We start from the raw sequence: 51175 nt of genomic DNA on the forward strand, positions 1-51175 counted from the left end.
AGGACGCGGCCTCCGGGGGCGAGGTGGCTGTGGGCGGCGTCGAGGGTGGGCAGGAGGCCGCCGAACGCATGGGTGGCACCGACGCTGAGCACCGCGTCGAAGGGACGGGGAGAGGTGAAATCCGTGGCGTTCCGCTGGTGAAGTACGAGTCGCTGCCCGACTCCCAGACCGGCCGCCTCCTCGCGGGCCTTGGCCAGGACCTGGGCCGAGCTGTCGACGCCCTCGGCCGTGACATTCGGATGAGCGGTCAGGGCCCGCAGGAGCCAAGCCGCCTCACCGCAACCGAGATCGAGTATGCGTTCATCGCCCCGGTTCAGGGTCCGCTGCAACAGCCGGCGCACCGACTCGTCGTCCAGAGGGCTGTTGACGGGGTGATCGGTGTGTGCCAGCCGAGAGATCTTTTCGCGGTCCATGGCGCGCAGCCTGACAGCGTCGGATGCTCGTCGGCCGGCACCAGTACCACCCAGTCATCCTCCACCTCACCACCGCGAGGGACGTAGCCCAGTGCCCGACTCCAGAACTCCGCGGCCCGCCGCACGTCGGTGGCACCCATCACGGTCGTTCCGATGCTCAGCATCCGCCGATGCTCGCAGGCACGGACAGACTCGCAGCGTGAACTGTGTCCCCGACCACGAGGCGAACCTTGCCTGATGCGGCAGTGGATGCCGGACCGACGGAGAGACCCGAGGGCCGCGGCAGGAGCTGAAGCGGTCCCGGCCTCCTCTTCTCACGCCAGCTCCTCGGGCAGCGGGCGGCCGTGCACGATGTCCAGGCGGGACACCGCGCGCGTGAGGGCCACGTACAGCCGGTGCGGGCCCTTGGGTTCCGCTTCCGCTACGGCCGCCGGCTCGGCCAGGACCACGTGGTCGTACTCCAGGCCCTTCGCCGCCGTCGCGGGCAGTACGGTCACCCTCGCCGTCGTCGTGCCGAGTGCGTCCGCCGTCGAGGTGGCGATGCCGGCCGCTTCGAGCGCCACGCGCAGACGGTCCGCCTCGCCGCCGTCCGCGATGACGCCGATCGAACCCTCGTGGGCGAGTGCCTCCCGTACCGCCTCGGTCACTCCCGATGCCATGTCCGGCACCTGACGGATCGTCAAATAACCGTCCCCGCGCAGGGATCGGGCCGGTGGTACGTCCACGTCCAGTGAGGCGAGCAGTCGGTTGGCGAGGTCCACGACGGCGCCCGGGACGCGGAAGCCGGTGGTCAGGGGGATCACCGCTGCCTCCGGTCTGCCCAGGTGGGCGAGGAGTTCGGGCCAGGAGCGGGCGGCCCAGGGGGTGGTGCCCTGGGCCAGGTCGCCCAGTACCGTCAGCGAACCGAAGGCGGCGCGGCGGGCGATCGCGCGGCTCTCCATGGGGGAGAGGTCCTGCGCCTCGTCGATGACGATGTGGCCGTAGCCCTCGGGGTGTTCGATCAGGCCCGCGAGTTCGTCGAGCAGGACGAGATCCGCCGCCGACCACGGGAGGGACCTGATCGCCCGCGCCGACAGCGCTCCGGTGGCGGCGCCGCGCCGGGGCCGGTGGATCGCGTGCTGTTCCTCGGGGGTGAGGATGCCGTCGCACGCGGGGCCGGGGTCGGCGAGCAGAGCCGCCAGTACCTCCTCGGGGCGCACCTTGGGCCAGGTCGCGTCGAGGTACGCGGTGACCGCACGCGAGCGGCCGACGCGTTGCACCCAGGCCGCCGACTGCGGCCCGGCACGCCGTTCCGCCTGGAGCTGGAGGGCCCGTACGGCGCGGCTGCGGACCCGTTCCCGGCCGGTGGCGTACGGAGGCGCCTCCGTACGCACCTCGTCCACGATCCGGTCCAGCTCGTCCAGCCCCAGGCGCCAGTGGTACGAGCCGTCCGGCACCGTGAGCGGCTCGGCGGGCGCCGCGACCCGTCCGTACAGCGCGCGGTGCAGCACCTCGGCCATCCGGGAGTCGTGCTTGACGACCGCCGCCGCCCGGGTGTCCGCGTCGGTCTCCGTCCGTACGTGAGCACGCGCGATCTCGTCCTCGACCGTCGACTGGCGGACGCCGATCTCCCCCAGGGCGGGCAGCACCTCCGAGATGTAGGAGAGGAACGTGCGGTTGGGGCCGAGGATCAGCAGGCCGCCGCGCCGGATCCGCTGCGGGTAGGTGTAGAGGAGGTACGCGGCACGGTGCAGGCCGACGGCGGTCTTGCCGGTGCCGGGGGCGCCCTGGACGCAGACGGAGGTGCCGAGCGGGGCGCGTACGAGAGCGTCCTGTTCGGGCTGGATGGTGGCCGCGATGTCGCGCATCGGGCCCACGCGGGGGCGCTCGATCTCGCCGGTGAGGATCGCGCTTCCGGCGGTCGGCGGCGCCCCCGCTGCTCCCAGGTGCTCGTCCTCCAGGCTCGTCAGATCCTCTGGTGCGCCCTTGCTCCACGGCGCCCAGCCGAACCGGCGGCGGACGGCGACACCCTGCGGATCGCGCGCGCTCGCCCGGTAGAAGGCGCGCGAGACGGGCGCCCGCCAGTCGACCACGAGGGGTGGGGCGGAGGGGTGTTCGCTGATGCGGCGGCGGCCGATGTGGTAGCTCTCGCCCGCGTGATCGAGGCCGGTGCCTTGATCGCCCGCGTGATCGCCCGCGTGATCGCCTGTGGGATCCCCGGGGCCGTGATCCCCGTCGGCGCCGTCCGCCGTGGCGGCGAAATCCAGGCGGCCGAAGAACAGCGGTCCGTCGGGCTCCAGCCGCAACTCCTTGGCGTAGCTGCGCAGATGGCGGCCGAGGACCTCGGCGTCCGCGCCCGACGCGAAAGCGTTCTGGCCGGTGACGACCTGTTCGTGCGCGCCGTCCACCATGCCGGTCAGCGCGGCGCGGCAGGTCTGGTGGTAGGCGCGTTCGCTGTCGAGTGCGTGGTCGAGGTCGCTGTCGAGTCCGTCGGCGAGGTCAGGGTCGGGTGCCGTCATTCCGTCGAGAATAACGTAACCGAGTTAAAAAGTTTACCGAGTATCACCAAAAGGCGAGTCCGGTGCGCAGCCGCTCGAACGCCAGCTCCGCCGCCGCCACCGCGTCGGCACGCACCTGTCCCGCCGTCTCGCCCGCCTCGATCCGCCGCCAGTTCTCCTGGGCGAGGACGCGCTGTACGGCGATGATCTGCCCGGCGCCCAGCGCGCCCTCGATCCCGCCTCCGAGGGCCCCGGCCAGTGCCTCCTCGGAGCGTCGTTGATACCCGTACAGCCGGGCGACCAGGCTCGGTGTCCCGTACAGCAGCCGGTGGTACGCGAGCACCTGGTCGTGGTCGTTGAGCCCGGTCACCGGGTCGAGCCGGTCGAGCCCGGCGAGGAAGTGGCGGCGCAGGGCGTCGAGCGGCCGTACGCCGTCGGGCCGCCCCGACACCACCCGGGCCGCTTCGTCCTCATGGTCGGCGAACCGGTGCAGTACCAGATCCTCCTTGGTCGGGAAGTACCGGAAGAGGGTCGGCTTGGAGATCTCGGCGGCGGCGGCGACCTCCGCGACGGAGACGCTGTCGAAGCCCTTGGCGAGGAACAGCGTGATCGCGGCGTCGGAAATGGCCTGGTGGCGCTGCCGCCTCTTGCGTTCCCGCAGGCCGAGGTGGTGTTCGCCGTGGTGCTGTTCGTCCTGGTTCGATGCGTCGTGGTTCGATGCGCCGTGCTGCTGTTCGCGGTGGTTCGGTTCGTCCTGGTACGCGTGATCGTCGCCGCTCATGGCCAGGGAGCCTACGCAGCGACCGGCCTCGACCGGAATCGAACCCGGCGCTCAACCCGCCGGCCGTCCGGTCCGCCGATGGCCGCCTTCTGCATCAGGACGTACAGCTCGTCCTTGGCGGCGACGTACCGGTACAGCGACATCGTGGAGACGCCTCAGTTCTTTGGCGACCCGCCCCATGGAGACGGCGCCGAGCCCCTCGGTCGCGGCGACGGTGATCGCCGCGTCCGCGATGCGTGACACACCGATGCCGGGCTTGGGGCCCTTGGCCGGGCGTTCGCGCAGGCCCCAGGCGGCCTCGATGCCGGCGGGCAGCCCCGTACCGCCGGTGTTGCCGGCCCTTGCCCGCCCCGGCCCCTCTCCGTCTGCTGTCGCCATCGGTGTCCGTCCCCGTCTCTGTCCCCGTCTCTGTCCCCGTCGTGGGGGTGCCGTGCCACTTGACGTCTCCTGATCGGCTTCCGCCCCTCCGCGACCCCGGCCGCCGCGCTCGCGGCGTTCGGTGTCCTGCTCGGCTTCGTCGTGGCGGTCTCGTGGCTCTCGGCGGCGGTGGGGCTGCTCGCCAAGACCCCCGAGGCGGCGGGCGGCTTCACCTTCCTCATGATGTTCCTGCCCTACCCGAGCAGCGCCTTCGTGCCGATCGACACCATGCCGACGTGGCTCCACGGCTTCGCCGACCACCAGCCGGTGACCTCGGTGATCGAGTCGCTGCGCGGCCTGCTCCTGGGGCAGCCGGTGGGCTCGGCTCCCTGGGTCGCACTCGCCTGGTGCGCCGGGCTGCTGGCACTCGCGCTGGGGCTGTCGGGCGTGCTGTTCCGGGTGCCTACCGCGTAGTCGGCGGTGACACGAGTAATAGGCCTCGTCAGGGGATTTTGTTGATCGGGCTCGGCCCCGTCACAATCACCGAGTGACCCCCCGTTCCCCAGCGGACTCGGTCCTGCCTGCGTGCGGTCAAGACGACCGCGGTCGCATGTGGGGTCGGGTACCGCAGGTGTGGGGTGGGCGCTTTCGAATGCGTGAAGGAGATGATCTCCCTTAGAGGAGGTACGTAGGTGGGAAGGAAGGCTGCCATGACGGCGGACGCGCGTGGTGAGGTCGAGAAGTTCATCCTGGGGGACCGGTTCACCTGTCTGGCGGGTCGCTCCGCCTGGCGCCGGGGCGGTATCACCCACCGGCACTACGACCTGCTGGGGGGCGAGGAATCCGCCCGGCTGATGGCGCTCGATCTGGCGGAGTTCGTGGGATCGGCGAACTGGAGCCCACGGACCTTCACCAGCTTCATCGCGACCTTCGCGCAACCTCGCGGGGTGGATGAGCTGCGGTTCGAAGAGCTTCTCTGGCAGCAGTTGCAGCTGCTCCACGAGCAGGACGCGGAGTCCCATCGCTGGGCCGAGGGCTACTCGTCGGATCCGCAGTCCGGGAAGTTCGCGTTCAGTGTGGCCGGCCATCCCTTCTTCGTGATCGGCCTGCACGAGACCCACCGCCGGTGGGGCCGCCGGCCCCCCTTCCCCATGCTCGCCTTCAACTCCCACGAGCAGTTCGACCAGATCAAGAGCGCCCGGATGTGGGACCGGCTGGCGGAGAAGATCCGCAAGCAGGACATCCAGTTGCAGGGCGACATCAATCCCAACCTGTACGAGTACGAGCAGCTCTCCGAGGCCCGCCGCTACTCCGGCCGCCCCAAGCCCGCCGAATGGCAGTGCCCCTTCGCCGCCCGTGAGGCGGAGCGGGAACGTGAGGCGGAGCGGGAGTTCGAGACGGAGCGGGAGTTCGAGATGGAGACGGAGTTCGAGGCGGAGCGGGAACTGGCCGCCGCGAGGCCGTCCGGGCCCGGCGCCTCGCACTGACAGACGCGGTCACCCCTGGCCTGCGGCGGACGTGGTGTCCGCCGCGGGACAGACAGCCGTGCGCGGCCCCGGAACCCGCCGTCGGCGCCGCCGTCCGCCGGCCGGCCCGTTCGTGGACGAGGCCGGGCTCAGAAGACGTCCGGGCACCACGGTCGGCGCGGTGTACGGAAGAGCGCCTCCGTGAGTGCCGCCGCGCCCGGTCGTTCCTCGGACAGGCTGCCCAGCGCCGCGAGACTCAGCGCCGATTCGTCGCCCAGGTACAGCGCGCCCAACTCCCTTACGTCCAGGGCGATATCGGCCGACTCGGCGGTCGGAACGCAGCTCGCGCCCGCCTCGGACGCGTCCAGGCGGAAGCGTCCGCCGGCCAGGCCCGCCTTGTCGTGGATCTCCAGGACCAGGGTGCCCGGGACCCCGTACGTACGCGCCTCCAGCGCCCGCACGGCATCGAGGATCCGCACCCACAGGTAGTCGGCCTGCGTCACGATCCGCGCCGCGCGCGGGTCGGGGAGGTACCGGGGGAGCAGGTCGTCCGGGGCGCGGTAGTCCGTCCTGACCGTCGTGACCCAGTCGATCGAGCAGATGAAGTGCCACAGGGCACGCTCAGCGGCCGGGGTCGTCGCGATCAGCTTCCGTACGGACACGGTGTTCAGCGGCTGTTTGCGATCGCCCCACATGCCGTCGGCGGAGTGGTACGTGACCAGGCCATCGACCTCGCCGGCCGCCGAGCGGTACACGGCGTGGAAGGGCTCTGTCCAGGGGTGACCGTTGGACGTCACGCCGGTGTGGATCCGCCACCAGCGTTCGTCGCGGCTGACCGTGCCGGCCCGGCCCGTCCGGAAACGCTCGAACAGTTCCGGGCCGGTCCCGCGTACCTCCGCTCCGTCGATCAGGTCGATCCGGCCGCCGTCGTCCGGTGCCGGGCGGCGCGGGTCGAGGCCCGCCCGCACCACGTCGATCTCCCACTCGGTGATGAAGGCGGCGGGACCGAAGCCGTACCGCCCGTAGATCGGGTACTCCGCGGCGATCAGGGTGGCGACGGCGTCACCGCGTTCCTTCGCCTGGGCCAGGTCGGCGTACATCATCCGGCTGAGCAGCCCGCGCCGTCGGTGCGTGGGTGTCACGGACGCGTTGCTGATCGCGTCGGCGGGCAGTACGGCGCCGCCGACCGTCGTGATCTCCTGGGAGAAGGACCGGAGGGTGCCGACACAGCGGCCGTTGTCGAAGGCGCCGCGCGTACGGGCCAGATCGCTGTGGGCCAGGCGATCGGCCAGCACCTCGTCCGAGGTGACCGGCGGCCGCAGAAACCCGGTGTCCAGCGCCCGCGTCCAGTCGGGGAACTCGGACGCGGTGATGGTACGGATCTCAAGGCTCATGCTCGGCACGCTAGGCGCTGCGTCCGGCCTGCCGCATCCGAGTTTCCGCGGGCGCGGAACGCCGCCCTGGACCGCCCCGGGCCATCAGCACGCCGCTGTGGACCGGCCCCGGCCGCCAGTACGTGGCCCGGCCCGCCCGAGCCGCAGAACGGACCGCCCGAGCCTCAGTACGTGGCCCGGACCACCCGAGCCGCAGAACGGACCGCCCGAGCCTCAGTACGTGGCCTGGACCACCCGAGCCTCAGTACGTGGCCCCGCACCACCCGATTCGCAGTACGCGGCCCGGACCGCCCGAGTCTCCGGACGCGGCCCGCCCGCCCCGGCTCTCAGAACGTGGCCCGGACCGCCCCGACCTCCGCGTCGCCGCCCAGCAGCGGCGCCCGCCCGATCCGGCCCACCACCTCGGCCTCGACGCCCAGCAGTTGGAGCGCGCGTGCCAGCACCGGGCCCAGCGCCCGGCTCCCACCGTCCTCGATCTTGAAGGCCAGCGCCCGGCCGTCCGCCAGGGCCACCGCCTGGACCGCCTCCGCGCCCATCTTGGAGAGCGTGCCCGGCACTTCGCGCATCAGCCAGGTGTCGGACCGGCGTGTGCCCGCGACGTACTCGGGGTGGGCGCGCATCGCGTCCGCCACCCGCCTCTCGGCCGTACCCGGCGCGGCGAGCACGAAGTGCCGGAAGGCGCGGGCGAGTCCGGTCAGTCCGATCGCCATCAGCGGGGCGCCGCAGCCGTCCGTACCGACCGCGGAGACCCGCTCCCCGGCGGCTTCCTCGATCACCATGCGGACGAGCTTCTGGAGCGGGTGGACCGGGTCCAGATAGCTGTCCGTCGGCCAGTCGTTCAGCGCGCAGGCCGCCAGCATGGCGGTGTGCTTGCCGGAGCAGTTCATGGTCACCCGGTCACGCACCTTGCCGGCCGCGAGGTAAGCCTCCGCCTCCACCGGGTCCAGCGGCAGGTCCGGCGGGTTCCGCAGATCCTCGGCCGTCAGCCCGTGCGCGGTGAGCATCGTGCGTACGAGATCGAGGTGGAAGCCCTCGCCCGAATGGCTCGCGGCGGCCAGCGCCAGCCGCTCGTCCGACAGGTCGAGACCTGCGCGCAGCACCGCCGCCGCCTGCATCGGCTTGTTGCTGGAGCGGGGGAAGACCGGGGCGCCCGGGTCGCCCAGTTCCAGCTCCACCCGGCCGTCCGCGCCGAGCAGCACCAGCGAACCGCGGTGACGGCCTTCGGCGAAGCCGGACCGTACCACCTCCGCGAGAACCGGGGCCGGTGCCGGATCCGGGCCCGTGGCCGAGGATATGGCGGTGGTGCTGGTCATCGTCAGCCTTCCGGAGCGGCGGGTGGACCCAACCCGGCGGATCCCGTCCCGGATGCCGACGGCGGGATCACGTGAGCAGGTCGTCTACTTGTGCTTCGCCTTCACGGTACCTGCGCGCGATCTCCGCCGTGCAGTCGTCGGCCGTCCGCTGCAACTGGTGACGGCGGCGCGACAACTGCTGCTCGTTACGGACCAACCGCGCCATCGCCGCGTGCAACTCCTCGTCCGTACGCGCCTGAAGGTCCGACAGTTCCACCTCGGCGAGCGTCTCGGCGGCCAGTACGCGGTACTCCTCCCGGCGCGGGGTGGAGAGCGTGACATGGCGGGCGGAGGTGCGGTGCCGGGAAGGGGTGTCGGCGAGGATCTCGGAGAGCCGGTCGACGACGGGTGTCTCGGGCGCGGTACGGCGGGCCAACTCGGCCCGCAGAATGTCGATACGCCCCTGGAGCAGCCGGCGCAGATAGCTCAGGTCGGCCTCGTCGCGCTGTGAGTCCCGGCGCAGCTCGCGCAGTTCGGGCAGCCGCAGCACCGCGAAGTCGTACGGCCGGGGCGCGGGCAGCGAGCCCTCGATGCCGGTGCCGGCCGCGGTCACCGTTCCCGTCACGGTCCCGGTGACGGGAACGGTCACGTTTCCGGTCACTGTCCCGGTTCCCGTGACGGACCCGGTCGCGGTTCCTGTCACGGCCCCTGGGGCGGCTCCTGTGACGGCGCCGGCACCGGCCCCTGCCACGGTCTCCGCCATGGCCCCGACGGGGGCCCCCGTCCCGGTGGTTCCGGTTCCGGTAGCACCCGTTCCGGCGGTTCCGGCGGTTCCGGTGATTCCGGCGGTTCCGGCAGTGCCCGTTCCGCCGGTGCCCGCTCCCGTCCGCTGCGCCGGTGGTCGCGGCCCCCCGGCCGCGGCACCACCACCGGCTGTGGCGCCGCCTGTTCCGGTTCCTGCGCCGCCGGTTCCTGTGCCGCCGGTCGTACGGGTCGTCGGTACGGGACCGGGCGGCTGCCCGGCGCCAGATGTGCTCATCGCGCGTACTTCCCCTCACTCCGCTGGGGAGACCCCGTCCCTCGCCTCGCTGGGAACCCCCATCCCTCGACCGGTGCGTGAACGCACCGCCCTCCCCGCATCGTGCCACTCATGTACCCACGCCGGGGGGCGGTCTGCACCCGTTCGGCCCCCGATAGGTTGGTCTGTATGCGTGCAGTGGTGCAGAGAGTCGACGGCGCGAGCGTCGTCGCGGTGACCGGGTCCGGGACCGAAACCGTGGGCGAGATCGCCGGTGGGGGACTGTGTGTGCTGGTGGGAGTCACCCACGAGGACACGAAGGAGCAGGCCGAGCGGCTGGCCAGGAAGCTCTGGTCGATACGGATACTGGAGGGCGAGAAGTCCTGTTCGGAGGTGAACGCCCCGCTCTTGGTGATTTCGCAGTTCACTCTCTACGGGGACGCGCGCAAAGGCCGCCGCCCCACCTGGAACGCCGCGGCGCCGGGCCCGGTGGCCGAACCGTTGGTCGACGAGGTGGTGGCGTGCCTCCGCGGGCTGGGCGCGCACGTGGAGACGGGCCGGTTCGGAGCGGAGATGCGGGTCTCGCTCACGAATCACGGCCCGTTCACGGTGGTGCTCGACATGTGACGGAACCCGGGACGGAACAACGGACGGGACGTGCGACGGTGACATGCGACCGGACAGGGTGACGGTCAGACGCTCGTGAGGGAGGGCCGTGCGTAACCCCTTCCCCTCGCCCTCCCTCCCCGCCGTCACCGGCGGCCTCAGGCCTCCACGACCGCTTCCTGCGCCGCCGCCGTGTCCCCGGCCATCAGTTCCGCGTCCACCGGCACATTGCGCTTGATCAGCGCCAGTGCGATCGGCCCCAGCTCGTGATGGCGGGCCGAGGTGGTGATGAAGCCCAGCTGGCGCCCCTCGGCCCCGTCCGCCGCGAGCCGGACCGGGGTGCCGTGCCCCGGCAGGTGGACCTCGCTGCCGTCCAGGTGCAGGAAGACCAGCCGACGCGGCGGCTTCCCCAGGTTGTGCACGCGCGCCACGGTCTCCTGGCCCCGGTAGCAGCCCTTCTGGAGGTGCACCGCGCTGCCGATCCAGCCCAGCTCGTGCGGGATGGTCCGGTGGTCGGTCTCGAAGCCGACGCGCGGCCGGTGGCCCTCGATCCGCAGCGCCTCGTACGCGAGGATCCCGGCCACCGGGCCATGACCGGCGGCGAACGACTCCAGGTCGGCACGCGGCAGGAAGAGATCCCGGCCGTACGGGGTCTCCCGTACGACCACGCCCTCGGGCACCTCCGCGATGGAGCCCGCCGGGAGGTGTACGACCGCGAAGTCGTCCGTACGGTCGGCGACCTCGACCCGGTAGAAGAACTTCATCGATTCCAGATAGGCGATGAGCGCCTCGCGCGTGCCCGGCTCGACATGCGCCCAGACGGTCTCGCCGTCGTCCACGAGGTACAGCGCGTGCTCGATGTGGCCGTGCGCGGAGAGGATCAGCGCCTCGGTGGCCCGGCCCGCGGGCAGCTCGCTGACGTGCTGGGTGAGCAGCAGGTGCAGCCAGCTCAGCCGGTCGTCCCCGGTGACGGCGACGACACCGCGGTGCGAGAGGTCGACCAGGCCGGTGCCGTTGGCGAGGGCGCGCTGTTCACGGAACAGATCGCCGTAGTGGGCGGCGACACCTTCGTCCTGTCCTTCGGCTGCTACAGCTCCGGGCAGGGACAGCAGAGGGCTTTTCATAGTGACGAGCCTACGACTTGGCGCCGCCGCACCTTGAATCGTTGCCCTGCCCAGGCCCTGTCTCTACGCTTCGCCGTTCGCGACGCGGGCCGTGCAGGTACGGCAGCGGCCGAAGATCGCGAAGTGCTTCATGTCCGTCGTGAAGCCGAAGTCCTCCCGCAGCTTGGCGGTGAACTCGGCCGCGATCTCGACGTCCGCCTCGATCACGTTCGTACAGTCCCGGCAGACCATGTGGATGTGGTGGTGGCGGTCGGCCAGGTGGTACGTCGGAGCGCCGTGCCCGAGATGGGCGTGGGAGACCAGGCCCAGTTCCTCCAGCAGCTCCAGCGTCCGGTAGACGGTGGAGATGTTCACCCCGGACGCGGTCCTGCGCACCTCGCCGAGGATGTCGTCGGGCGTCGCGTGTTCGAGGGTGTCGACGGCTTCGAGGACAAGCTGGCGCTGAGGGGTCAGCCGGTAGCCGCGCTGCCGCAGATCGCTCTTCCAGTCGGTGCTCACCACGTACCCAGTGTAGGCAGGCGCTGGCGCACGGAGGACCCTGTCGGGTCCGCCGGGAAACGAGTCTGCGCGGACCGGCCCCTGGACCGGGCCGTCGGAACCCGTCGTCTACTTGAAGAAGGCGATGCCGTCGTCCGGGAGGTCACCGAGGTCCTTGGCCCATGCCTCGACCTGGTCGGGGGACACGACCTTCTTCAGGTGCGCCGACATGTACGGGCGCAGCGGGATGTCCGGAGTGGACTTCTCGCCCACCCACATCAGGTCGCTCTTCACATAGCCGTAGAGCCGCTTGCCACCGCTGTACGGGCCAGAGGCCGCCGTACGGGCCACCGCGTCGGTGACCAGGTCGATCTGCGGCTTCTGGTCGGCCAGCTCGCCGTACCAGACCTCCACGACCCCCTGGTCGCGGACCATGACCACCTCGACCTTGCGGTCCGCGTCGATCCGCCAGAAGCCGGACTCGGACTCGATCGGCCTGATCTTCTTGCCGTCGCCGTCGAGCGCCCAGGTGTGCGAGACGTACTCGACGAAGTCCCGGCCGTCATGGCTGAAGGTGACTTCCTGGCCGAAATTGGCCTTTTCCTCACCGGGGAAATCGAAGACGCCGACGCCCTCCCAGTTGCCGAGGAGGAAGGCGAGGGGGACGAGGTCCGGGTGCAGGTCGGACGGAATCTCGATCATGAGCAGCTCAGACGATCTGTAGGCGTGAGGGTGAGGTGACCGGAGGGACCGGGACCGGGATGTGCCCGGGGCCGTACGTAGGACAGCCCGGGGGTACGGCCTAGCGCTGACCCTGGTACAGCTTCTTCACGGCCAGGCCGGTGAAGGCGAGCACGCCGACGCAGACGAGGATCAGCAGGGAAGTGAAGAAAGCCTCAAGCACGAGTGCTCCTCGGATGCGCGATGTCGGTAGCCGGTCGCGGTAGCGGTCTCGCCACCGCCAGGGCGGTAAGGGCCGGGCACCAGCCTAATGGGTGGGCGAGCGGCCCTCTCGTCGAGGTGCGGTGAGGGGCGGTGGAGTGCGCCGAGGGGGGTGCGCCGGGGCGGATTACAGTTCGGCGTATGCCGACGACGACGAAGAAACTCGTGATCAAAGTGACCGCCGGAGCCGACGCCCCCGAGCGTTGTTCCCAGGCCTTCACGGTGGCGGCGGTCGCCGTGGCCAGCGGGGTGGAGGTCTCGCTGTGGCTGACGGGCGAGTCCGCGTGGTTCGCGCTGCCGGGCAGGGCGGCGGAGTTCGAACTGCCGCACGCGGCGCCGCTGCCGGACCTGATCGACTCGATCCGGGCCTCGGGACGGATCACGCTCTGCACGCAGTGCGCGGCCAGGCGCGACATCACGGAGACGGATGTGCTCGAAGGAGTACGGATCGCCGGCGCGCAGGTCTTCGTCAGCGAGATCGTGGCGGACGACGTCCAGGCACTCGTCTACTGATCAGGTGATCAGGTGAGATCGAGTTGACGCAGCATGCCCAGCTCATCGCTGCTACCCCAGCGCTCGACCATTTTCCCGTCGGCGAACCGGCTTATCTGCATGCCCCGGTAACTCACCGTCTTTCCTGTCGCGCTGCGCCCCATCAGTTCACCGAGATGCGTGCCCGTGATGGTGTACGCGAACGCGATTTCGTCGTCGGTGGCCATGACGTGCTCGACCTCGATGTGCAGGTCGGGGAAGGCCCGCCTCATGGAGGCGAACATCTCCTCATAACCCTCGGGTCCGGGAACCTGTCCTGGGGCCGGGTCGTGGTCCACGGAGTCGGGCGCCACGTATTCCTCGAGTTCGCCGAGGTGGTCACTGTTCACCGCTGATCCAAAGCCCTCCAGGACGGCGGTGTTGCTGTTGCGCGACATGACGCGCTCCCTCACGTTGCGGTCCTGGGCGCGTACACATCCAGGATGTGCGCTCGCCCCTTCCCATCCCGTCCACGCCAGTTCCGGCGGCCCCAGGTGGCCTGCTGGAACGCGAAGTGAAGGCCGCCGTGAACATCGGAAACGTGGCTCGGACAGGCCCTACCGGCTGTCGCGCTTCTTGCCGTCCAGTTCGTCCCACCACTCGTCGGACTTGGGGTCCCCCGAGGGGTCGTCCCACCAGCGGTCGTCCTTGCCGCGCGCATTGCCCACCATGGCTGCGATCGGGGGAATGATCATGGCGACGACGCAGAGGGCGACGGCGGCCGGGATCGACCAGAGCCGTACGAAACTCCAGGCGGAGATGAAGAGGAACAGGCATCCGCCCATCAGCAGGAAATACCGGCGACGGCGTCGCGCGTACATGCTTCCAGCGTACGACCGGCGACGCCGCTGCGACAGGTGTCCGGCCGGCCGGCAGGCGTGCGCGGGAACGTCGGGGCCGGCAAGCGGAACGGCCGAAGGGCCGCACCCCGTCCAGTGGCGTCCAACCCCCTGGGGTGCGGCCCTTCGGCCGATGCGAAACGGTCTCGGACCGCGAGCGCCGGTCTCAGACCGCGATCGCGACCTCGCTGAGACCACCGGTCTGCGCGACGACCGTACGGTCCGCCGTGCCGCCCGGGACGAGGGCGCGCAGCGTCCAGGTGCCCTCGGCCGCGTAGAAGCGGAACTGTCCGGTCGCCGAGGTCGGGACCTCCGCGGTGAACTCTCCGGTCGAGTCCAGCAGGCGCACGTAACCGGTGACGGGCTCGCCGTCGCGGGTCACGGAACCCTGGATGGTGGTCTCACCGGGCTTGATCGTCGAAGCGTCGGGGCCACCGGCCTGTGCTCCACACATACTGTTCAGTCCTCCAGGTCGGGGCGTGATTACTTGTTGGCGCCGAGCTCGATCGGCACGCCGACGAGCGAGCCGTACTCGGTCCACGAGCCGTCGTAGTTCTTGACGTTCGGGACGCCGAGCAGCTCGTGCAGTACGAACCAGGTGAGCGCGGAGCGCTCACCGATGCGGCAGTACGCGACGGTGTCCTTCGCCAGGTCGACCTGCTCGTCGGCGTAGAGCGCCTTGAGCTCCTCGTCCGACTTGAAGGTGCCGTCGTCGTTGGCGTTCTTGGACCACGGGATGTTGCGCGCGGACGGGATGTGACCCGGACGCTGCGACTGCTCCTGCGGGAGGTGCGCCGGGGCGAGCAGCTTGCCGCTGAACTCGTCGGGGGAGCGCACGTCCACCAGGTTCTGCGTGCCGATCGCGGCGACCGCGTCGTCACGGAAGGCGCGGATCGAGGTGTCCTGCGCCTTGGCCTTGTACGAGGTGGCGGCGCGCTCCGGGACGGCCTCGACCAGGTCGCGGGAGTCCAGCTCCCACTTCTTGCGGCCACCGTCGAGCAGCTTGACCGAGTCGTGGCCGTACAGCTTGAAGTACCAGTAGGCGTAGGACGCGAACCAGTTGTTGTTGCCGCCGTAGAGGACGACCGTGTCGTCGTTGGCGATGCCCTTGGCCGACAGGAGCTTCTCGAAGCCCTCCTGGTCGACGAAGTCACGCTTGACCGGGTCCTGGAGGTCCTGCTTCCAGTCGATCCTGACGGCGTTCCTGATGTGGTTCTTCTCGTAGGCCGAGGTGTCCTCGTCGACCTCGACGATGACAACCTTCGGGTCGTCGATGTGGGCCTCGACCCAGTCGGCGTCTACCAGAACGTCGCTGCGGCTCATACTTTTCTCCTCCGGGGCAGTGGGCGGCGGGGTGATGCGGTGGGGCTGTGCGGCTTCCGGGCGCGGGGCAGAAGGGCCTGCGTACGCCGCGGAGGGTGGCCCTGAGATGCTCGAAGGGCCGGGGGGAAGCGCGGGAATCGAGGAACCCGCTCAGAAAGTGCGACAGAGCATGGCGGCGACGCGGCACAGGTCTACTGCCCGCCGCTTCGTGAGGTCCGCCTGACGCTTCATACCTCGATCGTAGGGACGTCCTGGCGGCCATGTCACCGGCGTGTCGCATGGTGAGACGCGATCGTCCGTTGAGTGAGACGGATGTTTGGTTCGTACGGTTTCGGCATTCGGGGCGGGCGCGCTCGCCCCGAATGCATCTGCGGAGCGGACATCAGCGTCTCATCATCCGGCCGATCTCGCGCTCCCGCCGACCGGCCCCGCTCTCCTGCGGCCGTGACCGGTCCGGGCGGCCTCCCCGAGCAGGGCCCGCGAGTGGCCCGCGAGCAGGTCCCTCGCGCAGGGCCGCGAGTACGCTGAGACCTGGAGCGGCATGAGCCCTGTCTGAACGAGGCTACGACCGACCAGGCGGGTGTGACCGACGAGGCGGGCCGGGGAAGTGATCCGGGTGGCTGACTGGAACGACGTCATGGCCGTCGGTTCCGCGCACGACGAGTTCCTCGGGGGTGAACAGGTCGGCGAGCGGGTGCGCGGCCCGATTCTGGCGTCCTGGCAGCGCTGCCGCATGCTCGGCATCGCGGCCGACCACGTCGAGGTGCTCTACCACGACGATCTGGACTTCTCCGGTCCTCTCGTACAGCTCGCCCGGCCGATTCTCGACGAACTCGGCTCCACCATCTCCGGGATCCGCGCGAGCGCGGTGCTGTGCGACGAGAGCGCGCGGGTGCTGGACCGCCGGGTCGGGGAGCCGTCCCTGAACAGTTCGCTCGACCGGCTGCGGCTCGCCCCCGGCTTCGGCTTCGCCGAGGAGTTCACCGGTACGAACGGCATGGGTACGGCACTCGCCGAGCGAAAGCCCGCCTTCGTCCACGGCCGCGAGCACTTCGCCGACGCCATGCGGCTCCTGGCCTGCGCGGCGGCCCCCATCAGGGACCCGCTGAGCGGCCAGGTGCTGGGCGCGCTCGACCTCACCTGCTTCGAGCGCGACGCCGACCCGGCCATGCTCCCGCTCGTACGCGAGGCGGCGCGCGAGATCGAGCGGGCGCTGCTGGACCGTACTCAGGCGCGGGAACGCGCCCTGTACCGGACGTTTCTCGGTTCCCGGGGCAGGTCGGGCCCCCTTCGGCCGGCGACCGGGGCCGGCGACGGCCTGAGCCCGAGGGACCGGCTCGCGCTTCAGGAACGCGCGGCGGAGCTGATCTCCGCCGGGCGTACGGCCATCACCGAGATACGGCTCTCCGGAGGCGGTACGGCCGTACTCCTCGCCCACGCGATCAACGCTTCACCGGCCGGTCCGGACCGTACGAGCAGTCCGGACCGTACGGGCAGTACGAGCAGTACGAGCAGCGGTACGGGCGTGGTCGTCGAGGTCGCTCTGCCGGGCGGGACGCTGCGGCACGTGGCGACCGACACGGCCGACGGCGGTCCCGTCCGCACAGACGCCCCCCGTGCGGACACCCTCCGTACAGACACCCCAGGCAGAGGCCGTACGGACGGCGCCGGCGGCCCGGACCGTACAACGGCGACCGCCCTCATCCTGCCCGGCGGCGTCACCCACTCCCGGCCCGCGCCGGTGCCCGAATCCGTCACCCCGCCCACGCCCGTCACCCCGCCCACGCCCGTCACCCCACCCGTCACCGCGCTCACTCCCGTACCCGCCGCCCTGCCCGTCGCGGCCCCCGCGGCCCCCGCCGCCTCCGGACCCGCCGGCTTCTCCGCCGCCACGGCCGAGGAGCTGACGGCCGCCATGGACAAGTGCCTGCTGGCGGTCGGCGACTCGGGAGTGAGCAGCATCGCGCTGCTGGCGCGGCGGCGCCTGGGCCTGCTCGCCGAGGCCGGGGTCGCCATCGGTACCACGCTCGACGTGACCAGGACCGCCGAGGAACTGACCGAGGTCGCCGTCCGCGGACTCGCGGACTACGTCACGGTCGACCTGCCGGAGGCCGTGCTCTCGGGCGACGAGCCGATCCGTACGGAGGACGGCCTGCACCGGGTGGCCGTCGGCGGCATCCGCCCGGACTCGCCTCTCTTCGGCATCGGCGACGTCATGCACTACGTCCCCTCGACCCCGCAGGCACGCTCCCTCGCCACCGGCGACGCGGTGCTGGAACCGGTCCTCGCCGCATCCGGCTGGCTCGAACAGGATCCCGCCCGCGGCGGGGAGGTGCTGCGTCACGGCATTCATTCGCTGATCACCGTTCCGCTGGTCGCGCGGGGGACCATCCTCGGAGTCGTCGGCTTCTACCGTTCCGAACGTCCCGAGCCCTTCGAGGACGACGACCTCTCGCTCGCAGGGGAACTGGCGAGGCGAGCCGCCACCTGCATCGACAACGCCCGCCTCTACACCCGTGAACACACCATGGCGCTGGCGCTCCAGCGCAGCCTGCTCCCGCACAGCCTGCCGCCGCAGAACGCCGTCGACGCCGCCTACCGCTATCTGCCCGCCCACTCCGGGGCCGGGGGCGACTGGTTCGACGTCATCCCGCTCTCCGGTGCCCGGGTCGCGCTCGCCGTCGGCGATGTCGTCGGACACGGCGTGCACGCCGCGGCCGCCATGGGCCGCCTGCGTACGGCCATCCACAACTTCTCCGCCCTCGACCTGTCCGTGGACGAGGTCCTCACGCAGCTGGACGACCTGGTGGCCCAGCTCGACATGAACGCGGACCCGGGCGGTACGGGCGACGGGACCGTGGGGGCCACCTGCCTGTACACGGTGTACGACCCGGTGACACGGGTGTGCACCTTCGCACGGGCCGGCCACCCGCCGCCCGCGCTCGTCCAGCCGGACGGCACCGTGGAATTCCTCGACCTGCCCGGGGGCCAGATGCTGGGCCTGGGCGGCGGCCTGCCCTTCGAGGCCGTAGACGTCGAGGTGCCCGAGGGGACCCAACTGGTGCTCTACACCGACGGACTTGTGGAGCAGCGCGACCGGGACATCGACGTCGGGCTCGACCTGCTGCGCCGTACTCTCACCGTCCCGCCCGACGGGCCGGAAGTCCCGCCCCGGTCCCAGCCCCGGTCCGGGGACCGGACCCCCGAGGAGACCTGCCGGACCCCCGAGGAGACCTGTCAGGCGGTCCTCGGCGCCATGCTGCCCGACCGCCCCTGCGACGACATCGCCCTGCTCGTCGCCCGTACCCGCGCGCTGGGAGCCGACCAGGCAGCGCACTGGGAACTGCCGTCCGACCCGGCGGCCGTATCCCGCGTACGTACGGCGGTCACCGAGTGCCTGGACCGGTGGGGCCTGCCCGAGCTGGCCTTTGTCACCGAGCTGATCGCCAGCGAGCTGGTCACCAACGCGATCCGCTACGGCGGTGACCCCATCGGCCTGCGGCTGCTCCGTGACCGCACGCTGATCTGCGAGGTCTCGGACGGCAGCAGCACCTCCCCGCGGATGCGCCGGGCGCGTACGACGGACGAGGGCGGACGCGGCCTCTTCCTGGTCGCCCAGCTCGCCAGACGATGGGGTACGCGCTACACGCCCACCGGCAAGGTCATCTGGACCGAGCAGCCGCTCGGCTAGGTCCTGTCCGGTCGGTCTTGTCGGATCAGCGCGGTGCCAGGCGTTCCGGGCCCGGCGAGGACCGGCCGGCCCAGGTCCCGTACAGGAGTTCAGCGCCGCGCCAGCGCCAGCACGCTCAGTGCGAACATCAGGACGCCCAGGGGGAGATGGACCGACGGTATGTGCGCGATGCCGAGCACGACCTGGACCGAGGCGAGGACAAGGAAGCCGGACGCGTGCCGGACGGGCCGGGGCGAGCCGCCGCCCGGCTTCCACGCCAGCACCGCCGCGAGCAAATACAGCATCGACGCCCCGTACATCACGCGGGCTCCGACGCTGTGCAGCATCTCTCCGTAGGACGAGGTCAACAGCAGTCCGGCGGAGACCGCTTGAAGGAAGATGGTCAGGGTCTGGAGGGCGATCGCGATCCGCAGAAACGAGAAGCGGTGCTGTGCCGTCGCCTGGGATGCCATGCCACGGTCCCCTTTTCCGCCCCGGGGGGCAGTGGATCGATAAGGTCTCACCAGCCCGACGACGCGGGCCCGCGAAAGGTAAGGCGAGGAGGCGGTCGGGAGCATGGGCACGGCTGGGGCGGGCAGCGGTGAGACAGCCGGTGAGCGGCCCCAACTGATCAATGTCGCCTACCGGTTGCTCGGTTCACTGGCCGAGTCCGAGGACGCCGTGCAGGAGGCCTACGCGCGCTGGTACGCGCTGCCGCGAAGCCGGCGGGACGAGATCGTGTCCCCCGGTGCCTGGCTGACGACGGTGACCGGCCGCATCTGCCTGGACGTGCTCGGCTCGGCGCGGGCCCGGCGTGAACGCTATGTCGGCGCGTGGTTGCCCGATCCGCTGCCCGACCACGCCGAGTGGGACCACGGCCATGGCACCGACCCCGCCGAGCAGATGGTCCTGGACGAATCGGTGACCATGGCCTTCCTCGTCGTCCTGGAGTCGATGACACCCGCCGAGCGGGTGGCGTTCGTCCTGCACGACGTCTTCCGGTACCCCTTCGCCGAGATCGCCGGCATCCTCGGCCGGACCCCTGCGGCATGCAAGCAGCTCGCGGCCTCCGGCCGGCGGCGGGTGCGCGTCGCGCGGACTCCGGTGACGGCGGCCGGGGCCGGGCGGGCCGACACGGTGCGGCATGTCAAAGAGGCATGGGAGACCAAGGACATCGCGGCCCTCGTCGGACTCCTCGACCCGGCAGCCGTGATGACCGCCGACGGCGGCGGCCTGGTCGGTACCGTCCTGCGCCCGATCGAAGGCGGTGCGCGCATCGCCCAGTACTTGATCGCCATCGCCGACAAGGCCCCGGGGCTCGAACTCCTGGAGCGGTCGGTCAACGGTGTGCCGGGCCTGGTGGCCCGGCGGGCCGGCGCCGTCATGACCGTAGCCTCGTTCGATGTCGCCGACGGCCGCGTCACCCGCATCTGGGCGGTCCGCAATCCGCAGAAGCTGCGGCCGTGGGGGCCGGTCAGGCCCTAGCTAGGCCGGCCCACTCCCCGCCTCCGCCTACCCCGCGAGCGAGACGTTCGTGCCCGCGCCGGCGAAGCGGAGGCCGTCCTGCGTGGCCGTGACCTGGTCGAGCTTGATGCTCGACGGGATTCCGTCGAGCTTGAGGTCGTAGTCGACCACGTCGCGGATCTGGTCGGTCAGGCCCGGAATCGGCAGTGTGGGAAGGGTCTTGGCGCGCAGCCGCACGGTGTTGCCGTTCTCGATCGACACCGTGCTGTACAAGCTGACGTCCCGGTCGCCGAGCAGCGCCTTCACCGGCTGCGGGACATCGACGCCCGCGCCCTCCAGCACGTCCGCCAGCGGTCCCGAGAGCTTGACCTGTCCCTCGGCGGCCCGCTCGGGGCCCGCGTAGGCGATGGTCGAGCCGGGCGGCGCGGACTTGGCCAGATTCGCGTACGAGATGTGCGCCGAACCGGTGGCCCGCGCGGCGGTCGCGGACGAGAAGCTGCTGTTGATCTTCACGTCCTTGAGTTCGGCCTTGACCTCGGTCACCTGGACATCGTGGCCGTCCGCCGAGGCGCTGACGCCGTCGAGGCTGATGTCGATCTCTTCCAGCGAGGAGTCCAGGACCTGGGTCAGGAACGGGAAGCCCTTGATGGAGACCTTGGGGTCGGAGGTCAGCCCCTGACTCGACTTGATCCTGTCGGCCACCTGACCCTCGGCGAAGTACACGGCGCCCCGGTCGGCGGCGACGAACAGCCCGCCGAAGACGATGACGAGTATCAGCAGTATTCGCAGTGCACGCATTGCTCGGTGCCCCCACCCTGGTCATTCACTGTGTGTTCCCCGGCCCCCCGACGACCGTGAGCGTAACGCCGTTCGGCACGTCCGGTGCCGGAAAGATCGACGTTCGGCGAGGGGCCGCGGTTCCCTGGCGGTTCGTCAGACCTCCATCCGTGCCTTCACCATGCCTTCGGCCGGGCCTTTGCCCAGGCCTTCGCCGGACGCGCCGTCAGGCAACCTGTAGGCCCTGCCCGGCTCTCCGTCAGGCAACCCGTAGGCCCCCGTCCGGCTCCCCGTCAGGCCAGCGCGCGTCCGAGCAGATAGACGGCCGGTGCGGCGGCAGTGAGCGGCAGGGCGACCCCGGCCGTCATGTGCACGAAGCGCGACGGATAGTCGTAGCTCGCCGCCCGCAGTCCCACCAGCGCGCAGACCCCCGCGCCGAGTCCCAGCAGCGCGCCCGCGGCGCCCAGGTCCGTCATCCCGCCGACGGCGACACCGGCGCCCGCCGCCGCGAGCAGGGCGACCACGACGGAGGCGGTTCCCGGCAGCGGCAGCGCACGGGCCACCGTCGCCGCGGCGACGGCCACCGCGCCGACCACCACCGCGTCCGGTACGGCCGCGAGATGACCGGTGGCGAGGATCGTGAGCGCGGCCGAGGCGACGGTGGCCATCAGGCCCTCCATCCGCTCGTCGGCGCCCGCGCGACTGCGCAGTTGCAGGACGACGGTGAGCAGCACCCACACACCGAGCGTCCCGATGATCGCGGCCGGGGCGCTCTCCCTGCCCACGATGAGCAGCACGATGTCGGCGGTGACGCCGCCGAGGAAGGCGAGCGCGATGCCCTGCCGGGCCGGCCACATGCCGTTCAGCCGGAACCAGCCCGCGGCCGTGACGGCCTGGAGCAGGACGAGCGGGACGACCAGTCCGTATGTGCCGAGGGCCGCGCCCCCGGCCAGCAGCAGGCCGAGCAGGGCGGTGAGCCCCGCCGGCTGCATGCCCGGCGGGATGATCGGCGACCGGCCCTCGGCGCGGGCGCGCTGGGCCGCGGTCATCCGGGTGCTGCCCATGGTGGTGGGCGCGCTGTACCCGTCGGCGTCCGCTCCCGGTCCCGCGGCGGGAGCCGGCCGGGCGGGAGCCGGCTGAGCGGCGGCCGGAGCGGCAGCCGCCCCGGCCGGAGGCTCCTGCGGCAGCGAGTAGCCGCCCTGCGGCGGCAGATACGCGGTGTCGGCGGCCGAGGGAGCCGGTGCGGCCTGCTGCGGCTGATAGGCCTGCGCCGGTCCCTGCGGGGCGTACGGCCCCTGCTGGGCGTACGGCGTCTGTGGGGCGTACGGGGTCTGCGAGGCCGATGGGGTCGGTGGAGCCGGTGGGGCGTACGGCGCCTGCTGAGGCTGCTGTCCCTGCGCGCCCTGCTGCCACTGGAGCTGCGGCTGGTACTGGGTGTCCCAGGTCTGGCCTTCCCACGTCTGCGCGACGGCCTGCTCCTGCTGCCCCTGTTCCTGCTGCTGGGGCTCGACCCAGCCCTGGGAACCCTGCGAGCCCTGGGAGTCCTGGCCGCCGGAGTCCGGGTACCGGCCGTCCTGCCCCGGGATCTGTCCCTGTGCCCGGCCGTGCCCCTGGTCCCCGTACTGACCGTACGGATACTGCTGATCGTTGCTCATGCTGTGCGGTTCACCCTCCTGCTCACCCTCCTGCGAACGGCGGGAGCACCTCGACCGTGCCGCCCTCGGCAAGCCGTACGGTCTCATGGCCACGGGTCCCCACGGGGTCACCGTCGACGAGGAAGGAACATCTCCGGAGTACGCGTGCCAGCTCGCCCGGGTGCCTCAGGCGCGCGGCGTCGAGCGCGTCGGCCAGATTCTCCGCCGTGTACGGCTCCTCCGCGATCCCCGCCGCGGCCTTGGCCGCAGCCCAGTAGCGGATCGTCCCCGCTGCCATACCGGCACTCCTTTCGTCGGCCTCCATGATGGCCGACGGCGCCGACAGCCGGGAACAGACGTCGGGACACCGGCGGCTGGGACACGGGGAACAGAGAGCCGGGACACCGACAGCCGGAACACGTACAGCTCGGGACACCGACAGCTCGGGACACATACAGGTCGGGACACCGACAACCAGGACACCGGCTACAGGACACCGGCACCGGGACACCGACGGCGGCGCTCCGTCACCCCACCCGCATGAGCCAGCCCGCGATACGGGCCAGCAGCGCGTCGTCCGCCGCGTTCTCCGCGTGCCCCATGCCCGGCTCCAGCCACAGTTCGGCGGACCCGCCGGATCGGCCGGCCCCTGCCGCCTCCGCCAGCATGCGCGGATGGTCCAGCGGGAAATACGGGTCACGGTCGCCGTGCACGACGAGCAGCGGGGTCGGCGCGATCAGCGGGACCGACTCGACCGGCGAGAGCGGCACCGGATCCCAGTCCCGGTCGTGGATGCGTGTATGCAATCCGTACCGGCCGACCAGCCGTCCGGCGGGACGGGTCACCACCCAGTGCAGGCGGCGCATCGGGGCCGTACCCCGGTAGTACCAACGCGCGGGCGCGCTCACGGAGGCCACCGCGTCGGTACGCGCTTCGGTGCGCCCCCTGTGCAGCGCCGCATGGCGCAGGACGACGGACCCGCCCATCGAGAAGCCCACCGTCACGACACGGGTGTGCCCGAGCGCGCGAGCCCACTCCACGGCCGAGGCCAGGTCAAGGACCTCACGGTCGCCGACGGTGGAGCGCCCACCCGAACGGCCGTGGCCCCGAAATGAAAATGTGACCACCGCCGCATACTGCTGGAATACGCGCGCCGCCCGCCGCACTGCCGGGCGCTCCGCCGAACCGGTGAATCCGTGGGCAATCACGATTGCGGTCCCGCAGTCCTTCGGGAAATCGCCCTCGAAACCTTCCGTACATGGCTCGTACACCGCCTCGATGCCGATGCCGTCGGTGGTCCTGAGGGTCCCTCGCAGGGCCCCCGGAGGGGTCGAGGGAACCAGTGATCTGCGGGATTGCCCCTCTGACATGGCGCGCATGTGCGTTATTCTGCTGTGAAGAGGATCCGGGCAATGTAGCCCCCGGGTCCTTTTGTGTTTCCCGTCCGTTGTTACAGACAGATGACATGACACATGCAGTGCCGCATACGTCCTCGCAGGGACCGAGGAGGAACCGACGTAATGGGCAAGCGAATCGTGTACGACTACAGCCCGACCCAGGCGAACCGCCCGACCAAGGCGAACCAGGCAATGGCGACCGAGGCAGGTGAGCGGCGATGAGTTCTCTGCTGCTTCTGACCAATGCTCTTCAGCCCTCCACGGAGGTGCTGCCCGCCCTCGGACTGCTGCTCCACAACGTGCGGGTCGCCCCCGCCGAGGGGCCCGCTCTCGTCGACACTCCTGGTGCCGATGTCATTCTCGTCGACGGCCGGCGCGACCTTCCGCAGGTGCGGTCGCTCTGCCAGCTGCTGCGGTCCACCGGACCCGGCTGCCCGCTCATCCTCGTCGTGACCGAGGGCGGCCTCGCCGCCGTCACCGCCGACTGGGGCATCGACGACGTACTGCTCGACACCGCGGGGCCGGCCGAGGTCGAGGCACGGCTGCGGCTCGCGATGGGCCGCCAGCAGATCTCGACCGACGACTCCCCGATGGAGATCCGCAACGGTGATCTGTCGGTGGACGAGGCGACGTACAGCGCGAAGCTGAAGGGACGGGTCCTCGACCTGACCTTCAAGGAGTTCGAGCTGCTCAAGTACCTCGCACAGCACCCCGGCCGGGTCTTCACCCGGGCCCAGCTCCTCCAGGAGGTCTGGGGGTACGACTACTTCGGCGGTACGCGGACGGTCGACGTGCACGTACGGCGGCTGCGCGCCAAGCTCGGCCCCGAGTACGAGTCGCTCATCGGGACCGTACGGAACGTGGGCTACCGCTTCGTCGCCCCGGAGAAGGCCGAGCGCGGGTCCGAGGAGGCCAGGGCGAAGGCCGCGGCCAACTCCCTGGCGCAGGAGCCCCGGCAGGAGCCCCGGCACGAGAAGGCCGAGGAGCCCGAGCCCCTCGGGCAGCCCGGTGACCACGAGACGACCGCCGGGCCTCTCTCCGCGCAGGAACCCGCGGTACGGCCTGCCAAGCGGTAGGTCACCACGCGTAGACTGCCGCGCGTGGCCAAGGTGACGCGGGACGATGTGGCACGACTGGCGGGTACGTCGACCGCGGTCGTCAGCTACGTCATCAACAACGGACCCCGGCCGGTCGCCCCGGCCACGCGCGAGCGGGTGGTCGCCGCGATCAAGGAGCTGGGCTACCGCCCCGACCGGGTCGCCCAGGCGATGGCCTCGCGGCGTACCGACCTCATAGGCATGGTCGTGCCCGACGCCCGGCAGCCCTTCTTCGCGGAGATGGCGCACGCGGTCGAACAGGCCGCGGCCGAGCGCGGGAAAATGGTCCTCGTCGGCAATTCCGACTACCGCGACGAGCGCGAGGTCCACTACCTGCGGGCCTTCCTCGGGATGCGGGTCTCCGGGCTGATCCTGGTCAGCCAGGGCCCGAGCGAGCGCGCCGCAGCCGAGATCGAGGCCTGGGACGCCCGGGTCGTGCTGCTGCACGAGCGGCCCGAGGCGATCGACGATGTCGCGGTCGTCACGGACGACATCGGCGGCGCCCAGCTCGCCACCCGGCACCTGCTGGAGCACGGCCACCCGTACGTGGCCTGCCTCGGCGGGGTCGAGTCCACCCCGGCCGTCGGCGACCCCGTGGCCGACCACGTCGAGGGCTGGCGGCGGGCGATGCTGGAGGCGGGCCGGTCGCTGGAAGGCCGCCTCTTCCAGGCCCCGTACAACCGGTACGACGCCTACCAGGTCGCGCTGGAGCTGCTGGCCGGCCCCGACCGGCCCCCGGCGATCTTCTGCTCCACCGACGACCAGGCGATCGGCGTACTGCGCGCGGCCCGCGAGCTGCGGCTCGACGTCCCCGGCGAGCTGGCCGTGGCGGGCTTCGACGACGTCAAGGAGGCCGGGCTCACGGATCCGCCGCTGACGACGGTCTCCTCGGACCGGCCGGCGATGGCGCGGGCGGCGGTGGACCTGGTGCTGGACGAGGGGCTGCGGGTGGTGGGATCGCGCCGGGAGCGGGTGAAGCAGTTCCCGTCGGCGCTGGTCGTACGGAAGTCCTGCGGCTGCGCGTAGGGCACGCGGAGAGGGCGTAGAGGGCGTAGAGGGCCAGAGCCGCTGGAGCTCCCCTTCGGGGCAGCTTTATATCGGGCATACACGGTTCTGTCGGGCTTCTCAGAGCGTCCTCAGCCCGTTCTCATCTCCGACGCCGACAGTCATCTACATGACCGACTACGACCGCCGTAACGGCGACGATGGCAGCGAAGAGCAGCACCCCACCCAGGGGTTCCCGTCCCACGGGTCTCAGTCTCACGGTTCTCAGCCCCACGGGGCCCCGGCCCAGGGTGTTCACGGCGCCCAGGGTGTTCATAGCGCTCAGGGTGTTCACGGCGGTGCCCAGGGCGCGGCATCCTGGCCGCCGCCGCCCGCGTACGGCCCTCCGGTTCCTCCCGTCCCTCCCGTCCCGCCCAACCACCACGCGCACGGCGGCGCCACGAAGGCACGCCGGGCCAGGGGGCCGGTCGCGCTGCTCGCGGCCGTGGCGATCGCGGCGGCGGTCATCGGCGGCGGTACGGCCACTCTCGTCGGGCAGTACGCCGACAACGGCGCGAACGGCGGCGGCACGGCCGTCAGCGGTACGACGGTCTCGCAGAGCAGCAAGGGCACGGTCTCCGGTGTCGCCCAGGCGGTCTCCCCGGCCATCGTTGAGATCATCGCGACATCCACCGGCGGCCAGGCCACGGGCTCCGGAGTGATCATCACGTCCGACGGCGAGATCGTCACCAACAACCATGTCGTCTCCGGCGCCTCGTCGGTGAAGGTCCAGCTCGACAATGGCAAGTCGTACACCGCGAACGTCGTCGGCACCGACCCCGACAAGGACCTCGCGCTCATCAAGCTGGAAGGCGCGAGCGGCCTCAAGACGGCCTCGCTCGGCGACTCCAGCCAGGTGAAGGTCGGCGACGAGGTCGTGGCGATCGGCTCCCCGGAGGGCCTGACCGGCACTGTCACCAGCGGCATCATCTCGGCGCTGAACCGGGATGTCACGGTGGCCAAGGACGAGGGCCAGCAGCAACAACAACAGCAACAGCAGCAGGGCGGCGGCAACTGGCCGTTCGAGTTCGGCGGGCAGCAGTTCAACGGGGACACCGGGTCCTCGAAGACCACGTACAAGGCGCTCCAGACCGACGCCTCGCTCAACCCGGGGAACTCGGGTGGCGCCCTGATCAATATGAGCGGCCAGATCATCGGCATCAACTCTGCGATGTACGCGCCGAGTTCGTCGTCCGCCGGCGGTGACTCCAGTGCCGGAAGCGTCGGTCTGGGCTTCGCCATCCCGATCAACACGGTCAAGGCGGACCTGGCGAGCCTCCGCTCCGGTGGCGACAACTGACCTGATCCGGGCGCGGTCCGGGCCCGATCCGGGCTTGATCCGGGCCCGATCCGGGTCTGATTCGGGCCCGATCCTGACCGAAGAGCACATCAGCGATACCGCGGTACCGGGGAACCCCCGAGGAGGCACCCATGGCCAGCACCGAGAGCAACGTCATCCGGCCCGCCGGTCCGGCCGATCTGGCCCTTCCGCTCGCCCTCGTCCATGATCTCCTCCATGCCGCCGCGCACTTCTCGGCCGGGGCGCGCGGCGGCAGCACCCCGGGCCCGGCCGGTGCAGGAAGGCGCGGTGCACGCCGCCGCTCCGCCGGCGTGCGAGGCTGAAGACCACCGGTTGCCCGTTCAGGGTCCCTGAAAGGTCCTTGCCCGCTCCGTCGCCCACGGCGACGGCCGAACCGACGAGGTAGAAGCGACATGAATCCCGCCGAAGGCGATCCCCAGCGGATCCTGATCGTCGACGACGAGCCCGCCGTGCGCGAGGCCCTGCAACGGAGCCTCGCCTTCGACGGGTACGGGACGGAAGTCGCCGTCGACGGAATCGACGCCCTCACCAAGGCCGCGGCCCACGCCCCGGATCTGATCGTCCTCGACATCCAGATGCCGCGGATGGACGGGCTGACCGCGGCCCGTCGGCTCCGGGCCGGCGGCTCGACGGTGCCGATCCTGATGCTGACCGCCCGGGACACGGTCGGTGACCGGGTCACCGGTCTGGACGCGGGCGCCGACGACTACCTGGTCAAGCCGTTCGAGCTGGACGAACTCTTCGCCCGGATCCGCGCGCTGCTGCGGCGCAGCTCGTACGCGACGACCACCGGCGATCTGCCCGAGGACGACGTGCTCGCCTTCGCCGATCTGCGGATGGACCTGACGACGCGCGAAGTCACCCGGGGCAACCGGCGGGTGGAGCTGACGCGTACCGAATTCACCCTGCTGGAGATGTTCCTGGCGCACCCCCGCCAGGTGCTGACACGCGAGCAGATCCTCAAGGCGGTGTGGGGCTTCGACTTCGAGCCGAGCTCCAACTCCCTGGACGTGTACGTGATGTATCTGCGCCGCAAGACGGAGAGCGGCGGCGAGCCGAGGCTGGTCCACACGGTGCGGGGAGTGGGGTACGCGCTGCGCGCGGACGGAGGAAGCGGTACGGGCCCAGGCTCCGGTACGGGCCCAGGTACCAGTGCGATTCCGGGCACGGGTACAGGGCCGGGTACGGGGCCGGGTACGGGTACGGGTACGGGGCCGGGTACGGGTACGGGCACGGGCTCCGGTCTGGGCCCAGGTACCAGCGCGGGGCCAGGTACCGGTACGGGCGCCGGCTTCGCCGGGACCGGCGGTCCGGAGTGACCGGTCCTGTGAGCCGGTTCCGGGGGCTGCCGCTCCGCTCCCGGCTCGCGCTGCTGGTCGCCCTCGCGGTCGCGGTCGCCGTGGCGGCGGCGGCCGTCGCCTGCTGGCTGCTGACCCGCGCCCAGCTGTCGAGCGAGCTGGACACGTCCCTCCAGAACAGTTCCGCCCCGCCGGGCACCGTGCAGGACGCCCTGGACAACTGCGCCACCGGCACCAACCCGGACGCCACGGCCACCACCGGCTTCGCCTACATCCAGGTGGTCACGCCCGGCGGCCACTCCTGCGTGGCCACGTACTCGGAGCCCGTGAAGCTCCAGCCGCAGGACGTCGAGGTCGCGCGCGGCACCCGGCGCGACACCCTGCACGACAGCATCACCCAGGACGGGGCCAAGGTCCGCGTCTACACCCAGCGCGAGCTTCTGCGTCCCGGCACCGAGATCGCGGTCTCCGTGTCGCGCCCGCTCGGCGAGATCGACTCCTCCCTGAACCAGCTCGCCCTGCTGCTCGCCGCCGTCGCCGGCATCGGCGTCCTCGGGGCGGGCGCGGCGGGCCTCTGGATCGCCAGGGCGGGGCTGCGGCCCGTGGACGGTCTGACCCGCGCGGTCGAGCATGTCGCGCGGACCGAGGATCTCACCGTCCGTATCCCCGCCGAGGGCGAGGACGAGATCGCCCGGCTGTCCCGCTCGTTCAACTCGATGACCGCCGCGCTCGCGTCCTCCCGGGACCGGCAGTCGCAGCTGATCGCCGACGCCGGGCACGAGCTGCGTACCCCGCTCACCTCGCTCCGTACGAACGTCGAGCTGCTCGCCCGCAGCGAGGAGACGGGCCGGGCGATCCCGCCCGACGACCGCAAGGCGCTGATGGCGTCGGTCAAGGCGCAGATGACCGAGCTGGCCGCGCTCATCGGGGACCTCCAGGAACTGTCCCGCCCGGACGCCGCCGATCCGGGGCCTCTCCAGGTCGTCGCGCTGCACGAGACCATGGCGAGCGCGCTGGAGCGGGCCCGGCTGCGCGGCCCCGATCTGACCATCGGCGCCGAGCTGAACCCCTGGTACGTACGGGCCGAGCCGGCCGCCCTGGAGCGGGCGCTGGTCAACGTACTCGACAACGCGGTGAAGTTCAGCCCGCCCGGCGGGACCGTCGAGGTCGCGCTGAGCCAGTGGGGCGAGTTGACCGTACGCGACCATGGCCCCGGCATCCCGGCCGAGGAACTGCCCCACGTCTTCGAACGCTTCTGGCGCTCACCCACGGCCCGCGCGCTGCCCGGCTCCGGTCTCGGGCTGTCGATCGTGGCCCGTACGGTCCAGCAGACGGGCGGCGAGATCGCGCTGCGTCAGGCGGCGGGCGGCGGTACGGTCGCGGCGATCCGTATCCCGGGGGCACCGACGCCGCCGCCGGAGACTCCGTGAGCCGGCCGGGTTTCCCGGCGCAACCGCTTCCGCTCAGCCGTACTTGACTCCGCTCGGCCGTACCTGACTGCGCTCAGCCGTCCTTGCCGAAGCGCAGCCCCGAACCGGCCAGCTCCGCCCTGATCCCCTCGGGCTCCACCGTGACATCCCGCAACCCCAGATTGCCGGGTGTCTTCGGCAGCGAGAAGGAGAGCGAGAGCCGGTCGGACAGCTCCGGGGGACGGAGGTTGAGCAGCGCGTCCACCAGGGCGGGGTCGACTCCTGCCTCCTTCAGCAGCTGGGGGTTGTCGGCGACCACGTCGACCAGGTTGACCCCCATCAGCTGCTGGGCGAAGCGCGGCGTTCCGGTGAGCCGGCTCAGCTCGTCCTCGTTGCGCAGCGCCTCTTGCACCCGCTCCTCCGGGACCCCGAGACGGTCCACCACGGTGGGTACTTCGAGCAGCGCCCTGGCGCGGTTCTTCTGCTGGGTGATCGCCTTGGCGGTCTCGGGCGCCAGCCGCAGCCCCGAGTGGGCGCGGTCCTTGCCGGGCGTGTAGCTGGCCACGCCGGGGACGTCGAGCCGCATGCCGTCCACGGTGGTGGACACCGTACCGACGCCCTCGCGTTTGATGTGCGCCGTGGCCCGGAGGCGCAGGTCATGGCCTGCCACGGGCAGCGATCCCGCCACCTTCACGGAGTCCTTGCCGGCATCGGTGAACTTCACCTGGGACATGCCCAGCTCACGGTTGAGGTCGTCGAAGGAGAGCAGCACATCGCCGTCCATACGGCCGATGACGGCGCCCTTGATGGAGGTCGGCAGGTCACCCTCGATGCCGATGTCATGGGCGCTGGCGTGGACCTCGGCCAGCGAGACCCGGTTCGCGGCGACATCGGGGACGGTGACGTCGACCCGGTCGAGCCGCTTGGACGCGACCTGGGTGAGGAACGGGAAGCCGTGGATGTCGACGGCCGGGCGGGTGGCGAGGCCGAGCGACTGCTGGAGCGTGTCCTCGGCCTTGTCCTGCGCGTACAACTCGGCGGTGCGGTCGCCCAGCAGCAGGAAGGCGGCGCAGACGACGAGGGCGACGGTCATCTTGAGAGCGGCGGGGAGAGAGCCGAAGCGGCTGCGGCCACGGTGGTTCGGCGGGGACCACTCGTCCCTGTCGTCGTCGTTGTCCGACGCGAGCCCCAGCTCCAGCGGGTCGCGGGGGTCGTATGTGAAGTCTGTCTCGGGTGTGGCGAGTTGGGCCAGCTCGTCATAGGGATTGGGCGGATGCTCGGGTATGCGTGTGGGGGGTCGCATCGAGTCATCCCACCACGTCCACCTGTCCGGCACACACGTCTCATCAGTGATATGTGGCAGTTTGCCGTCAATTGGCCCACTGTTCACGTGGGCGATCCCACCCTGAGGGACGGGATCGCCCAAGCCGTAAGCTTTCCGTGCTACGCCGACGGGCTGTGCCGCGAACGGAGCCGTACCGCACGCAGCCGTACCGCACGCAGCCGTACCCCCACGCAGCCGTACCGCACGGAGCCGTACCGACGGGTCGGGGTCAGCCGTTGTGGCGGATCAGCGACTCGACCAGTCCGGAGCGGGTGGCGGGGAAGTCCAGCGGTACGATCCCGAGCCCGCGCCAGCCGCTCGCCTCGCTCCCGTCGATGAAGCTGTGCACCTGCGGGTTGAGCCGGTCGGAGTTCCAGCGGGGCGGCAGCAGCGCCGCCGTACTGACGTAGTTGATGTACATCTTGCCCGGCTGCTGGGCGGCCTTGCGGAACTGGGCCTCGATCTTGGGGTACTTGGCGCCGGGCTCCGCCTGGTAGTCGTCCTGGATGTCGAACAGCCCGCTGTCCCCGTACCGGACCCCGGGCAGCCCGCCGTTGTCCGCGAGCAGCACGACCCGCCCGCGCGCCTCCCCGAGGGTCGGGAGCCCGCCGTCCAGCCGGAAGAGGGAACGCCATCCCTTGCCGTCCAGATAGGTGTCGAAGATCCGCCGGAACTCGGCGTCGCTCTCCGTGGAGTACTCCTGCTTGACCCGCATCAGCACGGTCTCGGAGGGGTTCGCCTGGAGGAAGCCCCGGCAGGCGCCGAGCACGTCGTCGAAGTTCAGGTTCTGGTAGTACGCGGCGTGGTGGATCGTGAACGAGTTCTCGAACGCCCGGCAGCGCACATCCAGGAAGCGGACTCCGCTGTTCAACTGCTCGGCGACGGTGGTGCTCTGACACGCCACGTAGAGCCCGCCGGAGCGCGCCCCGGAGTTGTGCGTACCGGGAATGGTCAGCCGCTGTACGGGAGTGGAGTCGGCGAAGCCGCGCATCCAGTCCTGCGTGGCGAGCACGCGCCGCGAAGCGGCGGCGGCGGGAGCGGCGCCCACGAGGGCGGTGGCGGATACGGCGAGAGCGCCGGCGAGGAAACCGCGTCGGGTGCCGGGGTGTGCGCCGATGTACCTGCCGGGCTGCGTGCTCATGCGGGGGTGCCTCCGTAGGCCGTGGGGGGAGAGAGCCTTTCGGAGTATGTCCCGTACACGTCATGAAGGAAAGGTTCTGATCGAGGGCGGCGCGGAGCCCCCGGAGGGCGGGATCTCTGCGGCGATTCCTGGCTATCCGGAAGTCGGTTCGTCGTCCTGGCCCCCATCGTCGTACAAGGGGAGCCGTGCGCCCCGACTTTCGGCGACACGCAGCACATGAGCGAGGGTTACGGGTTGGTCGTGCGCTTCACCTTGCGCGACGAGCGGGCGGCAACTGCCTTTGACGATCTATGTGTTCGTACCCTGGAGGGCATCAGGGAGAGGGAACCGGGCACGCTGACGTACGTCAGTCACATCCCGGTTGACGAGCCGCTGGTACGTGTCTTCTACGAGCTGTACGCCGACCGCGCCGCGTTCGAGACGCATGAAGCGCAGCCGCACACACGGCACTTCCTTGCCGAGCGTGAGCAGTACCTCACCGACGTCGAAGTGATGTTCCTCCACGCCGTCGCGGGAAAGGGTGCGTTGTAGCAGTGTCATCGGAGAGACGGCGCGCCTTTGGCATGCGGGTGGCCGAACTGCGCAGGCAGTGCGGACTCACCCAGAGCGAACTGGCCGCCGCGATCGGGCGCACGGCGAGTTGGATGTCCCAGGTCGAACGGGGCATACAGCCGATCAACCGACTTGACGTGCTCCGCTTGCTCGCGGACGGTCTCGGCGTACCACTGCAAGCGCTCCAGCCTGATGCGCCGAGTGCCCCCGAGCCGGAAGCGGCGGATGAGGCATCACCGAACGACCTGGACCAGGCACGTCTGGTGATCTCCGGGCATTCGGCGCTTGACGTGCTGCTGGAACCGCGCAGCGACCTTCGAGCCGACACGCTGCCCGAGCTGCGGGCCGAGGTCGATCGAGTCTGGGAGCTCACTCATGTCGGTCGGTTCGCGGAGCTGAGCACGGTCTTGGGGCCACTCGTGCCACGGCTGGAACGTGCGTCGCGAACGGCGACCGAGGGCCACCGCTCGGAGATCCACCGGCTTCTGGCCCGCACGTACCAAGCCTTGGCAGCGGCTTTTGTACGACAGAACGAGGCGGACGCCGCCTGGGTATCGGCGGACCGCGCGATCCGGGCAGCCGAACTCGCCGGCGACCGCCTCGGAGTCTTCGTCGGCATCTTCCGGCTGGTCCACGCCTTCGTACGCCTTCAGCACCTGGACCAGGCCGAGCACACGGCCGCCACCGCCATCAACACCACACGTACGTACGGTGGCCTCACCGGCGCCGGTGAGGTGACGACGGACGTCGATCGAGGCCCCCGGAGCCGTTCCATTAGGCTCGGGCCCATGGCCGACGCACCGTACAAGCTGATCCTCCTCCGCCACGGCGAGAGCGAATGGAACGCGAAGAACCTGTTCACCGGCTGGGTGGACGTCAACCTCACCGAGAAGGGCGAGAAGGAGGCAGTCCGGGGCGGTGAGCTGCTCAAGGACGCCGGCCTGCTGCCCGACGTACTGCACACCTCCGTACAGAAGCGCGCGATCCGCACCGCGCAGCTCGCGCTGGAGTCCGCCGACCGCCACTGGATCCCGGTCCACCGCTCCTGGCGGCTGAACGAGCGCCACTACGGCGCGCTCCAGGGCAAGGACAAGGCGCAGACGCTCGCCGAGTTCGGCGAGGAGCAGTTCATGCTGTGGCGCCGCTCGTACGACACCCCGCCGCCGGTTCTGGAGGACGGCTCGGAGTTCTCGCAGAGCGACGACCCCCGCTACGCGACGATCCCGAGCGAGCTGCGCCCGCGCACCGAGTGCCTCAAGGACGTCGTCGACCGGATGCTGCCGTACTGGTACGACTCGATCGTCCCGGACCTGCTCACCGGCCGCACAGTCCTGATCGCCGCCCACGGCAACAGCCTCCGCGCCCTGGTCAAGCACCTCGACGGCGTCTCCGACGCCGACATCGCGGGCCTGAACATCCCGACCGGCATCCCTCTCGTCTACGAACTGGACGCCGACTTCCACCCGGTCAACCCGGGCGGCACGTACCTGGACGCGGACGCGGCGGCGGCCGCGATCGAAGCGGTCAAGAACCAGGGAAAGAAGAAGTAAGCCTCACCGATCAGGCCCCCTACCTACGGTTTCCCGGTTGTAGGGGGCCTGTCGCTGTCCTGAAGGCTGTGATGGGCGGTGCTCAGGGCTCGCGAGTTTTCGCGTAGTGGCGGGAGGCCTTGGCCCGGTTGCCGCAGGCCGCCATGGAGCACCAGCGGCGGGTGCCGTTCCGTGAGGTGTCGAAGAAGTGCAGGATGCACGCCTCGTGCGCGCAGCCCCGGATCCGGTCGGGGGCGGTGCGCAGCAGGTTCAGGTAGTCGTGCGCCGCTGTCCAGGCCGCGCCCCATGACGGGTCCTCGAACTCCGTCTCCTCCCCGGGCCCTTCGGCGGTAAGGGTGGCGCGGATCCGGCCGTGGGCGAGTACGGCGTCGACGCGCTCGATGCCGGCCGCGTCGCCGGGGGTGGTGACGGCAGAGGTGAGCGCCTCCCGGGCGAGCAGCACATGCTCCAGTGCTGCGGCGTCGGCGGGGAAGCGGCGGTCGAGACCGTTGCTCGCGAGCCAGATGCGCAGCCCTTCGGTGCCGGTCAGCAGGTCCTGGCGTACGCCGTCGTGCATCCAGCGGGTGTTCAGCAGATCCAGTGAGACGGGCTCGCCGGTCAGGGGGCGCGGGTCGGTCTCGGGCATCCGTGTCTCCTTCCCCTGTCCGTGTCCCTCCGGTTCTCCTGGCGGGGACATGCGGCCTAACCACTCAAGAGTACGTGATTGGTTGACTGCCTCTTCGTCTAACCTCTAAGATTCAATTGAGGGGTTAGATTGCAGGGATCGGACCGATATCGATGGAGAGGGGTCTGCCATGACGGCGACCAGCACACTGCGGGCCGGCCACGTCGGCCTGAACGTCACCGACCTCGAGCGCTCACTCGGCTTCTACGGCGAGGTGCTCGGATTCGATGTGCTCAGCGAGGGCAGCGACGACGGCCGGCGTTTCGCTTTCCTGGGGCAGGACGGGCAACTCACGCTCACGCTGTGGCAGCAGGCGGACGGCTCATACGCCCCAGATCTGGCCGGGTTGCACCATCTGGCGTGGGAGGCCGGGACGATCGACGAGGTGAAGGCGTTCGAGGCCCGGCTCCGCGCGCGGGGTGTGGACTTCGCGTACGACGGGGTCGTCGCCCACGGCGAGGGCGCGCCCTCCGGCGGGATCTTCTTCCACGATCCGGACGGCACACGGCTGGAGATCTCCGTACCCACCGGCGCGGCAGGCGCACCCGCCCCGGCGGCGGCCGCACCGACCTGTGGATTCTTCTGAGGGGCGGAGGGCCGTGGATCCGTATCACGAGGGCTCGCGCGCCGTGCAGACCCGCATTGGCGTACGCGAAGCGGCCGACCACGTCGGCCGCTCCATCGGGCAGGACATCCGTGACGTCGCCGCGGTCTTCCTCGGTCTTCAGCCGATGCTGGTCATCGGCGCGGCGGACGAAGGCGGTCGGATGTGGAGCTCACTGCTCACCGGCGAGCCCGGTTTCGTAAGGGCCACGGGCCGCCGCTGGATGTCGGTCGCGGCCGGCCTGCCGGACAGCGACCCGCTCGTCGCGGCTCTCGCGGCCGAGGGGACCGCGGTCGGCACCATCGCTCTCGACCCGCGTACCCGCCGCCGTATGCGTCTCAACGGCACGGCCGGACCGACAGCGCGCGGGTTCGTGGTGGAGGCCGAGCAGGTCTTCTCCAACTGCCCGAAGTATCTGCAGAAGCGGGAACTCCGCGCATCCGTACCGGCCCGGCACGGTGCCGTACGGCGTGAGCCTGAACTCACCCCCGACCAGGCGAGGTTCGTCCACGCCGCCGACACCTTCTTCATCGCCACCGCGTCGGCCGACGGCGCCGACGCCGGCCATCGCGGCGGCAATCCCGGATTCGTCCGGGTGGAATCGCCGAACGAACTCTCCTGGCAGGACTACGCGGGCAACTCGATGTTCCTGACCCTGGGCAATCTCGAGAACGATCCGCGCGCCGGACTGCTGTTCCTCGACTGGAGCACCGGCACCACGCTCCAGCTCACCGGCACCGCGAAAACCGAATTCGGCGTACACGGCCGCACCAACCGCTTCACGGTCGCCGAGGTCGTTCAGACCCCGCACGCCAGCCCTCTGCGCTGGTCCGCCCCCGAGTACTCGCCCGCCAACCCGCCGTTGCGGGAAAGCGCGTGAACTTGCCGGTGAGGAACGGCCGACGGCAGGGAAGGCGCTGCCAGTCAAGGCGAGTTCGCGAGGCTCGGCCTCCAGCGATGCCCGTCCATCAAGCGGCAATTCAGATCGAACTGCCCGATGTCGTCGGCTGAGTTACGACTTTCCACGTGGGGCTTTCCCGTCGTCTCCGGTACGGCGGATGTGCACCGTGCCGGAGTTCAGGTCCACTCGGAAGGGAGGGTCCTCTGCGGGCCTGACGTTTTTACGTACGCGTTCCTGCTCCATGGCACGTTTGGCGACCTGGGCCCCGGGGGCGCCCTCCTGGACGAGGTCGGCACCGATGGATAACAGGCTCTTGGTCCTGCGCCAGTAGATCCAGCGCCGAGCCTCCATCGCCAGCAGAACGCGATCCGCCAGGAACGCGACGACGCCCAGCGCAACAGCTGCTCCGGCATTCAGCAACACGATGCGCATGGATCAGCCTCCCGGCCTCAGGCGACCGACCCAACGGCCAAGGCCCCGTCGCGAGCGCCGAGTTCGCGACCGAGGAGGTCGGCGGTCCGCTGCGCCGACTGGGCCGACGTCAGGGCCACGCCCCCAGTGGTCATCAGGCGACAGGATCGGCGCCTTGCGTTCCTTCTGCGCCTGGATCTCGACGTGGGACTCGTGAGCGGTGATACGGAACGCCTCCTCGTAGGAGGCCAGGGCCCCACTCATGGCCCCGCCCGCGAGGCCCCGGCGACGAATGCGTGCGGCCAGCCAGGAGAAGAAGCCCAGGACTGCGGCAAGGCCGCCGAACACGATGAGGAACGGTATGAACGCATCCATGGACAAGGAGCCTACTGGCCGACCGTGATGCTCACTCGGCGCGTGCCACGTCGTGTCCCATCGAGCGGTCAAGCACAGTCAACGACGTCTCGCCGCAGCCAAGACGGGCCGCGGTCGTAGCAGTTGCCGCCGCGATGTGGCTGAGCCCGTGGGCGCTTCGCCAGGTGCACGGACAGCGAACGGCTCGACCACGGCCATGTCCGGCACCGTGCAGATCCCGAAATGAACTCTCAGGATCTCGGGCGCATACTGCTGAAGAAAGCAGAAAAGCCCGAGGAGGGTCAATGGATACCAAGCATGAACTGACGGGAGCTCAACAAAAGGCAGTTGAGGCGAATGCGGCTGACTTCGATCAGATGGAGGTACAAGTCCGAAGGTTCCAAGAGAACGCCCAGTCGCGACTTTCTGAGGCGGGCTGGGACTTGGACCCCGAAGCCCCGTACTGCCTTCTCTGCGGCCCAAGTAAATGTTCAGGATTCACGGACAACAGGAGACCACTCGGGATATGCGACAGGCCCGACTGCCGCCACGGCGTCGTTGCACATCACGGAATGACGTGAGTTGCAGCGGGAGACCGTACGAGTTGCGATTCAGCGGATGACGACGGAGTACCTCCGGGACCGCAGCAGGCCCGAGTCCCGGACCAGCCCGTCCTCGTACGGGGCCTGCCCGTCCTCATACGGGGCCTGCCCGTTCTCATACGGAGAGGCCCCCCGCACGCAGGGGGCCTCCTTGTTCGCATGCGCGTACGGTGTCAGCCGCAGCCGCCGCCGCACTGGCATGAGCCGCCCGACTGGCAGCCGCAGCCGCAGCCGGAGCCGCAGCCGCAGGCGCTGAGTACGGGCGGGTGCACCACGGGGGCGGCGGGGGCGGTCGTGGGGGAATCGGCCATGGAATCCTCCTCAAGGGCGTGCATGAATGTCGCCTTCGCCCTATTGCAAGCCCATCGCGGCGGACCCATCAACGGCGCATCTGCGGCGCATGTGCGCAAGCGCCGCCGTACGCGCCCCCTCAGCGCGCCTCCGGCCTTCCACGCGCCCTCGACGCACTGCCGATGCTCGCCCGCGCGCCCCCGTACGGCCCGAGCGCCGTCGACCACGCGCCCCCACCGGCCCGCCGCGCGGCTCCCGACCGGCCCGCCGGCCGCGTGCCGCGGCTACGCGCCGTCGACCGGTGCGTCCAGCGGCTGGATCTCGTCCGCGTGCTCGCCCGTCACCAGGTAGACGACCCGCTTGGCGACCGATACCGCGTGGTCCGCGAACCGCTCGTAGTAGCGGCCCAGCAGCGTCACATCCACCGCCGTCTCGATGCCGTGCTTCCAGCGGTCGTCCATCAGGTGCTGGAACAGCGTGCGGTGCAGCAGGTCCATCTCGTCGTCGTCCTGCTCCAGCTGAAGCGCCAGGTCGACATCCTTGGTAACGATCACCTCGGCGGACTTCGCCATCAGACGCTGCGCCAGCTGCCCCATCTCCAGCAGCGTCGCGTGCAGGTCCTGCGGCACGGGCGATTCCGGGAAGCGGAGCCGTGTCAGCTTGGCCACGTGCTGCGCCAGGTCTCCCGAACGCTCCAGGTCGGCGCTCATCCGCAGCGAGGTGACCACGATCCGCAGATCGGTCGCGACCGGCTGCTGCCGTGCCAGCAGGGCGATGGCCCTGGCCTCCAGGTCGTGCTGGAGGTCGTCGACCTTCTCGTCGGCGGCGATCACGGTCTCGGCGAGCTTCAGATCCGCGTCGAGCATGGCGGTGGTGGCCCGCCCGATGGCGGAACCGACCAGCCGGGCCATCTCGACCAGGTCCTCGCCTATCGAGTCCAGTTCCTCGTGGTACGCGTCCCGCATAGGGTTTGTCCCTCTCTTGACGTTCCTGCGACGTTCCCGCCAGGGCCGTAGGCGGGGGCCGTGGACCCCCACGTTCCCACGTTCTGTCCGTTACGCGTCCGGCTCCTCCCTCCCAAGTGAACCGCCACTTTCTCCTCAGTGAACTCTGGGCGACGAGTGTTCGAGGAGACACCTCGACGGCTGGGAGAGTGTCGGTGGGCGCGCATAACCTGGCTGCATGGACGTGAACGCGGCAGTCGCCGCATTGGCAGCGATCGCCGGCGTGTGCACCGGCGTGATCGCCATGCTGGCGTTTCGCTGGAGCGAACGCGACCAGGCACGACCCACCCGCACCTCACTGCACACGGACGCCGTGCTGCCCCCGGGCGTCGACACGGTCCTCTCCGTGCTGCGCTCCTCCGCCGTTGTGCTCGACGAGAGCGACTCCGTCGTCAAGGCCAGCTCCGCCGCGTACGCGCTGGGCCTGGTCAGGGGCGGCAAGCTCGCCGTCGAGCCGATGCTGCACATGGCGCGCGACACCCGTCGCGACGGTGAGATACGGCAGGTGGAGCTGGACCTTCCCCGGCGCGGTACGGGCCGGGGCGAGGCCCTCGCGGTCTCCGCACGGGTCGCCCCCCTCGGGTCCCGCCTCGTCCTGCTCCTGGTCGAGGACCTCACCGAGGCCCGCCGTATCGAAGCGGTACGGCGCGACTTCGTGGCGAATGTCAGCCACGAGCTCAAGACCCCCACCGGTGCGCTCTCCCTGCTCTCCGAGGCCGTCATGGACGCCTCGGACGACCCCGAGGCGGTCACCCGCTTCGCCGGCCGGATGCAGATCGAGGCGACCCGGCTGACCAATCTCGTACAGGAGCTCATCGACCTCTCCCGGGTACAGAACGACGACCCGCTGGAGGACTCGGAGTCCGTACGGGTGGACGAACTGGTCGACGAGGCCATCGACCGGTCCCGGCAGCCCGCGTCCAACAAACAGATCACCATGGCCGCGGGCGGCACCGCCGACCTGCGCCTGTGGGGCAATCGCGGCCAGCTCGCCGCGGCCCTCGGTAATCTCGTGGAGAACGCCGTCAACTACTCACCGGCCCGCACGCGCGTCGGCATCGCCGCGCGCCGGGTCTCCGCCACCGGCGGGGACCTGATCGAGATAGCCGTGACCGATCAGGGCATAGGTATCTCCGAGAAGGACCGGGAGCGTGTCTTCGAGCGGTTCTACCGCGTCGACCCGGCCCGCTCCCGGGCCACCGGCGGTACGGGGCTCGGCCTCGCCATCGTCAAGCATGTGGCCGCCTCGCACGGCGGGGAGGTCACCGTATGGAGCTCCGAGGGCCAGGGCTCCACCTTCACCCTGCGGCTGCCCGAAGCGGGCGCGGCACGGGATCGCACATCTACGGGCCCGGACGAAGACGACCGCTCCCTCTACACCCCCGATACCGACACCGATGCCAGCGCCGAGCTGGATCCCCCGACCGTGATTCCTTCCCCGGAGGTCCTTCCGTGACCCGAGTGCTCGTCGTCGAGGATGAGGAATCCTTCAGCGACGCCCTGTCCTACATGCTCCGCAAGGAGGGCTTCGAGGTCGCGATCGCGACCACCGGCCCCGAGGGGCTCGACGAGTTCGAACGCAATGGCGCCGACCTCGTCCTCCTCGACCTGATGCTGCCCGGCCTGCCGGGCACCGAGGTCTGCCGCCAGCTGCGCGGCAGGTCCAATGTCCCGGTGATCATGGTCACCGCCAAGGACAGCGAGATCGACAAGGTCGTCGGCCTGGAGATAGGGGCCGACGACTACGTGACCAAGCCCTTCTCCTCGCGCGAGCTGGTCGCCCGCATCCGCGCGGTGCTGCGCCGCCGAGGTGAGCCCGAGGAGGTCACTCCGGCCGCCCTGGAGGCCGGTCCGGTCCGGATGGACGTGGACCGCCATGTCGTCACGGTCTCCGGCGGCAAGGTCGACCTGCCGCTCAAGGAGTTCGACCTGCTGGAGATGCTGCTGCGCAACGCGGGCCGGGTGCTGACCCGGATGCAGCTGATCGACCGGGTCTGGGGCGCGGACTACGTGGGCGACACCAAGACCCTCGACGTCCACGTCAAGCGGCTGCGCGCCAAGATCGAGCCGGACCCGGGTGCGCCGCGCTACCTGGTGACGGTGCGAGGCCTGGGCTACAAGTTCGAGCCGTAAACCGGTGGGTTCCTGATCCGCTCGGACAGCCCCGTGTGGGCCCCGTCCGGCAGGTCACCCTCGCCAGGACCGGCTCCGGGCCCGCGCGGACTTCTTCCTGAGGGTGTCCGCCCCGGCCCGTACGCGTGCGCCCTGAGCGCCGTACGCGCGTGACGTGCCCGATACGGCTGTGGGGGGCCCCCCCCCCCCCCGGGGGGGGGCCCCCCACAGCCGTATCTGTCTGTACGCGTCTGTCGTGCCGGCCTGCGCGTCAGCGGCCTCAGTCGTCCGTCTCGTGCGAGGCCGACGCGGAGTCGGACGGGTTCGCCGTGTCCGACGGGTTCGCCGTGTTGGACGAGCCGGCCGCGCCGGACTCGTTCCCCGACGGTGTGGGCGTGGCATTTCCGGAGACGCTCGCGGAGGGCGACTTCGTGGGCGATGTCGGCAGGCTGCTCGGGCCGACGCCCTTGAAGTAGCTGTCCGAGGGATAGACGAAGGCGCGCAGGCCCACCTCGCCGGTCTCGCTGAACGTGAACACGACCTCCTGCGCGTCGCCGTTCTTCGCGGCCTCGTTGCCCTTCTCGATCACGGCGGAGGCGTTGCCCGCGCCGCCGAGCTGGACCGAACCGCCGGCCGGCACGGTGATGGGGCCGGAGCCCTTGGCCGGCGAGAGCTTCACCGTGGCGGTGGTGCCCGGCAGCTTGATCGAGTCGAGGGTCTGCGCGGACTTGCCGTTGTTGAAGAACGTGCCGGTGACGACCGCGGGACCCGCCGCGTCGGCCTCGGGCTGGGTGACCACCGTGGCGTTCTGGATGGTGATCACGTCGACGGAGGTGGCGGCGCTGTCCGGCTTGACGCCGAGCGTCTGCGCGTTGTTGCCGGCGCCGCACGCGGTGAGCGGGGCAAGCGAGAACACGAGGGCAGAAGCGGCGAGGACGCCGCGTCGAAGGCTGCGGCTCACGGCGGCGGCAACTCCTAGGACGTTCGGACGAGGGAACTGAGCACGAGCGAAGATCAGAGCGAAGAACGAGCTGTGGGCGGACGGTGATCTGTCAGCGCGCTTCAGGTTACCGAGCCGCCCCCGGCGCCCCGCACCCGACCCGCCTCCCACCCGCCCCAGGCCGCTCCCGAGCCGATCCGAGGATCGGCGGAGGATCGCTGCCGGGCCGGATCTCAGGCTGGTTCCGGGCCGATCCCAGAGTGCGCCGGGCCGGGCCGGGCCGATTCCAGGCCGGCCCGGCGCGGCCCCGGCCCGGCGCGGCCCCGTGACGAAAGCGGCCCCGGGGATCGATCGGCCCGACCGGCCACGGGGCGCTGCCGCTGCTTCACCCCCCGCTCACCGGGTCCGTTTCCCCCGCTCACCGGCTCCTTTTTGCGCGCCGTTCACAAAACGCGGGTGATCAATTCCTTCGACCGCCACACATTCCTTACGAATACCGTCCCGGGAGCCGTGGTGATCAAATTCAGAATCCCTCGCACTTCCGCTGTACTTCCGTCTCACTTCCATCCGTACGAGTGATCGACATCCGAACGGAGTAGAGGAAGTTCGACTCCCCGAACCCGGCAAAACGGGACGTTCGTCCCCTTCGGTGGGCGTTCTGTACCGGGTAACGTGCGCGTTTCGGTGTGCCCGCACAGCCGCTCCGACCTGCGAATACCCTCTTCCGCAAGCCGCTCGCAGCACGTTCCTGTCGCTGTTGTCAAGCCCCGAGATGCGCCCTGACCTGCGAAAACGCCATTCAGAAGAAGCCATTCTCGTGTTACCCTGGATAGCCACGGAAGGGGTACCTGTCACATGACGTTCAAGGTTGGCGACACCGTGGTCTATCCCCATCACGGGGCCGCGCTGATCGAGGCCATCGAAACTCGCCAGATCAAAGGCGTGGACAAGACCTACTTGGTGCTCAAGGTCGCCCAGGGCGACTTGACGGTGCGTGTACCGGCGGACAATGCGGAGTTCGTCGGCGTGCGCGATGTGGTCGGTCAGGACGGGCTGGACCGGGTCTTCGAGGTGCTCAGGGCGCCGTACGCAGAAGAGCCGACGAACTGGTCCCGTCGCTACAAGGCAAATCTCGAGAAACTCGCCTCCGGCGACGTCATCAAGGTCGCTGAAGTAGTGCGCGACCTGTGGCGCCGGGAGCGCGAGCGCGGACTCTCCGCGGGTGAGAAGCGCATGCTCGCCAAGGCGCGGCAGATTCTTGTCAGCGAGCTGGCTCTCGCGGAGAACACGAATGAAGACAAGGCCGAGGCTCTGCTCGACGAGGTCCTCGCGTCCTGAATCATGACGCTGCCGTTCCATCTCCATCCAGCAGCAGCGCATGCCGAATAACGCAGTGAATGCCGTGGTGCCCGCTGACCAGCAATGACGGAAGCTGAGTCGCCGGGCGCTGCGGCATGTCCGTACACCCGCATCCCGCCCGACACGCGTGGTCCCGTCGTGGTCATCCCAGACCCCCTCGCACCGACGTCTCTCGTACGCACGGGCACCTTCCCCTGTGTCACGTGCGTACACGTTCATCTGTCGAGATTTTCGGGGTCATGCCCCGAGTCCCGGGAGCAGTACCAGATGTGCCGGGACCGGGGAGCCGGGGCGGCCCGTCTCGACCGTGTCACGGAAGGGTCCGGTCAAGGCGTCGCGCCCGGCACGCTGTGGCCATACCCATGTCGGCCGAGGAAACAAACCTGCCGGAGTGCAACCGATGTCTGACGAAGCCCGCCCCCACCGCACCGCCGCGGTGATCCCCGCAGCAGGCCGGGGGGTACGGCTCGGCCCGGGAGCCCCCAAGGCGCTCCGCGTGCTGGGCGGCACACCCATGCTGATCCACGCCGTCCGCGCGATGGCCGCCTCCCGCGCCGTCTCGCTCGTTGTCGTGGTCGCCCCGCCCGACGGCGCCCCCGAGGTGAAACACCTCCTCAACGAACACCCGCTGCCCGAGAGCACCGACTATCTCGTCGTGGCCGGCGGCGAGACCCGCCAGGAATCCGTACGGCTCGGTCTCGAGGCCCTTCCCGACGGCATCACCACCGTCCTCGTCCACGACGCGGCCCGCCCGCTCGTGCCCGTGGACACCGTGGACGCCGTGGTCGAGGCCGTACGGGACGGGGCGCCGGCCGTGGTGCCCGCGCTGCCGCTCGCGGACACCGTCAAGCAGGTCGAGCCCGGCGAGAAGGGCGAGCCGGAGCCGGTCGTCGCCACCCCCGACCGGGCCCTGCTGCGCGCCGTACAGACCCCGCAGGGGTTCGACCGCGACACGCTCCAGCGCGCGCACCGGACCGTGGCACAGGTCGGCGAGGGGGCGACGGACTGCGCGGGAATGGTCGAGCGGCTCGGCGCGCCCGTCGTGGTCGTGCCCGGTCACGAGGAGGCGTTCAAGGTGACCCGGCCGCTGGATCTCGTGCTGGCCGAGGCGGTTCTCGCCCGGAGGAGGGCCAACGATGGCTTCTGAGAGGGCCGGGACTTCCGAGACGTCCGGCCACGCGCCGGTCGCGCCCGCGTTCGCGCGGCTGCCGCAGGTCGGCATCGGCACCGACATCCACGCCTTCGAGGAGGGCCGCGAGCTGTGGTGCGCGGGCCTGCTCTGGGAGGGCGAGGGGCCCGGTCTGGCCGGGCACTCCGACGCGGACGTCGTCGCGCACGCGGCCTGCAACGCGCTGTTCTCCGCCGCCGGCCTCGGCGACCTCGGCGCCCACTTCGGGACCGGGCGCCCCGAGTGGTCCGGAGCGCCCGGCATCACCCTCCTTACGGAGGCGGCCAGGATCGTCCGGGACGCGGGCTTCGTGATCGGCAATGTCGCCGTGCAGGTGGTCGGCGCGCGACCGAAGATCGGCAAGCGCAGGGAAGAGGCGCAGAAGGTCCTCTCCGAGGCCGTCGGCGCTCCTGTGTCGGTCTCCGCCGCCACCTCCGACGGGCTCGGTTTCACGGGCCGGGGCGAGGGGCTGGCCGCGATCGCCACGGCGCTGGTGGTCCGTACCGACTGAGCGACTGAGCGACTGAGCGACTGACCGGCCGGCCGACGAAGGCCGGCCGGCCGGTGCGTGGCGACCGGCCCGCGCGAAATACCTGCCGCGGGGCGTGGGTTGGGGGAACATCGACGGGTATCCGTACGGCCGTGATCCGCAGGTCCACGCCCCACGTATCAGGAAGGCAGCCATGACAGCCGCGCTCTCCGAGCAGCTCAAGGAAGTCCTCGACGGACCCGTCTTCGTCAACATCGCCACCATCCAGCCCGACGGCAGCCCGCAGGTCTCGCCGGTGTGGGCGAAGCGCGACGGCGACGACGTGCTCATCTCGACCACGGTCGGCCGGCGCAAGGAGCGGAACCTGCGCCGGGACCCCCGGGTGACCGTCGTCGTACAGCCCGCGGACGCGCCGTACACGTACGGGGAGATCCGCGGCGCCGCGACCCTCACCACCGAGGGGGGCCAGGAGCTGATCGACGAGCTGTCGCTCAAGTACACCGGCAAGCCGTACGCGGAGTTCAACCCGGCCTCCGGCGAGGACGCCGAGCGCGTGGTCGTCCGGATCACGCCGCGCAAGGTCGTCGGCAGTCTCTGACCGGGACGGCGGACGGGCCCCACCCGGAACTCACGAGCGGTTTGCGATCAACTCGATGCGGTGGTGACCGGTCGGCGATCGGTTGACGATCGGTCGGCGATCGATTGGTGTTGCGCTCGTGATGAGTTCGGTGGGCCCAAAATGATGACGGATGACATGACCAGGTGGTCAAAAATGTCACGCTTCTGTGTCCCCGTGGCCCAAAGGGTCGCGGGGCACTGCTCAAAGCGGACTACCCTTGTCGGGTGACTATTCGGCTGTACGACACCGGCGCCCGGCAGATCCGTGACTTCACCCCGCTCACGCCGGGCTGTGTCTCGATCTACCTCTGTGGTGCCACCGTGCAGGCCGCCCCGCACATCGGGCACATCCGGTCGGGACTGAACTTCGACATCATGCGCCGCTGGTTCGAGTACCGCGGCTACGACGTGACGTTCATCCGCAACGTCACGGACATCGACGACAAGATCATTGTCAAGTCGGCGGAGCAGGGCCGCCCGTGGTGGGCCATCGGGTACGAGAACGAGCGCGCGTTCAACGCGGGTTACGACGTCCTCGGCTGCCTGCCGCCCACCTACGAGCCGCGCGCCACCGGGCACATCACCGAGATGATCGAGATGATGCGCGGCCTGATCGAGCGCGGCCACGCCTACGAGGCCGACGGCAACGTCTACTTCGACGTCCGCTCCTTCCCCGGCTATCTGCAGCTCTCCAACCAGGATCTGGACGATCTGCGTCAGCCGTCCGGCGAGGGCGAGACCGGCAAGCGCGACCAGCGGGACTTCGCGATGTGGAAGGCCGCCAAGCCGGGCGAGCCGAGCTGGGAGACCCCGTGGGGGCGCGGCCGTCCCGGCTGGCACCTGGAGTGCTCCGCGATGGCCCACAAGTATCTGGGCACCGCCTTCGACATCCACGGCGGCGGACTCGACCTGATCTTCCCGCACCACGAGAACGAGATCGCGCAGGCCAAGGGGTACGGCGACGAGTTCGCCAAGTACTGGGTGCACAACGCCTGGGTCACCATGAGCGGCGAGAAGATGTCCAAGTCGCTCGGCAACTCGGTGCTGGTCTCCGAGATGGTCAAGCACTGGCGCCCCATCGTGCTGCGCTACTACCTCGGTACCCCGCACTACCGCTCGATGATCGAGTACAGCGAGGAGTCCCTGCGCGAGGCCGAGTCCGCGTTCGCGCGCATCGAGGGCTTCGTCCAGCGCGTCGTGGAGAAGGCCGGGGGAGTGGTCGACGCGGCCGACGAGGTGCCGCCCGCCTTCGCCGAGGCCCTGGACGACGATCTGGGTGTGCCGGGGGCCCTCGCGATCGTCCACACCACCGTCCGGCAGGGCAACTCGGCGCTGGCCGCCGACGACAAGGAAGCGGCCGTCGCCCGGCTCGCGGAGGTACGGGCCATGCTCGGCGTCCTCGGCCTGGACCCGCTCGACCCGCAGTGGGCCGGTGAGAGCGACCGCGGTGACGATCTGCACGGCGTCGTGGACACCCTCGTACGGCTGGTGCTCGACCAGCGCCAGGCGGCGCGCGGCCGCAAGGACTGGGCCACCGCGGACGCGATCCGGGACCAGCTCCAGCAGAGCGGACTCGTCATCGAGGACAGCCCGAGCGGCCCGCGCTGGACCCTCGGCCCGCGCTGAGAGACGCCGGTGCCCCCCCGGCGGCAGCCGCCGGGGGGCGCGCTGACCTCGCCCGCTGTGCTGTCCGGTCCTCCGGGCGGCACACTGGGGGGCTGCCTTCCGTACGCTGTTACCCACGTGGACTCCGCGTACGGCTCGTACGCACATCCGAGTACCACACAGCAGTATCACTCACCAGTACCACTCAGCAGTACTACTCCGAAGCACGACTCCGAAGCACGACTCCGAGCACGATTCTGAAGCTCTGAAGCAACGAAACAGGTAGGTCATGGCCGGGAACAGCCAGCGCAGGAACCGCCGCACGTCCAACAAGAAGGGCGCGCAGATCGGTAGCGGGGGCAAGCGACGCCGCGGGCTCGAGGGCAAGGGCCCGACGCCGCCCGCGTCCGCGCGCAAGGGCCATGTCCAGAACCGCGCGGCCAACGCGAAGGCCAAGCAGACCGCCCGGCGCCAGATCGCCCGCCGCGGCGGCAAGGGCACCAGCGAGATGGTCGTCGGCCGTAACCCCGTCTTCGAGGCGCTGCGCGACGGCGTACCGGCGTCGACGCTCTACGTCCAGCAGTTCATCGACAACGACGAGCGGGTCCGCGAGGCGCTCCAGCTCGCGGCCGACCGCGGCGGCATCCACCTGATGGAGGCCCCCAAGCCCGAGCTGGACCGGATGACGAACGGCCTGAACCACCAGGGCCTCGTCCTTCAGGTCCCGCCGTACGAGTACGCGCACCCCGACGATCTCGCCGCCGCCGCGTTCGACGACGGTGAGGACCCGCTCATCGTCGCGCTCGACGGGGTCACCGACCCGCGCAACCTCGGCGCGGTCGTCCGTTCCGTCTCCGCCTTCGGCGGTCACGGCGTCGTCGTGCCGGAGCGGCGTGCCGCCGGGATGACGGCCGGCGCCTGGAAGTCCTCGGCCGGAGCGGCGGCCCGTACGCCGGTCGCCCGCTGCACCAATCTCACCCGCACCCTGGAGGCGTACCGCAAGGCCGGTGTCGTCGTGGTCGGGCTCGCGGCGGACGGCGAGGCCGAGGTCGGTGACCTCGAAGCGCTCGGCGGCCCCGTCGTGATCGTGGTCGGCAGCGAGGGCAAGGGCCTGTCCCGACTGGTCGGCGAGACATGCGACTTCCGCGTACGGATCCCGATGCCGGGTGGCGCCGAGTCGCTGAACGCGGGGGTCGCGGCCGGTGTGGTGCTGTACGAGGCGTCCCGCCGCCGCGCCTGATTCTCCGGCGCCCGGGGACAGGCTGTGCGGCCTGTCCCCGCAGGGTTCACGGAAGGCTCCGTACAGCGATGCCGGGCCGCTCCGTAAGGCGATCTTGACGGGTCTCGGACATCCCGTACGTCAAGGCAGTGTCCTAAACACAAGTCACTCGGTTAGATGAGTGTGGACACCAGAACGCCCCGGCCCGGGTTCGACGATCAGCCCCCGCTGAGCATGCTCAAGGTGGACTGCGATCCCGCGCAGGTCATCGTGAACCACGCCAGCTTCCGGGTGAAGCTCGCGGCGCCCCAGCGCCCCAGACCCGGGCGCGCGGGGCCCGAGACAGGGCGTATCTCCGCGATGGGCGGCGCCGCCGACGCCGGTGGGGCGGGCCGCCGCCGGGCGCCCGTCGTCTGGAGCGGGAAGTCGGAGCCGGGCGACCCCGGAGCGAGCGGACTCCTCCAGGCGGTACGGAACTCCCCCCAGCTCCCGGCGGGCGTCGCCCACCGCGACGCGTCGGCGCGGGAGTACGAAGCCGGCGCCACCCAGGTCATCCCGCGGATCGGCGTCGACGACGAGACCACGATGCCGACGCCCGTCGTCGGCGGTGCGGGCATCGGCCGGCAGGCCGGCCCCGGCGGATCCGGCAGGCCCGGCGGACCCGGCACCCGCACGACCCCGCTGCTGCCGCCGATGCGCCAGGCCGTCGGCGCCTACGACACCTCCTACGACACGGCGTACGAGTCGGACCACGACGCGTACGACGCGCCGGAGCAGGAGCCGTACGACCTCGACTCCGACCCGGACGGCCCGCCCCGCGCGCAGCGGCACGGCGCCGACGCCGTCCGGCACGCCTACTACCCCGGCCGCCGGATGAATCTCGGCGTGGTGCTCCTCCCGCTCCGCGTCTTCCTCGGCTTCATCTCCATCTACGCGGGCATGGGCAAGCTCTGCGACCCCGTCTACTTCGACGGCGGCGAGCGCGGGTCCATGGTCAAGTGGCTCAGCTCGCTGCACCCGTGGGCCCTCGCGGAGCCCCTGAGGGACTTCGCGCTCTCCCACCCGGTCGGCGCGGGCCTCAGCGTCGCGTTCCTCCAGATCGTGGCCGGCGTACTGACCGTCCTCGGCCTCTGGCAGCGCGTCGCCGCGTCCTTCGGCACGCTCCTGTCGGCCGCGCTGCTCCTCACCGTCAGCTGGCGGACCGTACCGGCCTACGACGCGCCGGACATCATCTACCTGGCCGCCTGGTCCCCGCTGATCATCGCGGGCGCCCCCGTCTACTCCGTGGACGGACGGCTCGCGGGCGAGGCCTGGCGCAAGCTCGGACCGCGCTCGGAGATCTGGGACCTGCGGCGCCGCGTGCTGCGCCGTGGCGCGGTCATCGCGACCGTCGTCATCGGGCTCACGCTGCTGGTCGGCTCGGTCCTGGGCGGGGCCGTACGGTCCTCCGACATGGTGACCGTGCCCGGCCCCAACGTCGATCCGGTCAACCAGCTGCCCGGTGTTCCGCTGCCCCAGCGGCCCGGCCGCGGTGGCAGCAGCGCGTCCGGCTCGCCCGACAGCGGTGGCAGCACGGGCGACAAGCGATCCGAGCCGTCCGCGACCCGGTCGGGCAGCCCGGCGGCCCAGCAGCCGACGCCCGGCGCCGGTACGGTCCGCGAGACCGGCGGTGCCGCCGGTACGGGCCAGACGCAACAGCGGCAGCCGAGCCAGACCCAGGGCACGGTCCAGCAGCCCCCGCAGACGGCCGAACAGGCCCCGCCGCCGCCCAGCAGCCAGGGACCGTCCTCAACGGGCGGTACGGGTGACGGCAGCGGCGGAGGCGGCGGCAGCGACGACTCCGGGTCCGACACCGGCGGCTCGTCCTCGGGCGGGAGCGACGCCCGTAACCCCATCGGCGGCCTGCTGGGCTGACGCGTACGGAACGGCAGGAAGCCGACGCGTACGGGACGTAGGAGGGGGGGGGGCCCCCGGGCCCGGGGGGGGCCCCCCCCCCCCCCCCCCCCCCGGGGGGGCCCCCCCGGCCCGCCCCCCCCCCCCCCCCCCCCCCCCCGCCCGGGCGGCCCACGAGGCCGGGGACCGCGGGGGCGCGGCGGACCGGCGGGCCGCGCGAAG

The 51175-nt window shown here is 70.7% G+C and carries 49 protein-coding genes and 5 pseudogenes (1 of these 54 only partly in view); 26 read left to right on the forward strand and 28 right to left on the reverse strand.

The genetic code is table 11. The features are described from left to right. The 5 genes and pseudogenes from ACIOJD_RS23590 to ACIOJD_RS23610 all read right to left on the reverse strand — a co-directional run. Nucleotides 1-413, reverse strand: partial view of an SAM-dependent methyltransferase gene (locus tag ACIOJD_RS23590; RefSeq protein ID WP_401916955.1) — the 5' portion only. 325 nt of this gene lie to the left of the window's left edge; the window shows 413 of its 738 coding nt (coding positions 1-413); it begins with the start codon at nt 411-413; the stop codon falls past the left edge of the window. Between the two features lie 29 nt (nt 414-442). Next, nucleotides 443-577 (reverse strand): annotated as a pseudogene (locus tag ACIOJD_RS23595) (VOC family protein); the annotation flags it as partial. Nucleotides 578-727: 150 nt separating this feature from the next. Continuing rightward, complete coding sequence (locus ACIOJD_RS23600) at nt 728-2911, reverse strand: HelD family protein (protein WP_401916958.1); 2184 nt, start codon at nt 2909-2911, stop codon at nt 728-730. Nucleotides 2912-2954: 43 nt separating this feature from the next. After that, entirely contained in the window at nt 2955-3671 is a 717-nt protein-coding gene (locus ACIOJD_RS23605) for a TetR/AcrR family transcriptional regulator (protein WP_401916960.1), read from the reverse strand. A 68-nt stretch (nt 3672-3739) separates the two neighbouring features. After that, nucleotides 3740-4049, reverse strand: a pseudogene (locus ACIOJD_RS23610) (TetR/AcrR family transcriptional regulator); the annotation flags it as partial. A 66-nt stretch (nt 4050-4115) separates the two neighbouring features. Between ACIOJD_RS23610 and ACIOJD_RS23615 the strand changes: the two are divergent. Together ACIOJD_RS23615 and gntA are read left to right on the forward strand one after the other, a co-directional pair. After that, nucleotides 4116-4502 (forward strand): annotated as a pseudogene (locus tag ACIOJD_RS23615) (ABC transporter permease); the annotation flags it as partial. A gap of 236 nt (nt 4503-4738) precedes the next feature. Beyond that, on the forward strand, nt 4739-5515 hold the full coding sequence (gene gntA, locus ACIOJD_RS23620; RefSeq protein ID WP_401916961.1) for a guanitoxin biosynthesis heme-dependent pre-guanitoxin N-hydroxylase GntA: 777 nt from the start codon (nt 4739-4741) through the stop codon (nt 5513-5515). Between the two features lie 128 nt (nt 5516-5643). On the opposite strand, the gene ACIOJD_RS23625 is transcribed toward gntA, so the two are convergent. From ACIOJD_RS23625 to ACIOJD_RS23635, 3 genes are all read right to left on the reverse strand, one after another. Further along, entirely contained in the window at nt 5644-6888 is a 1245-nt protein-coding gene (locus tag ACIOJD_RS23625; RefSeq protein WP_401916963.1) for a GNAT family N-acetyltransferase, read from the reverse strand. A gap of 326 nt (nt 6889-7214) precedes the next feature. Beyond that, nucleotides 7215-8201, reverse strand: coding sequence for an asparaginase (locus ACIOJD_RS23630; protein ID WP_401916966.1), 987 nt, complete (start codon nt 8199-8201; stop codon nt 7215-7217). Nucleotides 8202-8268: 67 nt separating this feature from the next. Continuing rightward, entirely contained in the window at nt 8269-8943 is a 675-nt protein-coding gene (locus tag ACIOJD_RS23635) for an ABC transporter substrate-binding protein (protein ID WP_401916969.1), read from the reverse strand. 444 nt (nt 8944-9387) lie between these two features. On the opposite strand from ACIOJD_RS23635, the gene dtd reads away from it, so the two are divergent. Next, a complete protein-coding gene (gene dtd, locus ACIOJD_RS23640) occupies nt 9388-9825 on the forward strand; it encodes a D-aminoacyl-tRNA deacylase (protein ID WP_401916971.1) in 438 nt (145 codons plus the stop codon). A gap of 137 nt (nt 9826-9962) precedes the next feature. On the opposite strand, the gene ACIOJD_RS23645 is transcribed toward dtd, so the two are convergent. The 3 genes from ACIOJD_RS23645 to ACIOJD_RS23655 all read right to left on the reverse strand — a co-directional run bounded on the left by ACIOJD_RS23645 (nt 9963) and on the right by ACIOJD_RS23655 (nt 12107). Next, entirely contained in the window at nt 9963-10928 is a 966-nt protein-coding gene (locus tag ACIOJD_RS23645) for a YgfZ/GcvT domain-containing protein (RefSeq protein ID WP_401916973.1), read from the reverse strand. 63 nt (nt 10929-10991) lie between these two features. Continuing rightward, nucleotides 10992-11429, reverse strand: a complete 438-nt coding sequence (locus tag ACIOJD_RS23650; RefSeq protein ID WP_401916975.1) for a Fur family transcriptional regulator — start codon at nt 11427-11429, stop codon at nt 10992-10994. A 105-nt stretch (nt 11430-11534) separates the two neighbouring features. Then, nucleotides 11535-12107 carry an FABP family protein gene (locus ACIOJD_RS23655; protein WP_401916978.1) on the reverse strand — a complete coding sequence of 191 codons (573 nt, stop codon included), beginning with the start codon at nt 12105-12107 and terminating at the stop codon, nt 11535-11537. Between the two features lie 381 nt (nt 12108-12488). Here ACIOJD_RS23655 and ACIOJD_RS23660 point away from each other — a divergent pair, with 381 nt between their 5' ends. Continuing rightward, entirely contained in the window at nt 12489-12860 is a 372-nt protein-coding gene (locus ACIOJD_RS23660; protein WP_401916981.1) for a DsrE family protein, read from the forward strand. An 8-nt stretch (nt 12861-12868) separates the two neighbouring features. Here ACIOJD_RS23660 and ACIOJD_RS23665 read toward each other — a convergent pair whose 3' ends face one another. The 4 genes from ACIOJD_RS23665 to ACIOJD_RS23680 form a co-directional block, all read right to left on the reverse strand. After that, nucleotides 12869-13276, reverse strand: coding sequence for an ester cyclase (locus tag ACIOJD_RS23665; protein ID WP_401916983.1), 408 nt, complete (start codon nt 13274-13276; stop codon nt 12869-12871). Between the two features lie 159 nt (nt 13277-13435). Next, nucleotides 13436-13699: a DUF3099 domain-containing protein gene (locus ACIOJD_RS23670; protein WP_401916986.1), complete on the reverse strand. Its 264-nt coding sequence runs from the start codon at nt 13697-13699 to the stop codon at nt 13436-13438. 184 nt (nt 13700-13883) lie between these two features. Then, complete coding sequence (locus ACIOJD_RS23675; RefSeq protein WP_014047432.1) at nt 13884-14171, reverse strand: DUF1416 domain-containing protein; 288 nt, start codon at nt 14169-14171, stop codon at nt 13884-13886. A 29-nt stretch (nt 14172-14200) separates the two neighbouring features. Continuing rightward, nucleotides 14201-15040: a sulfurtransferase gene (locus ACIOJD_RS23680; protein ID WP_401916988.1), complete on the reverse strand. Its 840-nt coding sequence runs from the start codon at nt 15038-15040 to the stop codon at nt 14201-14203. A gap of 616 nt (nt 15041-15656) precedes the next feature. Between ACIOJD_RS23680 and ACIOJD_RS23685 the strand changes: the two genes are divergently transcribed. Next, nucleotides 15657-18731 carry a SpoIIE family protein phosphatase gene (locus ACIOJD_RS23685; RefSeq protein WP_401916991.1) on the forward strand — a complete coding sequence of 1025 codons (3075 nt, stop codon included), beginning with the start codon at nt 15657-15659 and terminating at the stop codon, nt 18729-18731. Between the two features lie 89 nt (nt 18732-18820). On the opposite strand, the gene ACIOJD_RS23690 is transcribed toward ACIOJD_RS23685, so the two are convergent. Further along, nucleotides 18821-19183 (reverse strand): hypothetical protein, encoded by a 363-nt coding sequence (locus ACIOJD_RS23690; protein WP_401916994.1) that lies wholly within the window; start codon nt 19181-19183, stop codon nt 18821-18823. Between the two features lie 103 nt (nt 19184-19286). Between ACIOJD_RS23690 and sigJ the strand changes: the two genes are divergently transcribed. After that, entirely contained in the window at nt 19287-20195 is a 909-nt protein-coding gene (sigJ, locus tag ACIOJD_RS23695) for an RNA polymerase sigma factor SigJ (protein ID WP_401916997.1), read from the forward strand. A gap of 27 nt (nt 20196-20222) precedes the next feature. Here sigJ and ACIOJD_RS23700 read toward each other — a convergent pair whose 3' ends face one another. From ACIOJD_RS23700 to ACIOJD_RS23715, 4 genes are all read right to left on the reverse strand, one after another. Further along, on the reverse strand, nt 20223-20972 hold the full coding sequence (locus ACIOJD_RS23700) for a DUF2993 domain-containing protein (RefSeq protein WP_401917000.1): 750 nt from the start codon (nt 20970-20972) through the stop codon (nt 20223-20225). A gap of 272 nt (nt 20973-21244) precedes the next feature. Further along, nucleotides 21245-22606: a hypothetical protein gene (locus ACIOJD_RS23705; RefSeq protein WP_401917002.1), complete on the reverse strand. Its 1362-nt coding sequence runs from the start codon at nt 22604-22606 to the stop codon at nt 21245-21247. 22 nt (nt 22607-22628) lie between these two features. Continuing rightward, nucleotides 22629-22883, reverse strand: coding sequence for a MoaD/ThiS family protein (locus ACIOJD_RS23710; RefSeq protein ID WP_401917005.1), 255 nt, complete (start codon nt 22881-22883; stop codon nt 22629-22631). A 229-nt stretch (nt 22884-23112) separates the two neighbouring features. Continuing rightward, entirely contained in the window at nt 23113-23964 is an 852-nt protein-coding gene (locus tag ACIOJD_RS23715) for an alpha/beta hydrolase (protein WP_401917008.1), read from the reverse strand. Nucleotides 23965-24200: 236 nt separating this feature from the next. Here ACIOJD_RS23715 and ACIOJD_RS23720 point away from each other — a divergent pair, with 236 nt between their 5' ends. From ACIOJD_RS23720 to ACIOJD_RS23745, 6 genes and pseudogenes are all read left to right on the forward strand, one after another. Then, a complete protein-coding gene (locus tag ACIOJD_RS23720) occupies nt 24201-25058 on the forward strand; it encodes a winged helix-turn-helix domain-containing protein (protein WP_401917011.1) in 858 nt (285 codons plus the stop codon). 24 nt (nt 25059-25082) lie between these two features. Continuing rightward, nucleotides 25083-26105 (forward strand): LacI family DNA-binding transcriptional regulator, encoded by a 1023-nt coding sequence (locus ACIOJD_RS23725; protein WP_401917014.1) that lies wholly within the window; start codon nt 25083-25085, stop codon nt 26103-26105. Between the two features lie 148 nt (nt 26106-26253). Further along, nucleotides 26254-27423 (forward strand): S1C family serine protease, encoded by a 1170-nt coding sequence (locus ACIOJD_RS23730; protein WP_401917016.1) that lies wholly within the window; start codon nt 26254-26256, stop codon nt 27421-27423. Between the two features lie 131 nt (nt 27424-27554). Further along, nucleotides 27555-27746: a hypothetical protein gene (locus ACIOJD_RS23735; protein WP_401917019.1), complete on the forward strand. Its 192-nt coding sequence runs from the start codon at nt 27555-27557 to the stop codon at nt 27744-27746. Between the two features lie 90 nt (nt 27747-27836). After that, nucleotides 27837-28562, forward strand: a pseudogene (locus ACIOJD_RS23740) (response regulator transcription factor); the annotation flags it as partial. A gap of 197 nt (nt 28563-28759) precedes the next feature. Beyond that, entirely contained in the window at nt 28760-30172 is a 1413-nt protein-coding gene (locus ACIOJD_RS23745) for a sensor histidine kinase (protein ID WP_401917022.1), read from the forward strand. A gap of 73 nt (nt 30173-30245) precedes the next feature. On the opposite strand, the gene ACIOJD_RS23750 is transcribed toward ACIOJD_RS23745, so the two are convergent. Next, entirely contained in the window at nt 30246-31454 is a 1209-nt protein-coding gene (locus ACIOJD_RS23750) for a DUF2993 domain-containing protein (RefSeq protein ID WP_401917024.1), read from the reverse strand. A 250-nt stretch (nt 31455-31704) separates the two neighbouring features. After that, nucleotides 31705-32616, reverse strand: a complete 912-nt coding sequence (locus tag ACIOJD_RS23755) for a phosphatidylinositol-specific phospholipase C (protein WP_401917027.1) — start codon at nt 32614-32616, stop codon at nt 31705-31707. 216 nt (nt 32617-32832) lie between these two features. Here ACIOJD_RS23755 and ACIOJD_RS23760 point away from each other — a divergent pair, with 216 nt between their 5' ends. The 3 genes and pseudogenes from ACIOJD_RS23760 (at nt 32833) to ACIOJD_RS23770 (ending at nt 34718) form a co-directional block, all read left to right on the forward strand. After that, the gene (locus ACIOJD_RS23760) at nt 32833-33147 is read left to right on the forward strand and encodes a putative quinol monooxygenase (RefSeq protein WP_401917030.1); all 315 of its coding nucleotides are present in this window, start codon (nt 32833-32835) and stop codon (nt 33145-33147) included. A gap of 32 nt (nt 33148-33179) precedes the next feature. Next, nucleotides 33180-33338 (forward strand): annotated as a pseudogene (locus tag ACIOJD_RS23765) (helix-turn-helix domain-containing protein); the annotation flags it as partial. 618 nt (nt 33339-33956) lie between these two features. Further along, nucleotides 33957-34718: a phosphoglyceromutase gene (locus tag ACIOJD_RS23770; RefSeq protein WP_401917142.1), complete on the forward strand. Its 762-nt coding sequence runs from the start codon at nt 33957-33959 to the stop codon at nt 34716-34718. 82 nt (nt 34719-34800) lie between these two features. Here the strand turns inward: ACIOJD_RS23770 and ACIOJD_RS23775 are convergent, their stop codons facing one another. Next, nucleotides 34801-35343, reverse strand: coding sequence for a CGNR zinc finger domain-containing protein (locus tag ACIOJD_RS23775; protein ID WP_401917032.1), 543 nt, complete (start codon nt 35341-35343; stop codon nt 34801-34803). 169 nt (nt 35344-35512) lie between these two features. Between ACIOJD_RS23775 and ACIOJD_RS23780 the strand changes: the two genes are divergently transcribed. Then, entirely contained in the window at nt 35513-35968 is a 456-nt protein-coding gene (locus tag ACIOJD_RS23780) for a VOC family protein (protein WP_401917035.1), read from the forward strand. 13 nt (nt 35969-35981) lie between these two features. Further along, nucleotides 35982-36866 carry a pyridoxamine 5'-phosphate oxidase family protein gene (locus ACIOJD_RS23785; protein WP_401917037.1) on the forward strand — a complete coding sequence of 295 codons (885 nt, stop codon included), beginning with the start codon at nt 35982-35984 and terminating at the stop codon, nt 36864-36866. Between the two features lie 132 nt (nt 36867-36998). Here the strand turns inward: ACIOJD_RS23785 and ACIOJD_RS23790 are convergent, their stop codons facing one another. From ACIOJD_RS23790 to phoU, 4 genes are all read right to left on the reverse strand, one after another. Continuing rightward, nucleotides 36999-37319 (reverse strand): hypothetical protein, encoded by a 321-nt coding sequence (locus tag ACIOJD_RS23790; RefSeq protein ID WP_401917039.1) that lies wholly within the window; start codon nt 37317-37319, stop codon nt 36999-37001. Between the two features lie 944 nt (nt 37320-38263). Beyond that, nucleotides 38264-38392, reverse strand: a complete 129-nt coding sequence (locus ACIOJD_RS23795; RefSeq protein ID WP_401917042.1) for a hypothetical protein — start codon at nt 38390-38392, stop codon at nt 38264-38266. A 35-nt stretch (nt 38393-38427) separates the two neighbouring features. After that, nucleotides 38428-38565, reverse strand: coding sequence for a hypothetical protein (locus ACIOJD_RS23800; RefSeq protein ID WP_401917045.1), 138 nt, complete (start codon nt 38563-38565; stop codon nt 38428-38430). Between the two features lie 264 nt (nt 38566-38829). Continuing rightward, complete coding sequence (gene phoU / locus ACIOJD_RS23805; RefSeq protein ID WP_401917047.1) at nt 38830-39510, reverse strand: phosphate signaling complex protein PhoU; 681 nt, start codon at nt 39508-39510, stop codon at nt 38830-38832. 217 nt (nt 39511-39727) lie between these two features. Here phoU and ACIOJD_RS23810 point away from each other — a divergent pair, with 217 nt between their 5' ends. Both ACIOJD_RS23810 and ACIOJD_RS23815 read left to right on the forward strand, forming a co-directional pair. Further along, nucleotides 39728-41005, forward strand: coding sequence for a sensor histidine kinase (locus tag ACIOJD_RS23810; protein WP_401917049.1), 1278 nt, complete (start codon nt 39728-39730; stop codon nt 41003-41005). Then, on the forward strand, nt 41002-41682 hold the full coding sequence (locus ACIOJD_RS23815; protein ID WP_142217884.1) for a response regulator transcription factor: 681 nt from the start codon (nt 41002-41004) through the stop codon (nt 41680-41682). The genes ACIOJD_RS23810 and ACIOJD_RS23815 overlap by 4 nt, the downstream gene beginning before the upstream one ends. A 259-nt stretch (nt 41683-41941) precedes the next feature. On the opposite strand, the gene ACIOJD_RS23820 is transcribed toward ACIOJD_RS23815, so the two are convergent. After that, nucleotides 41942-42622 carry a DUF461 domain-containing protein gene (locus ACIOJD_RS23820; protein ID WP_401917052.1) on the reverse strand — a complete coding sequence of 227 codons (681 nt, stop codon included), beginning with the start codon at nt 42620-42622 and terminating at the stop codon, nt 41942-41944. An 834-nt stretch (nt 42623-43456) separates the two neighbouring features. On the opposite strand from ACIOJD_RS23820, the gene ACIOJD_RS23825 reads away from it, so the two are divergent. The 7 genes from ACIOJD_RS23825 (at nt 43457) to ACIOJD_RS23855 (ending at nt 50974) form a co-directional block, all read left to right on the forward strand. Further along, the gene (locus ACIOJD_RS23825) at nt 43457-43939 is read left to right on the forward strand and encodes a CarD family transcriptional regulator (protein ID WP_003953493.1); all 483 of its coding nucleotides are present in this window, start codon (nt 43457-43459) and stop codon (nt 43937-43939) included. 421 nt (nt 43940-44360) lie between these two features. After that, nucleotides 44361-45107, forward strand: coding sequence for a 2-C-methyl-D-erythritol 4-phosphate cytidylyltransferase (ispD, locus tag ACIOJD_RS23830; RefSeq protein WP_401917054.1), 747 nt, complete (start codon nt 44361-44363; stop codon nt 45105-45107). Then, complete coding sequence (gene ispF, locus ACIOJD_RS23835) at nt 45097-45639, forward strand: 2-C-methyl-D-erythritol 2,4-cyclodiphosphate synthase (protein WP_401917057.1); 543 nt, start codon at nt 45097-45099, stop codon at nt 45637-45639. Before ispD ends, ispF begins: the two co-directional genes overlap by 11 nt. 172 nt (nt 45640-45811) lie before the next feature. Then, entirely contained in the window at nt 45812-46216 is a 405-nt protein-coding gene (locus ACIOJD_RS23840) for a PPOX class F420-dependent oxidoreductase (protein WP_401917060.1), read from the forward strand. A gap of 245 nt (nt 46217-46461) precedes the next feature. Beyond that, on the forward strand, nt 46462-47862 hold the full coding sequence (gene cysS, locus ACIOJD_RS23845; protein WP_401917062.1) for a cysteine--tRNA ligase: 1401 nt from the start codon (nt 46462-46464) through the stop codon (nt 47860-47862). Between the two features lie 268 nt (nt 47863-48130). Then, entirely contained in the window at nt 48131-49081 is a 951-nt protein-coding gene (gene rlmB, locus ACIOJD_RS23850; protein WP_401917064.1) for a 23S rRNA (guanosine(2251)-2'-O)-methyltransferase RlmB, read from the forward strand. A gap of 156 nt (nt 49082-49237) precedes the next feature. Next, nucleotides 49238-50974, forward strand: a complete 1737-nt coding sequence (locus ACIOJD_RS23855; RefSeq protein ID WP_401917067.1) for a DoxX family protein — start codon at nt 49238-49240, stop codon at nt 50972-50974. The last annotated feature ends 201 nt before the right edge of the window (nt 50975-51175 follow it).

This window comes from Streptomyces sp. NPDC088116 (assembly GCF_044741745.1).
Classification (GTDB): Bacteria; Actinomycetota; Actinomycetes; order Streptomycetales; family Streptomycetaceae; genus Streptomyces.

Coding starts and splice junctions, on each gene's coding strand:
- ACIOJD_RS23600 (WP_401916958.1), bottom strand. CDS start 2,911: ATGACGGCACCCGACCCTGACCTCGCCGACGGACTCGACAGCGACCTC.
- ACIOJD_RS23605 (WP_401916960.1), bottom strand. CDS start 3,671: ATGAGCGGCGACGATCACGCGTACCAGGACGAACCGAACCACCGCGAA.
- gntA (WP_401916961.1), top strand. CDS start 4,739: ATGACGGCGGACGCGCGTGGTGAGGTCGAGAAGTTCATCCTGGGGGAC.
- ACIOJD_RS23625 (WP_401916963.1), bottom strand. CDS start 6,888: ATGAGCCTTGAGATCCGTACCATCACCGCGTCCGAGTTCCCCGACTGG.
- ACIOJD_RS23630 (WP_401916966.1), bottom strand. CDS start 8,201: ATGACCAGCACCACCGCCATATCCTCGGCCACGGGCCCGGATCCGGCA.
- ACIOJD_RS23635 (WP_401916969.1), bottom strand. CDS start 8,943: ATGGCGGAGACCGTGGCAGGGGCCGGTGCCGGCGCCGTCACAGGAGCC.
- dtd (WP_401916971.1), top strand. CDS start 9,388: ATGCGTGCAGTGGTGCAGAGAGTCGACGGCGCGAGCGTCGTCGCGGTG.
- ACIOJD_RS23645 (WP_401916973.1), bottom strand. CDS start 10,928: ATGAAAAGCCCTCTGCTGTCCCTGCCCGGAGCTGTAGCAGCCGAAGGA.
- ACIOJD_RS23655 (WP_401916978.1), bottom strand. CDS start 12,107: ATGATCGAGATTCCGTCCGACCTGCACCCGGACCTCGTCCCCCTCGCC.
- ACIOJD_RS23660 (WP_401916981.1), top strand. CDS start 12,489: ATGCCGACGACGACGAAGAAACTCGTGATCAAAGTGACCGCCGGAGCC.
- ACIOJD_RS23665 (WP_401916983.1), bottom strand. CDS start 13,276: ATGTCGCGCAACAGCAACACCGCCGTCCTGGAGGGCTTTGGATCAGCG.
- ACIOJD_RS23670 (WP_401916986.1), bottom strand. CDS start 13,699: ATGTACGCGCGACGCCGTCGCCGGTATTTCCTGCTGATGGGCGGATGC.
- ACIOJD_RS23675 (WP_014047432.1), bottom strand. CDS start 14,171: ATGTGTGGAGCACAGGCCGGTGGCCCCGACGCTTCGACGATCAAGCCC.
- ACIOJD_RS23680 (WP_401916988.1), bottom strand. CDS start 15,040: ATGAGCCGCAGCGACGTTCTGGTAGACGCCGACTGGGTCGAGGCCCAC.
- ACIOJD_RS23690 (WP_401916994.1), bottom strand. CDS start 19,183: ATGGCATCCCAGGCGACGGCACAGCACCGCTTCTCGTTTCTGCGGATC.
- sigJ (WP_401916997.1), top strand. CDS start 19,287: ATGGGCACGGCTGGGGCGGGCAGCGGTGAGACAGCCGGTGAGCGGCCC.
- ACIOJD_RS23700 (WP_401917000.1), bottom strand. CDS start 20,972: ATGCGTGCACTGCGAATACTGCTGATACTCGTCATCGTCTTCGGCGGG.
- ACIOJD_RS23705 (WP_401917002.1), bottom strand. CDS start 22,606: ATGAGCAACGATCAGCAGTATCCGTACGGTCAGTACGGGGACCAGGGG.
- ACIOJD_RS23710 (WP_401917005.1), bottom strand. CDS start 22,883: ATGGCAGCGGGGACGATCCGCTACTGGGCTGCGGCCAAGGCCGCGGCG.
- ACIOJD_RS23715 (WP_401917008.1), bottom strand. CDS start 23,964: ATGCGCGCCATGTCAGAGGGGCAATCCCGCAGATCACTGGTTCCCTCG.
- ACIOJD_RS23720 (WP_401917011.1), top strand. CDS start 24,201: ATGAGTTCTCTGCTGCTTCTGACCAATGCTCTTCAGCCCTCCACGGAG.
- ACIOJD_RS23730 (WP_401917016.1), top strand. CDS start 26,254: ATGACCGACTACGACCGCCGTAACGGCGACGATGGCAGCGAAGAGCAG.
- ACIOJD_RS23735 (WP_401917019.1), top strand. CDS start 27,555: ATGGCCAGCACCGAGAGCAACGTCATCCGGCCCGCCGGTCCGGCCGAT.
- ACIOJD_RS23750 (WP_401917024.1), bottom strand. CDS start 31,454: ATGCGACCCCCCACACGCATACCCGAGCATCCGCCCAATCCCTATGAC.
- ACIOJD_RS23755 (WP_401917027.1), bottom strand. CDS start 32,616: ATGAGCACGCAGCCCGGCAGGTACATCGGCGCACACCCCGGCACCCGA.
- ACIOJD_RS23760 (WP_401917030.1), top strand. CDS start 32,833: ATGAGCGAGGGTTACGGGTTGGTCGTGCGCTTCACCTTGCGCGACGAG.
- ACIOJD_RS23770 (WP_401917142.1), top strand. CDS start 33,957: ATGGCCGACGCACCGTACAAGCTGATCCTCCTCCGCCACGGCGAGAGC.
- ACIOJD_RS23775 (WP_401917032.1), bottom strand. CDS start 35,343: ATGCCCGAGACCGACCCGCGCCCCCTGACCGGCGAGCCCGTCTCACTG.
- ACIOJD_RS23780 (WP_401917035.1), top strand. CDS start 35,513: ATGACGGCGACCAGCACACTGCGGGCCGGCCACGTCGGCCTGAACGTC.
- ACIOJD_RS23790 (WP_401917039.1), bottom strand. CDS start 37,319: ATGCGCATCGTGTTGCTGAATGCCGGAGCAGCTGTTGCGCTGGGCGTC.
- ACIOJD_RS23800 (WP_401917045.1), bottom strand. CDS start 38,565: ATGGCCGATTCCCCCACGACCGCCCCCGCCGCCCCCGTGGTGCACCCG.
- phoU (WP_401917047.1), bottom strand. CDS start 39,510: ATGCGGGACGCGTACCACGAGGAACTGGACTCGATAGGCGAGGACCTG.
- ACIOJD_RS23810 (WP_401917049.1), top strand. CDS start 39,728: ATGGACGTGAACGCGGCAGTCGCCGCATTGGCAGCGATCGCCGGCGTG.
- ACIOJD_RS23825 (WP_003953493.1), top strand. CDS start 43,457: ATGACGTTCAAGGTTGGCGACACCGTGGTCTATCCCCATCACGGGGCC.
- ispD (WP_401917054.1), top strand. CDS start 44,361: ATGTCTGACGAAGCCCGCCCCCACCGCACCGCCGCGGTGATCCCCGCA.
- ispF (WP_401917057.1), top strand. CDS start 45,097: ATGGCTTCTGAGAGGGCCGGGACTTCCGAGACGTCCGGCCACGCGCCG.
- ACIOJD_RS23840 (WP_401917060.1), top strand. CDS start 45,812: ATGACAGCCGCGCTCTCCGAGCAGCTCAAGGAAGTCCTCGACGGACCC.
- rlmB (WP_401917064.1), top strand. CDS start 48,131: ATGGCCGGGAACAGCCAGCGCAGGAACCGCCGCACGTCCAACAAGAAG.
- ACIOJD_RS23855 (WP_401917067.1), top strand. CDS start 49,238: ATGAGTGTGGACACCAGAACGCCCCGGCCCGGGTTCGACGATCAGCCC.